59 protein-coding genes, 2 tRNA genes and 2 rRNA genes are annotated in these 55393 nt (G+C 42.8%); 1 reads left to right on the plus strand and 62 read right to left on the minus strand.

Annotated features, from left to right (window positions below):
• The 48 genes from CVV77_RS21250 to metG form a co-directional block, all read right to left on the minus strand.
• Positions 1 to 78, minus strand: a 16S ribosomal RNA gene (locus tag CVV77_RS21250); the annotation flags it as partial.
• Between the two features lie 310 nt (positions 79 to 388).
• On the minus strand, positions 389 to 1888 hold the full coding sequence (lysS, locus tag CVV77_RS21260) for a lysine--tRNA ligase (RefSeq protein WP_088111664.1): 1500 nt from the start codon (positions 1886 to 1888) through the stop codon (positions 389 to 391).
• A 90-nt stretch (positions 1889 to 1978) separates the two neighbouring features.
• On the minus strand, positions 1979 to 2980 hold the full coding sequence (gene dusB, locus CVV77_RS21265) for a tRNA dihydrouridine synthase DusB (RefSeq protein WP_003242073.1): 1002 nt from the start codon (positions 2978 to 2980) through the stop codon (positions 1979 to 1981).
• Positions 2981 to 2992: 12 nt separating this feature from the next.
• Positions 2993 to 3211 (minus strand): helix-turn-helix domain-containing protein, encoded by a 219-nt coding sequence (locus CVV77_RS21270; RefSeq protein WP_003242076.1) that lies wholly within the window; start codon positions 3209 to 3211, stop codon positions 2993 to 2995.
• Positions 3163 to 3666, minus strand: a complete 504-nt coding sequence (folK, locus tag CVV77_RS21275) for a 2-amino-4-hydroxy-6-hydroxymethyldihydropteridine diphosphokinase (protein ID WP_100276431.1) — start codon at positions 3664 to 3666, stop codon at positions 3163 to 3165. The genes CVV77_RS21270 and folK overlap by 49 nt, the downstream gene beginning before the upstream one ends.
• Positions 3663 to 4025, minus strand: a complete 363-nt coding sequence (gene folB, locus CVV77_RS21280) for a dihydroneopterin aldolase (protein ID WP_003242079.1) — start codon at positions 4023 to 4025, stop codon at positions 3663 to 3665. The genes folK and folB overlap by 4 nt, the downstream gene beginning before the upstream one ends.
• The gene (gene folP / locus CVV77_RS21285) at positions 4018 to 4875 is read right to left on the minus strand and encodes a dihydropteroate synthase (RefSeq protein ID WP_100276432.1); all 858 of its coding nucleotides are present in this window, start codon (positions 4873 to 4875) and stop codon (positions 4018 to 4020) included. The genes folB and folP overlap by 8 nt, the downstream gene beginning before the upstream one ends.
• Positions 4857 to 5738, minus strand: coding sequence for an aminodeoxychorismate lyase (pabC, locus tag CVV77_RS21290; protein WP_100276433.1), 882 nt, complete (start codon positions 5736 to 5738; stop codon positions 4857 to 4859). The genes folP and pabC overlap by 19 nt, the downstream gene beginning before the upstream one ends.
• The gene (pabA, locus tag CVV77_RS21295) at positions 5738 to 6322 is read right to left on the minus strand and encodes an aminodeoxychorismate/anthranilate synthase component II (protein ID WP_100276434.1); all 585 of its coding nucleotides are present in this window, start codon (positions 6320 to 6322) and stop codon (positions 5738 to 5740) included. Before pabA ends, pabC begins: the two co-directional genes overlap by 1 nt.
• A gap of 13 nt (positions 6323 to 6335) precedes the next feature.
• Entirely contained in the window at positions 6336 to 7748 is a 1413-nt protein-coding gene (locus CVV77_RS21300; protein WP_100276435.1) for an anthranilate synthase component I family protein, read from the minus strand.
• 162 nt (positions 7749 to 7910) lie between these two features.
• Positions 7911 to 8837 (minus strand): cysteine synthase A, encoded by a 927-nt coding sequence (cysK, locus tag CVV77_RS21305; protein ID WP_003242091.1) that lies wholly within the window; start codon positions 8835 to 8837, stop codon positions 7911 to 7913.
• A gap of 75 nt (positions 8838 to 8912) precedes the next feature.
• Positions 8913 to 9806, minus strand: a complete 894-nt coding sequence (locus CVV77_RS21310) for a peptidyl-prolyl cis-trans isomerase (protein WP_100276436.1) — start codon at positions 9804 to 9806, stop codon at positions 8913 to 8915.
• A gap of 48 nt (positions 9807 to 9854) precedes the next feature.
• A complete protein-coding gene (gene hslO, locus CVV77_RS21315; protein WP_100276437.1) occupies positions 9855 to 10730 on the minus strand; it encodes a redox-regulated molecular chaperone HslO in 876 nt (291 codons plus the stop codon).
• 11 nt (positions 10731 to 10741) lie between these two features.
• Positions 10742 to 11518: a type III pantothenate kinase gene (locus tag CVV77_RS21320; RefSeq protein WP_003242097.1), complete on the minus strand. Its 777-nt coding sequence runs from the start codon at positions 11516 to 11518 to the stop codon at positions 10742 to 10744.
• A gap of 191 nt (positions 11519 to 11709) precedes the next feature.
• Positions 11710 to 13623 carry an ATP-dependent zinc metalloprotease FtsH gene (ftsH, locus tag CVV77_RS21325; RefSeq protein ID WP_003242099.1) on the minus strand — a complete coding sequence of 638 codons (1914 nt, stop codon included), beginning with the start codon at positions 13621 to 13623 and terminating at the stop codon, positions 11710 to 11712.
• A 97-nt stretch (positions 13624 to 13720) separates the two neighbouring features.
• The gene (gene hpt, locus CVV77_RS21330) at positions 13721 to 14263 is read right to left on the minus strand and encodes a hypoxanthine phosphoribosyltransferase (RefSeq protein ID WP_003218388.1); all 543 of its coding nucleotides are present in this window, start codon (positions 14261 to 14263) and stop codon (positions 13721 to 13723) included.
• Positions 14260 to 15678, minus strand: a complete 1419-nt coding sequence (gene tilS / locus CVV77_RS21335) for a tRNA lysidine(34) synthetase TilS (RefSeq protein ID WP_003242103.1) — start codon at positions 15676 to 15678, stop codon at positions 14260 to 14262. The genes hpt and tilS overlap by 4 nt, the downstream gene beginning before the upstream one ends.
• 103 nt (positions 15679 to 15781) lie before the next feature.
• A complete protein-coding gene (gene prkT / locus CVV77_RS21340) occupies positions 15782 to 16798 on the minus strand; it encodes a serine/threonine protein kinase PrkT (RefSeq protein ID WP_088111673.1) in 1017 nt (338 codons plus the stop codon).
• Positions 16764 to 17501 carry a vWA domain-containing protein gene (locus tag CVV77_RS21345; RefSeq protein WP_003242107.1) on the minus strand — a complete coding sequence of 246 codons (738 nt, stop codon included), beginning with the start codon at positions 17499 to 17501 and terminating at the stop codon, positions 16764 to 16766. The genes prkT and CVV77_RS21345 overlap by 35 nt, the downstream gene beginning before the upstream one ends.
• A gap of 84 nt (positions 17502 to 17585) precedes the next feature.
• Positions 17586 to 20069: a stage II sporulation protein E gene (gene spoIIE, locus CVV77_RS21350; protein WP_100276438.1), complete on the minus strand. Its 2484-nt coding sequence runs from the start codon at positions 20067 to 20069 to the stop codon at positions 17586 to 17588.
• Positions 20070 to 20268: 199 nt separating this feature from the next.
• A tRNA-Glu gene (locus tag CVV77_RS21355) sits at positions 20269 to 20340 on the minus strand.
• 9 nt (positions 20341 to 20349) lie between these two features.
• Positions 20350 to 20426, minus strand: a tRNA-Met gene (locus CVV77_RS21360).
• 168 nt (positions 20427 to 20594) lie between these two features.
• Positions 20595 to 20981 carry a S1 domain-containing RNA-binding protein gene (locus CVV77_RS21365; RefSeq protein ID WP_003218379.1) on the minus strand — a complete coding sequence of 129 codons (387 nt, stop codon included), beginning with the start codon at positions 20979 to 20981 and terminating at the stop codon, positions 20595 to 20597.
• A gap of 80 nt (positions 20982 to 21061) precedes the next feature.
• Positions 21062 to 21439: a cell division protein DivIC gene (gene divIC, locus CVV77_RS21370; RefSeq protein ID WP_003243211.1), complete on the minus strand. Its 378-nt coding sequence runs from the start codon at positions 21437 to 21439 to the stop codon at positions 21062 to 21064.
• Between the two features lie 17 nt (positions 21440 to 21456).
• Positions 21457 to 22092 carry a spore cortex biosynthesis protein YabQ gene (yabQ, locus tag CVV77_RS21375; RefSeq protein WP_019257258.1) on the minus strand — a complete coding sequence of 212 codons (636 nt, stop codon included), beginning with the start codon at positions 22090 to 22092 and terminating at the stop codon, positions 21457 to 21459.
• Entirely contained in the window at positions 22089 to 22391 is a 303-nt protein-coding gene (gene yabP / locus CVV77_RS21380; RefSeq protein ID WP_003242114.1) for a sporulation protein YabP, read from the minus strand. Before yabP ends, yabQ begins: the two co-directional genes overlap by 4 nt.
• 78 nt (positions 22392 to 22469) lie before the next feature.
• Positions 22470 to 22730, minus strand: a complete 261-nt coding sequence (locus CVV77_RS21385) for an RNA-binding S4 domain-containing protein (RefSeq protein ID WP_003226716.1) — start codon at positions 22728 to 22730, stop codon at positions 22470 to 22472.
• Between the two features lie 2 nt (positions 22731 to 22732).
• On the minus strand, positions 22733 to 24202 hold the full coding sequence (gene yabN / locus CVV77_RS21390; protein WP_100276439.1) for a bifunctional methyltransferase/pyrophosphohydrolase YabN: 1470 nt from the start codon (positions 24200 to 24202) through the stop codon (positions 22733 to 22735).
• Complete coding sequence (locus CVV77_RS21395; protein ID WP_100276440.1) at positions 24192 to 25790, minus strand: putative polysaccharide biosynthesis protein; 1599 nt, start codon at positions 25788 to 25790, stop codon at positions 24192 to 24194. Before CVV77_RS21395 ends, yabN begins: the two co-directional genes overlap by 11 nt.
• A gap of 183 nt (positions 25791 to 25973) precedes the next feature.
• Positions 25974 to 26510 (minus strand): stage V sporulation protein T, encoded by a 537-nt coding sequence (gene spoVT, locus CVV77_RS21400; RefSeq protein ID WP_003218365.1) that lies wholly within the window; start codon positions 26508 to 26510, stop codon positions 25974 to 25976.
• Between the two features lie 136 nt (positions 26511 to 26646).
• The gene (gene mfd / locus CVV77_RS21405) at positions 26647 to 30180 is read right to left on the minus strand and encodes a transcription-repair coupling factor (RefSeq protein WP_100276441.1); all 3534 of its coding nucleotides are present in this window, start codon (positions 30178 to 30180) and stop codon (positions 26647 to 26649) included.
• A gap of 69 nt (positions 30181 to 30249) precedes the next feature.
• Positions 30250 to 30480, minus strand: coding sequence for an anti-sigma-F factor Fin (gene fin, locus CVV77_RS21410; RefSeq protein ID WP_019257254.1), 231 nt, complete (start codon positions 30478 to 30480; stop codon positions 30250 to 30252).
• Between the two features lie 59 nt (positions 30481 to 30539).
• On the minus strand, positions 30540 to 31106 hold the full coding sequence (gene pth / locus CVV77_RS21415; RefSeq protein ID WP_088111676.1) for an aminoacyl-tRNA hydrolase: 567 nt from the start codon (positions 31104 to 31106) through the stop codon (positions 30540 to 30542).
• Positions 31107 to 31212: 106 nt separating this feature from the next.
• Positions 31213 to 31830, minus strand: a complete 618-nt coding sequence (locus CVV77_RS21420; RefSeq protein WP_019257252.1) for a 50S ribosomal protein L25/general stress protein Ctc — start codon at positions 31828 to 31830, stop codon at positions 31213 to 31215.
• Positions 31831 to 31913: 83 nt separating this feature from the next.
• Complete coding sequence (locus CVV77_RS21425) at positions 31914 to 32867, minus strand: ribose-phosphate diphosphokinase (protein ID WP_003218353.1); 954 nt, start codon at positions 32865 to 32867, stop codon at positions 31914 to 31916.
• Positions 32868 to 32889: 22 nt separating this feature from the next.
• Positions 32890 to 34260, minus strand: a complete 1371-nt coding sequence (glmU, locus tag CVV77_RS21430; protein WP_003242130.1) for a bifunctional UDP-N-acetylglucosamine diphosphorylase/glucosamine-1-phosphate N-acetyltransferase GlmU — start codon at positions 34258 to 34260, stop codon at positions 32890 to 32892.
• 192 nt (positions 34261 to 34452) lie between these two features.
• The gene (gene spoVG / locus CVV77_RS21435) at positions 34453 to 34746 is read right to left on the minus strand and encodes a septation regulator SpoVG (RefSeq protein ID WP_003218346.1); all 294 of its coding nucleotides are present in this window, start codon (positions 34744 to 34746) and stop codon (positions 34453 to 34455) included.
• 194 nt (positions 34747 to 34940) lie between these two features.
• Positions 34941 to 35318: a 2-iminobutanoate/2-iminopropanoate deaminase gene (gene ridA / locus CVV77_RS21440; protein WP_003226738.1), complete on the minus strand. Its 378-nt coding sequence runs from the start codon at positions 35316 to 35318 to the stop codon at positions 34941 to 34943.
• Entirely contained in the window at positions 35315 to 36172 is an 858-nt protein-coding gene (gene purR / locus CVV77_RS21445; RefSeq protein ID WP_100276442.1) for a pur operon repressor, read from the minus strand. The genes ridA and purR overlap by 4 nt, the downstream gene beginning before the upstream one ends.
• Positions 36173 to 36227: 55 nt before the next feature.
• Positions 36228 to 37097, minus strand: a complete 870-nt coding sequence (gene ispE, locus CVV77_RS21450) for a 4-(cytidine 5'-diphospho)-2-C-methyl-D-erythritol kinase (RefSeq protein ID WP_100276443.1) — start codon at positions 37095 to 37097, stop codon at positions 36228 to 36230.
• 147 nt (positions 37098 to 37244) lie between these two features.
• Positions 37245 to 37430, minus strand: a complete 186-nt coding sequence (locus CVV77_RS21455) for a small, acid-soluble spore protein, alpha/beta type (protein ID WP_003218333.1) — start codon at positions 37428 to 37430, stop codon at positions 37245 to 37247.
• A gap of 158 nt (positions 37431 to 37588) precedes the next feature.
• The gene (veg, locus tag CVV77_RS21460) at positions 37589 to 37849 is read right to left on the minus strand and encodes a biofilm formation stimulator Veg (RefSeq protein ID WP_003218330.1); all 261 of its coding nucleotides are present in this window, start codon (positions 37847 to 37849) and stop codon (positions 37589 to 37591) included.
• Between the two features lie 210 nt (positions 37850 to 38059).
• Positions 38060 to 38932 carry a sporulation-specific protease PrtG gene (gene prtG / locus CVV77_RS21465; protein ID WP_019257249.1) on the minus strand — a complete coding sequence of 291 codons (873 nt, stop codon included), beginning with the start codon at positions 38930 to 38932 and terminating at the stop codon, positions 38060 to 38062.
• 160 nt (positions 38933 to 39092) lie between these two features.
• A complete protein-coding gene (gene rsmA, locus CVV77_RS21470; protein WP_088111679.1) occupies positions 39093 to 39971 on the minus strand; it encodes a 16S rRNA (adenine(1518)-N(6)/adenine(1519)-N(6))-dimethyltransferase RsmA in 879 nt (292 codons plus the stop codon).
• Positions 39964 to 40524, minus strand: a complete 561-nt coding sequence (rnmV, locus tag CVV77_RS21475; protein WP_084993273.1) for a ribonuclease M5 — start codon at positions 40522 to 40524, stop codon at positions 39964 to 39966. Before rnmV ends, rsmA begins: the two co-directional genes overlap by 8 nt.
• A gap of 144 nt (positions 40525 to 40668) precedes the next feature.
• A complete protein-coding gene (locus CVV77_RS21480) occupies positions 40669 to 41982 on the minus strand; it encodes a ubiquitin-like domain-containing protein (protein ID WP_088111680.1) in 1314 nt (437 codons plus the stop codon).
• A 155-nt stretch (positions 41983 to 42137) separates the two neighbouring features.
• Positions 42138 to 42905, minus strand: coding sequence for a TatD family hydrolase (locus CVV77_RS21485; RefSeq protein ID WP_084993276.1), 768 nt, complete (start codon positions 42903 to 42905; stop codon positions 42138 to 42140).
• A gap of 77 nt (positions 42906 to 42982) precedes the next feature.
• Complete coding sequence (gene metG, locus CVV77_RS21490) at positions 42983 to 44977, minus strand: methionine--tRNA ligase (protein ID WP_100276444.1); 1995 nt, start codon at positions 44975 to 44977, stop codon at positions 42983 to 42985.
• A gap of 494 nt (positions 44978 to 45471) precedes the next feature.
• On the opposite strand from metG, the gene abrB reads away from it, so the two are divergent.
• Entirely contained in the window at positions 45472 to 45762 is a 291-nt protein-coding gene (gene abrB, locus CVV77_RS21495; protein ID WP_003226760.1) for a transition state genes transcriptional regulator AbrB, read from the plus strand.
• 48 nt (positions 45763 to 45810) lie between these two features.
• Here abrB and rsmI read toward each other — a convergent pair whose 3' ends face one another.
• From rsmI to rrf, 14 genes are all read right to left on the minus strand, one after another.
• The gene (rsmI, locus tag CVV77_RS21500; protein WP_003242152.1) at positions 45811 to 46689 is read right to left on the minus strand and encodes a 16S rRNA (cytidine(1402)-2'-O)-methyltransferase; all 879 of its coding nucleotides are present in this window, start codon (positions 46687 to 46689) and stop codon (positions 45811 to 45813) included.
• On the minus strand, positions 46664 to 46963 hold the full coding sequence (locus tag CVV77_RS21505; protein WP_003242154.1) for a GIY-YIG nuclease family protein: 300 nt from the start codon (positions 46961 to 46963) through the stop codon (positions 46664 to 46666). The genes rsmI and CVV77_RS21505 overlap by 26 nt, the downstream gene beginning before the upstream one ends.
• Complete coding sequence (locus CVV77_RS21510; protein WP_060397761.1) at positions 46950 to 47693, minus strand: tRNA1(Val) (adenine(37)-N6)-methyltransferase; 744 nt, start codon at positions 47691 to 47693, stop codon at positions 46950 to 46952. Before CVV77_RS21510 ends, CVV77_RS21505 begins: the two co-directional genes overlap by 14 nt.
• Positions 47694 to 47751: 58 nt before the next feature.
• The gene (gene yabA, locus CVV77_RS21515; RefSeq protein ID WP_003218308.1) at positions 47752 to 48111 is read right to left on the minus strand and encodes a replication initiation-control protein YabA; all 360 of its coding nucleotides are present in this window, start codon (positions 48109 to 48111) and stop codon (positions 47752 to 47754) included.
• Between the two features lie 14 nt (positions 48112 to 48125).
• Complete coding sequence (ricT, locus tag CVV77_RS21520) at positions 48126 to 48953, minus strand: competence/sporulation regulator complex protein RicT (protein ID WP_003242158.1); 828 nt, start codon at positions 48951 to 48953, stop codon at positions 48126 to 48128.
• Between the two features lie 2 nt (positions 48954 to 48955).
• Entirely contained in the window at positions 48956 to 49945 is a 990-nt protein-coding gene (gene holB, locus CVV77_RS21525; RefSeq protein WP_019257242.1) for a DNA polymerase III subunit delta', read from the minus strand.
• Positions 49946 to 49956: 11 nt separating this feature from the next.
• Positions 49957 to 50397 (minus strand): YaaR family protein, encoded by a 441-nt coding sequence (locus tag CVV77_RS21530; RefSeq protein WP_003242162.1) that lies wholly within the window; start codon positions 50395 to 50397, stop codon positions 49957 to 49959.
• 12 nt (positions 50398 to 50409) lie between these two features.
• On the minus strand, positions 50410 to 50739 hold the full coding sequence (darA, locus tag CVV77_RS21535) for a cyclic di-AMP receptor DarA (protein WP_003218295.1): 330 nt from the start codon (positions 50737 to 50739) through the stop codon (positions 50410 to 50412).
• A 74-nt stretch (positions 50740 to 50813) separates the two neighbouring features.
• On the minus strand, positions 50814 to 51452 hold the full coding sequence (tmk, locus tag CVV77_RS21540; protein WP_100276445.1) for a dTMP kinase: 639 nt from the start codon (positions 51450 to 51452) through the stop codon (positions 50814 to 50816).
• Positions 51449 to 52891, minus strand: a complete 1443-nt coding sequence (locus tag CVV77_RS21545) for an aminotransferase class I/II-fold pyridoxal phosphate-dependent enzyme (RefSeq protein ID WP_100276446.1) — start codon at positions 52889 to 52891, stop codon at positions 51449 to 51451. The genes tmk and CVV77_RS21545 overlap by 4 nt, the downstream gene beginning before the upstream one ends.
• Before the next feature lie 81 nt (positions 52892 to 52972).
• A complete protein-coding gene (locus tag CVV77_RS21550) occupies positions 52973 to 54130 on the minus strand; it encodes a toxic anion resistance protein (RefSeq protein ID WP_100276447.1) in 1158 nt (385 codons plus the stop codon).
• Between the two features lie 18 nt (positions 54131 to 54148).
• Positions 54149 to 54763, minus strand: coding sequence for a 5-bromo-4-chloroindolyl phosphate hydrolysis family protein (locus CVV77_RS21555; protein WP_019257238.1), 615 nt, complete (start codon positions 54761 to 54763; stop codon positions 54149 to 54151).
• Between the two features lie 132 nt (positions 54764 to 54895).
• Positions 54896 to 55090, minus strand: a complete 195-nt coding sequence (gene csfB, locus CVV77_RS21560; RefSeq protein WP_032732378.1) for an anti-sigma-G factor — start codon at positions 55088 to 55090, stop codon at positions 54896 to 54898.
• 178 nt (positions 55091 to 55268) lie between these two features.
• A 5S ribosomal RNA gene (gene rrf, locus CVV77_RS21565) occupies positions 55269 to 55384 on the minus strand.
• Positions 55385 to 55393 lie beyond the last annotated feature (9 nt).

Raw genomic sequence — 55393 nt, forward strand, 5'->3', positions numbered from 1 at the left:
CCCATCTGTCCGCTCGACTTGCATGTATTAGGCACGCCGCCAGCGTTCGTCCTGAGCCAGGATCAAACTCTCCGATAAAGTAGTTTGACTGACTACGCACATTGCTGTGCGATTTATTAAAAATGAATTAACAGGTACGTTTTGTCTTGTTTAGTTTTCAAAGATCATTTTTGTTCACTTCGTTCAAGCGACTTTATTATTATAACTCGTTGACTCAGTGAAGTCAATAACTTTTTTGAAGTTCTTTTTTTCGTTATCGCCTTGTTTAGCGGCAACGAATAATAATATACCACCTTGTAAATAATAGTGCAATAGTTTTTTTGAAGAAATACTTAGGAATTTAAAAAGAGCGGCATCCCTCATAGTGAAAGGATGCCGCTCTTCTTTATTAACGTTGTCTCATTTGCGGGAATAATAGCACGTCGCGAATAGAAGGAGCATTCGTCAACAGCATAACCAGACGGTCAATACCGATGCCTAAGCCTCCTGTTGGCGGCATACCGTATTCCAGAGCTTCAACAAAATCTTCATCCATTAGATGAGCTTCATCGTTACCCGCTTCACGCTCTTTTAATTGATCTTCAAAGCGTTCTCTTTGATCAATAGGGTCATTCAGCTCTGTAAACGCGTTTGCATGTTCACGGCCAACGATAAATAGTTCAAAACGGTCTGTGAAGCGCGGATCCTCTGGGTTTTTCTTAGCTAGAGGAGAAATTTCTACAGGATGTCCGTAGATAAACGTTGGCTGAATAAGCGTTTCTTCAATTTTTTGTTCGAAGAACTCGTTGATGATATGGCCTACTGTCATTGAGTCTTTAATCTCTACACCATGTTCTTTTGCATATTCACGCGCCTGCTCAACAGTAACCTCTTCCCAGAAATCAACACCAGTCGCTTCCTTGACTGCGTCAACCATATGGATTCTTTTCCACTCAGGTTTAAGATCGATTTGTTCATCCCCGTATTGGATCGTAGTCGTTCCAAGCACTTCTTGGGCGATATGAGCGACAAGGTTTTCAGTTAAGCTCATGATATCTTTATAGTCTGCATACGCTTCATACAACTCAATCATCGTGAATTCAGGGTTATGGCGTGTAGAGACACCTTCATTACGGAAAACACGGCCGATTTCATATACTTTTTCTAAACCGCCGACGATTAGGCGCTTTAGGTGCAATTCGATTGCAATACGCATATAAAGTGGAATATCTAACGCATTATGGTGAGTGATAAACGGGCGCGCAGAAGCTCCCCCTGGAATGCTGTGCATTGTTGGTGTTTCCACCTCTAAGTATCCATGATCATCAAGGTATCTTCTCATAGCTTGAATGATCTTGCTTCGTGTGATGAACGTATGTTTGCTGTCTGGATTTACGATAAGATCCAGGTAGCGCTGACGGTAGCGCTGCTCAACGTCTTTTAAACCATGGTATTTGTCAGGAAGCGGACGTAGCGCTTTTGTCAGCAATTCAAAAGAAGTGGCTTTAACAGACAATTCGCCTACATTTGTTTTGAAGACTTTTCCGGTTACACCGATAAGATCACCGAGGTCAGAAGACTTGAAGATTTCGTATTGGTCGTCGCCGACACTGTCTTTTCTTACGTAGATTTGAATTTGGCCTTCTAAGTCCTGAAGATGCGCAAAGCCGGCTTTTCCTTTGCCGCGTTTTGTCATCATGCGGCCTGCGATTGTAACTTCGATCGCTTTTTCTTCTAATTCTTCTTTGGTTAGATCTTGATATGCCGAAATAACTTCCTGAGACTGATGAGTTCTTTCAAAACGTGCGCCGAACGGATCAATGCCGTTATCTCTCAGCTGATTCATTTTATCGCGTCTGACTTGCAGCTGGTCGTTCAATTCTTCATGGTTATGCTCTTCTTGACTCATTGTTATCACTCCATTACAGATATTATTTCATAAAAAAGCAGAAAAACTGCCAGCGCAAAACTGGCAGTGAGCAGCAAATAGAGGTTAGTATTATCCTACTTTTGCGTCTTGAAGCTCTTTTGCCTCAACTTCAACAGTAAATGCATCTAAAAGCTGTACAAGCTCTTCTCTTGTCTCGCAATGGTTGATTTCATTACGAACCTTTGCGTTGCCTTTTACGCCTTTCAAATACCACGCAGCGTGTTTCCTCATTTCTCTTACCGCTACGTTTTCACCTTTTAAGTTAATCAGGCGGTCAAGATGCAGTTTGCATACCGCCATTTTTTCGCGTACTTGCGGCTCTTCTTTTAATTCACCTGTTTCGAGGTATTGAACCGTACGGTAAATCATCCACGGGTTGCCCAGTGCAGCGCGGCCGATCATAACACCGTCTACTCCTGTTTCCTCAAGCATGCGCTTAGCATCCTGCGGCGTCTTGACATCGCCGTTTCCGATAACCGGAATCGATACTGATTGTTTTACTTCCTTGATGATGTCCCAGTTTGCCGTTCCTTCGTACATCTGCACTCTTGTGCGGCCGTGAAGTGCAACTGCTTTTCCGCCCGCACGTTCTACAGCTTGTGCGTTTTTCACTGCAAAAATGTGGTCTTCGTCCCAGCCCATTCTCATTTTCACTGTAACTGGTTTATCAACGGCATCCACTACTGCAGAAACCATTTCATAGATCTTATCTGGATCGAGAAGCCATTTCGCTCCCGCGTCACATTTTGTAATCTTTGGTACAGGACATCCCATGTTAATATCAATAATGTCAGCAGTTGTGTTTTGATCTACAAACTTCGCCGCTTCCACAAGGGTTTCCTTTTTTCCACCGAAAATTTGAAGGCTGAGCGGTTTTTCACGTTCATCAATGTAAAGCATACCCATGGTTTTTGCATTGTTGTAAAGGATCGCTTTATCACTGACCATTTCAGCACATACCAATCCAGCTCCGAATTCCTTGACAGTCAATCTGAATGCTGAGTTGCAGACACCAGCCATTGGGGCAAGCACAACCCGGTTTTTCAATTGAATATCACCGATTTTAAACATTTTTTCCTCCTTTCATTTGTTATATTTTTCTGGCGGCGCTAATTCGTCCGCGCTTATATTTAAAACATCTGCTACACCTTGAATAATGGCAGCTGACGGCAATCGGTTTCCGCGTTCGATTTCACCGAGAATAGAAACTGATATACCTAATGCTTTTGCAAATCCTTCTTGAGTATAACCTTTCAGCTTTCTGAATGCACGAATTCGTCTACCCCAGATTTCTGCTTCCATACTCTTACACCTTCTTGGTCTGTTTCCGCGCTTGTTCCCTCTTTTTCAACCTGCGGGCAAATCTCCGCAAGCGGTGCAAGGACAAACAAACGCTCATACATTCTCGGATGCGGAACAATTAGTTGCTCTGTTTCAATATTTTCACGATTAAACAGCAAAATGTCAAGGTCTGCCGTCCGCGGTCCCCATCTTACTTCCCTTGTTCTGCCTAAGTCATTTTCTATATACTGCGTCAGTTCAAGGAGTTCAAAAGGATTCAGCGATGTCTTGATTTCAACAGCCATATTTAAGAATTCATCTTGGTCTTCGTATCCGACCGGGTCAGTTTCGTAAATAGACGACACTTTAGTGACTGTCACAGCATCATGCTGGTGCAGCAAGGCCACCGCTTGTCTTAAATACGCTTCTTTATCTCCAATGTTAGATCCTAGTGCAATATAAGCTATATTGTTCATGATTTTTTTCTCGTAATTTCAATTGCTACTGATTTATAGTGTCCGGGAATTGGCGGATCAGGCTTAATCACTTTCACAGTACATTGCTGCACCGGCTGAAATTTCTTAAGCACAGTGTCAGCAATACGTTCCGCCAGCGTTTCCACCAATTTCACAGGCTCCCCTTCTACGATATCTTTACATACGTGATAGAGCTCAGCATAGTTAATCGTTTGCTCAAGGTCGTCTGTTTGTCCGGCTTTACTTAAATCCAACTCAGCGGTTAAATCAACTTTAAACCGCTGTCCAAGCTTATTTTCTTCTTTGAACACACCGTGGTATCCGTAAAACTCCATGCCTTCTACATAGACTTTATCCATGGTGCACCCCTCCCTTATTCAGCATCGCGTCCATCATTTTCGCCATTCTCGCAATTTGTTTTACGTCATGGACCCTGACAATGTCACAGCCTTTTTGAATGCCGAGACACACGGTCGCACCTGTGCCCTCAGCACGCTCTTCAGGCGGAAGATCCAGAACACGTCCGATGAATCTTTTTCGGGAGGTTGCCAGAAGAACCGGATATCCCAGTCCCCTGAAAATCTCAAGTTTGTTCATCACTGCCAAATTATCGTGATAGGTTTTCGCGAACCCGATACCGGGGTCAAGGATAATGTTCTTCTCCTCTACTCCGGCCTCAACAGCGATTTTTACACTCTCCATTAAGTCCGACAGCATATCCGGCAATAAGTCATTGTAATTTCTCTCTGGACGGTTATGCATGAGAACAATTGGAACATTGTGTTCTGCTGCAACGGAAGCCATCTTAGGATCATGTTTCGCTCCCCAAATATCATTGATAATGGATGCGCCGGCTTTCACAGCTTCATCTGCTACAGAAGCCTTGTACGTATCTACAGAAATCGGGACGCCTAATTCTTTTGTGATCCGCTCAATTACCGGAATCACTCTGGACATCTCCTCATCCTCTGACACATACTCAGCACCAGGCCTTGTCGATTCTCCTCCGATATCAATGATATGGGCGCCGTCATCGATCATCTCTTTCGCGTGCAGCAGCGCCTTGTCCAAGCTGTCATATTTTCCGCCGTCTGAGAAAGAGTCAGGCGTTACGTTTAAAATCCCCATCACCAATGTCTTCTCTTTATATGATAAAGCGCTGGGCTTGGTGTGGATTACTTGTGTTTGGTCTATCGTGTGCTGCGCCATTCTCTTCCTCCCTTTTCATGAATCATGTTCTTTATTTCTTTTTTGTATAGCGTTTGAAGAGCAGAGGCTGCTTCTCCGCTTTGGCCTGCATAGTTTACTGCTTCTATTTTAGTAAACGGGATGATCTCAAGAACCGAGTTCGTCATCCACGCTTCGTCAGCTGTCAAAAGAGCTTCGAGCTCGTATCGGCCCGTTTTGAGCTCCAGTCCTATTTTCTTTGCATTTTCCATGACAAAACGTCTCGTGACACCGTCCAGAATGCCGGTGTCGAGCGATGGAGTATAGATGCAGCTGCCTTTTCTCCAGAAAACATTTGATACGATGCCCTCCGCAACAGCTCCATCCTCAGTTAAAAAAATCCCTTCGACACCCGGATCATTTCCGATTTCCCGTTTCGCATACATATTATTTAAATAATGATGAGATTTTAATCGGAACGGCCCCTCTGGTGTGTTTCTCGATATCGATAATACCTTTCCTTCTTTTTGCAAAGGAAGACTTTCTGGTTTCAGCTGGTTCACAAAGCATAAAACAGTCGGCTTATCGTATGTCTGGGCGACAAAGCCTTTATCGCTGATTCCTGCTGATATGTCCAGCCTGACGCGGGCATTGCCATCCTTTATATCATTCAGCCAAAGCAGCTTGTCCAGCATCTCGAGGATCTCATCCTTTGAAACAGTATATTCGATTTGCAGATCCTTAAGCGCACGTTCAAGCCTTTCTATATGCCAATCAAGCAAAAATGGGGAGCCTTCGTAGAGCCTGAAGGTTTCAAAAACACCGATCCCATATAAAAATCCATGGTCAAAAGGAGAAAGAACTGCATCTTTCTCCTCTATATACCGGCCGTTAACATATATCATTACGCAATAGCTTCCTTGCGGTATGTCTCAATGAAATTTCTGAGCATTTCTTTCCCAAAGGAGGTCATAATAGACTCTGGGTGAAATTGCACGCCCTCTATCGGGAGGTCATTGTGGCGAATGGCCATGATTTCTCCTTCTTTCGTTTGTGCTGTTACTGTAAAACAGCTTGGCAGTGTCTCAGGTTTTACGATCAGCGAGTGGTAACGAGTCGCGACAAGGGGATTTTTAAGTCCTTCGAAGATCGTCTTGCCGTCATGCTCGATATCAGAGGTTTTCCCGTGCATAAGCCGCTCTGCCCTAACGACGTCACCGCCAAACACTTGTGCGATAGACTGATGTCCGAGGCATACACCAAAAATGGGAATTTTGCCTGCGAAATGTTTAATTGCTTCAAGGCTGATCCCTGCCTCATCAGGACTGCATGGTCCAGGTGATATCATCAGAAAATCCGGAGAAAGCTGTTCGATTTCTTCGATCGTGATGTCGTCATTGCGTTTCACAATCAGTTCTTCCCCAAGCTCGCCCAAATACTGTACCAAGTTGTACGTGAATGAATCGTAGTTATCAATCATTAAAATCATTTCTCCGCTCACCTCATCTAATTTTTGTCTCTTCTTTGCTCAGCTCTAACGCCTTTTGCATCGCAAAAGCTTTTTTGAATGATTCTTTGTATTCGTGCTTTGGAACAGAATCAATCACAACTCCTGCGCCGGACTGCATAAATGCCTGCCCCCCGGTTGCATAAATGGTTCGAATTACGATATTAAACTGCAGATCGTGATTATATCCAAACCATCCTATAGATCCAGTATAAAGCCCGCGGCGTGTCGGCTCAAGTTCTTCTATAATTTCCATCGTTCTTACTTTGGGAGCACCTGTAATGGTTCCTCCGGGAAATACAGCATGAATAATATCTACAGCATCATACCCATCCTGCAATTCACCTTGGACGTTAGACACAATGTGCATCACATGCGAGTATTTTTCAATTGCCATGAATTCGTTCACGCGTACAGACCCGTAACGTGATACTCTTCCCAGATCATTACGCTCAAGGTCAACCAGCATGACATGTTCAGCGCGTTCTTTTTCATTGTGGATCAATTCGTTTGCGAGCGCCTCGTCTTCTTCATCAGTTTTCCCTCTGGAACGGGTGCCTGCAATCGGTCTCGTCTCTAATCGTTTGCCTTTTTTGCTGACAAGAAGTTCAGGTGATCCGCAAATGATTTGGAAATCAGGTGTTTCTAAATAGGCCATATACGGAGAAGGATTTACTTCTCTCAGTGTTTTGTATATTTGATATGGATGGGCAGACAGTGACTGTGACTGTCTTAATGATAGATTGACTTGAAACACATCGCCGCTGGCAATGTATTGTTTGATTTTCTCTACAGCTTGTGAGAATCCGTCCTCGGTAAATGGTGCCGCGAAAGAACCGTCCGTTTCACGCTTCATCTCTCGCGAAGGGACAGCAGGAAGCTCAGTCAGCCACATCCGCTCCAGCTCAGATAGCTTCACCTCAGCAGATTCCTGATCAGAACCATTAACATGAGTAATCAGCCACAGAGTCTCTTCTTGATGGTCATAAACTGCTATATCATCAAAAACAAGAAAATAAATATCCGGTGTTTCCAGATCATCTAATGAGAGCATTTTAAAGTTTTCAATGTAACGTGCGTAATCATAGCTGAGAAAACCGATTGCCCCGCCTTGAAAATCCGGAAGCTCATGATCTGTTTCTGTTTCCAGCGTTTTAAACCAGCTGTGGAAGGCACGTAATGGATCACCTTCTTGAAACAGCATCTCATCACCATGCTTAATAGTGGTGATTCCGTCTTTTCCTTTTACAGTCGCAATTGGATCAAGACCGGCTATAGTGTATCTGCCGCCTCTTGCACTTTCAAGTAGTACATGCTGTTTTTTGGATTGCGCAAGTTTCTCAAATTGTTGTAAGAATGAATCTTTTTGAAAAGGTACTTTTTTGCCTGCCGGTCTGCGTTGTGCCATTTATATCATTCCTCTATTTTCTTTTTTGCTTGTTTTTTATTGTAAAGCAATCTTGTTAGTGAAAAAAGTGAATTTCTCTTCCAAGAATAACATTCGTCGCAGACACGGCATATTTGATGCACGAATATAAAAAAACTCCCGGCGGACCGGGAGTTTGGCTTTTTAATCGAATTGATACAGCGGCGTACTCAGATAACGTTCGCCGTTACTTGGAATGATGGCCAAAACTTTTTTGCCTTTTCCGAGTTTTTTCGCTACTTGAAGAGCAGCATAAATTGCCGCACCTGATGAGATGCCTCCGAGAATTCCTTCTTCACGTGCAGCTCTGCGCGCATATTCAAATGCTTCTTCATTCTTCACAGGGAAGATTTCATCGTATACTTCAGTGTTTAAGATGTCCGGCACAAATCCAGCTCCAATTCCCTGAATTTTGTGGGGGCCTGGTTTTCCTCCTGCAAGCACTGGAGAGTCTGACGGTTCAACAGCGTATATTTTGATAGAAGGGTATGCTTCCTTCAGAACTTCGCCCGCTCCTGTAATCGTTCCGCCTGTTCCGATCCCGGCTACAAATGCATCAACCTGGTCATCACCGAATTGCTCAACGATTTCTTTACCCGTTGTTTGGCGGTGAATTTCTGGGTTAGAAGGGTTGTTAAACTGCTGAGGCACAAAGTATCCGTGCTTTTCAGCAAGCTCTTCCGCTTTCTTAATGGCGCCTTTCATGCCTTCCGCACCAGGAGTCAGCACAAGCTCAGCACCGTATGCGCGAAGAAGGTTGCGGCGCTCCATGCTCATTGTATCAGGCATAACCAAAATGGCTTTTAATCCTTTAGCAGCAGCAACCATCGCAAGCCCGATTCCAGTATTTCCGCTTGTCGGTTCAATGATTGTATCACCGGCTTTTAATTTCCCTTCTTTTTCAGCGGCTTCAATCATGGCTAAACCGATACGGTCTTTTACACTGCTTCCAGGGTTCATGTATTCAAGCTTTAGATATACATCCGCACTGTTTTCATCTGCAAGGCGATTTAATTTAACGATTGGCGTATTCCCAATTAATTCAGTAATGGAGTTTGCTACACGTACCATTCTCGACACCTCAATTTCCGACTATTTGTATTGGTATTATGTATATAATCTATCAATTTCAAAATTTTTTGTCAATCACTTAGTACTTTTTTCCCCATAAAACCAAGATACATCAGCTTCTTTCCAAAGCGTTTTGACTGTAGCTTTATCGCCTAACTGATCCATTGCGATTTGCCGTCTGATCTGATCCTTTACTTCAGCATATGAGAATGTCCTTGCCTTTAGTTTTTCTTTCAGCTGAATCACGGCATATCCGTTACTGACCTTTATCGGTTCTTCAGACCATTCATCCTCATTGAGTGTTTTTGCTTCTTCAATGTATGCTGACGGAATGTTGTCTGATGCTTCTGTGACAAAACCTAAATCTCCGCCATATGGCGATGTATATCTGTCTGTAGACCTTTCCGCTGCGACAGCTTCAAAGCTTGAGCCGCCTTCAAGTTCTTTCAAGACTTCTCTCGCTTCTTCTTCATCTTTTACAACAATGTGCCGAATTCGATACGAATCATCAAACTGATACAGTTCTTTATTTTTATTATAGAATGATTTCGTTTCACTGTTTGAGATATCAATATCCCTTGTTAACAACTCTTCAAGGAGGATATTATAACGAATTTGGTCTTTCCACTCCTTCTCAGTTGTATGTTCGTCTTCGTAAAAAGAATTGTTGACCGCTTTAATCAGCAAAAACTCACGATCAATTTCGCTTTTAGACACTTTGAGATCGTTCTTTTTGGCGAGCTGCTCAACGACTCGGACATTGATCATATCTTCAAGTGTCGACTTTCCATATTGATCTTCCATTTCCTTCAGCCATTCTTCTCTTGTCACGCTTTTGCCTCCGATCGTCGCAATAGACTCACCGGACGGCGATGCGTCTGCCTGGGATTTCGTCAGCGTATATGCAACAGCAATACAGCAAACCAACAGCACCCCTAAAATAACGGTCCAGATTGTTCTTGATTTCAAACCTGCTTTCAGCCCCTTTTCTCAAATTAAAAAAACCCGCTAAAGAGCTTAGCGGGTAGTTTGGTCACGAAGCCCTTCCAGCTCTTCTTTTGTAAATAAGTACTTTTCATTACAAAAATGGCATACTGCTTCGGCTTGTCCATCTTCTTCTATCATATCTTGAATTTCTTTTTTGCCTAGTCCTAAAATGGCTGTTTCGAAACGTTCTTTTGAACAAGGACAATGGAACCTAACATGCATCGTTTCCAAAATCTCAGGCTTCTCGCCTAGAACTTCTTCTAGAATTTCTTCTGGTGTAAGCCCTTTTTGGATGAGCTTAGAAATCGGCTCTACTTGAGATAGACGCTGTTCAATTTTTGTAATCGTTTCATCATCTGTTCCCGGCATAAGCTGAATAATAAAGCCTCCTGCCGCAAGAATGGTATTGTCAGGATTCACGAGCACACCTACGCCCACCGATGAAGGAACCTGCTCAGAAGACACAAGATAGTAGGTGAAATCATCGCCCAATTCTCCTGAAACAATTTCTACTTGTCCTGTGAAGAACTCGCGCAACCCTAAATCTTTTACGACACTTAACGTTCCGCTTGTACCAACCGCACGTCTAACATCAAGCTTGCCTTGTTCATTTAAATCAAAATGAACTTGCGGGTTAGAGACGTATGCTCTGACTTCCCCTTTTGCATTGGCATCAGCCACAATTGCTCCGATCGGACCTCCGCCTTCGATTTTCACTGTCAGCTTATCATCGCCCTTCAGCATAGCGCCGAGCATAAGCGAAGCTGTCATTGTGCGGCCCAGTGCAGCGGATGCTGTCGGCCACGTACCATGGCGTCTTTGTCCCTCACTTACCATATCAGTTGTTCTCGCTGCATAAGCGCGAACTTTTCCGTCATACGCAAGTGCTTTTACTAAATAATCCATTACAAAACCTCCTATACACTTCCTACGCGGTTTCGTTCATAAATCAATTCCAGCCCTTTTAGGGTTAAGAATGGATCAACGATATCTATACAATCTGATTCGTTTGCAATGAGCGGCGCAAGGCCTCCTGTCGCAATGACCTTTGGTTCCTGTTTTGCCTGCCATTTCATTCGCTTGACGATTCCTTCCACTTGACCGACATAGCCAAATAAAATTCCAGATTGCATCGCGCTTACAGTGTTTTTTCCGATAATATTGTCAGGTCGGGTGATTTCAATACGCGGAAGCTTTGCCGCACGCGAGTAAAGCGCCTCTGTCGAAATCGTAATCCCAGGAGCAATCGCTCCGCCCATGTATTGTTTGTTTTCATCAATATAGCAGTATGTTGTGGCAGTTCCGAAATCGACAACAATTAACGGATTGCCGTATAAGTGTATCGCAGCGACAGCATTTACGATTCTGTCTGCTCCCACTTCTTTCGGATTGTCATATTTTATATTTAAACCGGTTTTCATACCCGGACCGACAATTTGCGGTTCGATATGAAAGTATTTTGTGCACATTCTTTCTAATGCAAACATAATTGGCGGCACTACTGATGAAATAATAATGCCATCTATCTGTTCAAACATGAGCCCGGAGTGCTCGAACAAAGAGCGCAAAATCATCCCAAACTCATCTTCTGTTTTATGCCTGCTTGTTTCTATACGCCAGTGATATTCTAATTTTCCCTCATGATATACACCAAGTACAGTATTGGTGTTCCCCACATCAATAACCAGTAACAACCTCTATCACCACTTTTGAATAGTTTCTCTATATTACTTTTACAAACATTCTACAATACCATACACGATCAGCGGCTCATTTGTAAACAAATCGATACCAGAATTGGACGATCGCAAAAGCGGCTGCCGAGGCATGATTTACACAAAAAAACTGCCAGCGTCAGCCGGCAGTTTTTTAGATAGAAAGCGAATTACTCTTTTGTATCGTCTTTCTTTTCTTCCGTTTTTGTCAGAATGTTTACTTTCACATCATCGTTCTTTTCATCATCAGAGAAATTGCGTTCAGGCAATGTTCCGTGATCAACAAGGTGTTTGATTTGTTCAGCGTCAAGTGTTTCAACTTTCAGAAGCGTTTGAGCAATCAATTCAAGCTTGTCACGATTTTCAGTCAGGATTTGTTTCGCACGCTCATAACATTCTTTGATGATGCGCTGAATTTCCTGATCAATTTCGTAAGCGATTTGATCACTGTAGTTTTGTTCGTTGTTGAAATCACGGCCTAAGAATACCTGACCGCCCTGAGACTGTCCAAATTGCAACGGTCCCAGTTTTTCTGACATACCGAATTCTGTAACCATTCGTCTTGCAATATTCGTCGCACGCTGGAAGTCATTGTGCGCTCCTGTGCTGACTTCACCGAAGATAATTTCTTCAGCGACACGTCCGCCCAAGAGGCCGACAATTTTATCAAGCAGCTCCGGCTTTGTTTGGAAGTAACGGTCTTCTCTTGGAAGCATAACTGCATAACCGCCAGCCTGGCCCCGAGGAACAATCGTTACTTTATGAACCATATCAGCCTCATCTAAAACGAGTCCGATAACGGTGTGTCCGCCTTCGTGATAAGCCACGATATTGCGTTCTTTCTTGGAGATGACGCGGCTCTTCTTAGCAGGTCCGGCAATGACACGGTCCGTCGCTTCGTCAATATCACGCGCATCGATTTTTTTCTTGTTTTGACGAGCCGCCACAAGAGCAGCTTCATTCAATAGATTTTCTAAGTCCGCGCCTGAGAAGCCTGGTGTTCTCATGGCAATTGATTTCAGGTTAACCGTTTCATCCAGCGGTTTGTTTCTCGCATGGACTTTCAATACAGCTTCACGGCCAATGACATCTGGGCGGTCCACTGTGATTTGACGGTCAAAACGTCCCGGACGAAGTAAGGCTGGGTCCAAGATGTCCGCACGGTTCGTCGCAGCAATGATGATGATTCCTTCATTTGCGCTGAATCCGTCCATTTCAACAAGCAATTGGTTAAGCGTCTGTTCACGTTCATCGTGTCCGCCGCCGAGACCCGCTCCACGCTGGCGTCCGACTGCGTCAATTTCGTCAATGAAGATCAAACAAGGCGCATTCTTTTTCGCATTTTCAAACAAGTCACGTACACGGGAAGCACCGACACCTACAAACATCTCAACGAAATCAGATCCGCTGATGCTGAAGAAAGGAACGCCAGCTTCACCTGCACAAGCTTTTGCCAGCAATGTTTTACCGGTACCTGGAGGTCCGACTAAAAGCACGCCTTTAGGTATTCTTGCGCCAAGCTCGGCAAACTTGCGGGGATCTTTAAGAAACTCAACAACTTCAACGAGTTCTTGTTTTTCTTCGTCAGCCCCTGCAACGTCTTTAAATTTGACACGTTTCTTTTCCTCTGTATACAGCTTCGCCTTGCTCTTACCAAAGTTCATGACACGGCTGCCGCCGCCTTGAGCCTGATTGAGCAGGAAGAAAAACAGAATAAAGATAATGACAAACGGAATGATGGTCGTCAGGAACGTCACCCATCCGCTTGTTTCTTGAGCGGGCTCAACCTTTACGTCTGTCTTTTTCAAAGCATTAAATATCTGGTCTGCTCCCTTTCCTTCAGGAACATGAGTCAAAAAGTATTGATCTTTGTCGTAATTTTTCAGCTGTCCTTTTACCTCATAAACACCTCTGACAGGCTGAACCGATACGCTATCAACTTTCCCGTCATCCAGGTTTTTGATAAACGTACTGTACGACATATTTTCTGTTTTCGGATTTGAGGTCTGGAAGTAGCTCACAACCCCGATTACTACTAATAAAATAAGTAAATAAAAAATGGTATTACGGAAGACCCGATTCATTCCTTACCTCCTCCCACAGTAAGCACAACTATGTTCAATAGTACCATAGAAAATCATTCCAATACAAACAATAACCATCTCGGAAGCAGGCTGCCGATCAGCTTTCATAAACTGCCGGTTTTAACACTCCGATATAAGGCAGATTGCGATAGCGCTCAGCATAATCAAGTCCGTAACCCACTACAAACGCGTCAGGAACTTCAAAGCCTACAAAGTCTGCTTTGATGTCTGCTTTTCTTCCGCTCGGTTTATCCAAAAGGGTAACAATCTTAATTGATTTTGCTTTACGGTATCGGAAGAGCTCTACTAGATAACTTAAGGTTAACCCACTGTCGATGATATCTTCAATAATTAAGATGTCCCGGCCCTCTACAGATGTATCCAAATCTTTAATGATTTTTACTTCTCCAGAAGAAACCGTAGAATTTCCGTAGCTTGATACATCCATGAAATCCATTTCCAAATATGTATCAATATGCTTGATAAGATCCGCCATAAAAGGAAGTGCTCCTTTTAACACACCGATTGCCAACGGAAATGTATCTTGATACTCGCTCGTTAATTCTGTGCCTAACTCTTTTACTTTCTCTTGTATCTCTTCCTCTGAGATCAGTACTTTCTCGATATCATGTTTCATCATGATTTTGCTTGCCCCCTACACTTTTCATGCTGTCTATATTGTAATACAATGCGGTCGCTGTTTGGAATCACAAGATCTTCAAAAATTGATTTTTTCAAGCCCGGTATCCAGATAATTTCACCGCTTGCGTCCGTTACAATCGGCCAGTTGTCTCTTTCTCGGAGAGGCAATTTCTTATCAATAAATATATCCTTTACCTTTTTTGAGCCATTCATCCCTTTTAGTTTGATCCGGTCTCCAGCTTTTCTTGTCCGGATCGTTAAGGGAAATCGCACCTTTTTTTCACTTGTAATAAAAACAGCATTCCCATGTTCTTCAGGCAAATCCGCATAATGCTTTGCCTCTATCAGAAATCCATTGGGGAGCACTGCCGTTTCATCAGCAGCTCCGCTTATTTGGTATTCAAAGGGAACATTTTTGCACTGCCATTGTTCAAATGTAAACAAACATGTCTGATATGATTTGACCACCTTCAGCCCTTTCGGAAAGTCCAATACTCCTGAAGGACTGCCCTTTTCCGCCCAATCAAGAAACTGCTGAATATGATGAGCTGAAAAGGATGATGGAACGTTTTCATAAAGATAGTTTAATATTAGTTGAACTCCTCTTCTTTGTAAAGGCATCGGGAGGGCAAGCAATTGAGAGGAATTGATTTCAACTGATGTATTAGACTGGCTTGTGATTACTTTATTCATTTCGTCTTTCGTTAATGACTGTAAGAATTGCTCATCTTCCGTCAGTGCCTCACTCACTTTCTGAAACCTTTTATGCACATCCGGTGATTCCTGTTTCAAAAATGGTAGCACTGTTTTTCTGAACCTGTTTCTTGTGTAATCATCTTTAGCGTTGCTTTCATCCGTCCGGTAGCTCAAGCCGTTTTCACGGCAATAGTGAAGGATCTCTTCCTTTGTAATGGTTAAGAACGGCCTGATGATCCGCCCTGTCCCAAAACGTCTGACCGGCTGCATTCCTGCAAGTCCTGCTCCAAGCGTGCCCTTAGCCAGTCTCATAAGCATCGTTTCAACTTGGTCATCACCATGATGCGCAAGCGCCAGATAGTCCGCTTGATGCTTCAACATGATTTCCTCAAAAAACTGATAGCGGCAATCACGTGCTGCAGCCTGCTTATTGAGACCTTTTTCCTCTGCATAAGCGGTTACATTGATTTGAGCCGTTTCGCATGCGAGCTGTTCAGCCTTACAATAAGCTTGGACAAAACGCATGTCCTCCTCGGATTCCGTGCCCCTGAACCGATGGTCAACGTGAGCCGCGATAATATTTGCTGAACGGCCACATAACGTATGCAGCGCGTGAAGAAGAGCCATTGAGTCCGGACCGCCGGAAACGCCTACAATGATTGTCGCCCCTTTTAATGCAAGATGATGTTTGCTAAAAAAATCTTTGACACTTTTCACAATGTCCTCCTCACAATGAGCAGGTATTTTAAAGATATTCATATCCTATCACTTTCAATCCTTCCAAGCAAAGAAGAAGCATAGGCTTTGCAGTTTGTGCCATTCAGATTAAGAAAAAGATAATGTAGGCGAAATAAAGCGCTAAAACGCTGATCACGATAAGCGTTGTTTCAAATAATCCGCCCGACTTAGCCGCCTTTTGTTTAGGGGTGTATCGCGTCTTCGTTACTTTTCCCTGACGCGGTTTCTGCTGTCTTTGTCTTGTAGCAGGCTGCGGTGGTGCTTTTGCAGCTTGTTTTCTTTGTACTGCCTTTTGCCCCGCGTCGAGCATATCCTTCTTCATTTCATCTGCAGATTGATAATCTCCGTTCAATGCTGACAAAAGCACTTTTTTATACTTTTGCAGCAGCGGGTTTCCTTCGATTAGAGACCTAAGCTGTTCCTTAGGCTGGTTTGTTTTCTTGAATTCTTTTTTATGCACACTGTTGATCATAATCATGGCAACTGCGAACAAATCATAGGATGGCTCTGCTTTTCTTGTTCCATACCCCCAATAGCCTCTGTCGTAAAACTCCGTATACTCTTTTATCGCCCGACCTTCCTTTGTCGTGCCGCCTACATCAATGCAGCGGATTCTTGCGGGCGGACCGGTTACAATCAGATTATCAGGTTTAAGATCGCCGAATATCCATCCTTGCTGGTGAAGTACCGATAAGCTGGATAACAGCTGAATCATCAATACCGGTATCCATTCTGCTCCTTTATCACTGACATACTTCAAAAGCAGCGGGCCTTTTATGTATTCCATTGCATAAAATGAAACTTTCGTATTGGCACTGGGAATATAGGCATCATCCGTATCAAAAAAAGAAGGCCCCATCGTAACGGACTGGGCCTTTGAGAAAGATTTCAAGACATTCACTTCAGAAGTAATAGACAGGCTGTCATCACTCACCTTTAAGGCAACATGTCCATCTGATGCTTCTGCCAAATACACAATTCCATTGGCCCCTTTTCCAAGCTGTTTACGCAATGTATAAGTGTTTCCATTCCACTTGCCTTTGATTGTCGTACCCGGCTTGAGGCTACATGCCAAACTCGTCAAAGCGTCGTTCATCATCTGCCAGCATGCTCCTTCTTGAGCGGATTTTTTCAAATTGCATTGTCGCTTCACGTATCGCCGGACCTGTTGGCGTGATGCCGCCTGTCGAAAGCTTTGCAAAGAGAGTGGAAAGAGATTGCAGCTTCGGTGTCCAGTTCAGCACAAGCTCGACCTCTTGTTTTTTCCCGGGAAATATACACATTGCAAATTCGTTATTCCCGATTCGGGAATTGAGGCTGACAGACAAATCAATCAGCGCCTCTTTTACTGTAGGGAGCTTAGGCGCCATACTTGCGCTTGTATCAACAAGAACCAAAACCTGAAGATGCACCGTTTCTCCAAGCTCGTCTACCACTTCCATGACTTCGCCGCGTTTTTCCGGAGAAAGCTCCTCCATTTCCACATTCTTTCCGAGAATTTGTTTCAGCTCTTGATTGACTACCCCTTGTAAGGTTTGCGTCATTGCTTTTTTTGTTACCATTTGAACGGTTTGCGAAAGCTGAGATGCATAGACGACCTGATGCACGCCGCCTCCGGCAAGCGCAATTCCTTCGACTTCCTTCATTGCCTCAGGGTCAATTTGGTTTTCTTCCATTATACCTATGACATTTACCGTAATCCCCTGCTCTTTTGCAAAAGCAGCCATTGCAAGCGGGTCTTCCCCATGGTTCGAGCAGCCATCTGTTATCAGCAAAATTTGATTTAAATGTCCGTTATTCACATTCATTCCTCCTGGAGAATACGAGGATTCTCAGATTCCTATATTCCCATCTTCGCCAGAAGAAATTTGATTTATACGGAAGCGTTATGAAATTTCTTGTTTAGTTTGAAAGATTGCCGGAACAGGAATGGATGCCCACTTCGGTGTGTTATGATCAAGCCGGACGACAACGACTGTCATGTCATCTTCAATTTGGCCGGATCTCGTGCGGATGACTTCCTCCATGAGCAAATCAGCAATTTCCTGCGGGTCATTTGTTTTTAACCCTTTCATTTTGCGTTTCATCCATAAGTCATGATTTTCTACATGCTTAGGCCCCTCAAAAATGCCGTCACTCATCATAATCAAGAGGTCACCCGCTTTCAGCTGCTCACTCACAACCTCCACATCAAACTCATTAATAATACCGATTGGCAGATTGCTCGCTTGAACTTTCATTACCTGGTCTCCCCGTTTGATAAAGCTAGGCGTCGATCCGACCTTCAAAAATTTACAGTTGGCATCTTGAAGATCGATAATAGATAGGTCAAGCGTGGAATATATCTCATCAGTTGTCCTAAGGGACAGTATACTGTTGATCGTTTTAATTGCTATTTTTTCATCAATGCCCGATTCAAGGATTTTCTCAAGAAGCTTGATCGTTTCATTGCTTTCGAAGTGCGCCCTTGCGCCATTGCCCATTCCGTCACTGATTGCCGCAGCATATTTTCTTGCTCCTAGCTCCATCATGCTGTAGCTGTCGCCCGAGACAAGGCCGCCGCCCTTCGCAGCGTGAGCCGCACCTGTAGACACCCTGTATGATTTGGTTGATCCAAAGGCAACATGACTGTATCCATTCGGATGCGGAGAGTGCTGTTCAGCTTTCACAAGAATTTGTTCCTCCAGAATATCAGAAAGCATAGGGGCAATGATTTTTTCACTTTCTCCATGTCCGCTGAACGGAATGGTCATTTCGATATCGATATTTCCTTGTTCAAGACTATATATCTCCACATGCTGAATCTCGATTCCGAAATGCTGAAGGGCCTCTATGATTTGCTCTTCCTGCAGAAAGTGCTGTTCTCGCTCTCTTTTTATTTCCCGAGAAAAGTCTGCCATGACTTCAGAAACACCTAAAAGCTGTTCAGCAACAAGACGTCTGCTGTCTTGGACTTTTTTCTTAAGGGTCAAATGGGCATGATGATGTGCGAGTTCATCCTCAATCAGCTCTTCAACCTGCTTTGATTTAGAGCAATGCTGATGAAACTCTTTTTTCAGCCTTCGGTTTGATGCATATTCTTTTTCTTCTGTTTCAAGCATAACTTGTTTCATTAAGTCATATGTTTTATCAAAGTTCTGTACCCAGCACCTGTTTTTCTTGTAGCACGTCTGACAGGAATGCTCCGTGATCTTGCTTAAAAACAGATCAACTTCGCTGTCATCTGTCTGTTCGTCTGATGCTTGATAAAAGGTTGCAAAGCTTTCAGACAGCGCGTGAAATACATTGGAAAACTGGTCTACCTTCTGAGCAGTGACATCTCTGATTTTCCTTGCATATTGCTGCTGCTCTTGAAGATGCTCCACAGTTCCCGGAATATATCTCGCCACTTTTTTAGTAATTGATTGAGGTGTAAGCAAAAACAGACCGACTGCGATTAATGACTCATAGAGCGTTGTCATTAGACCGGCAGAGCCTTCACCGTACAAAGAAATAAGAAGTGATCCAACGATCAGTCCGATTGCTGCGCCCGCTTTTTTCCCTTCCTTCAGTAAACCGCCTAATAAACCGGAAAAAGCAAGCAAACTCATTTGATAAAGATTTCCGATATTCGCCAAACCAAGAATCAGACCGGTCACGACACCAACTGTACAGCCAATGCTTGCTCCGCCAATAAAGGAAAAACTCAATACAACATAACGAGCCAGTATATGTTCTGCCTGCATCCCTTGGTAGGACAAGCCCGCAAGCCCCGTCAAAACGGAAGCAATAAGTATCATAAAGCAAATGATTTCTTCTATTTTTAAAGATTGTTTTACTTTTTTCACAGTGAAAATCGGAAGGCTCTGAAGGAAAATCAGCGTCAAAATAAAGGATAGTCCGGCTTCTACAACAGCCATCACATAATCATAGGTTGTAAACGTGCCATTTTGAGCGTAAACAAACCCAGCTCTTGCAGCAGCCATGGAGAAAAACACGACAATCGGGAGTGCTTTCACACGATCGTCGGTGATGAAGGCGGCCACTTTAGAAATTACGAAGAATGCCAGCAATGCCGCTAGTATGAGCAATGAGTGCTTCGGAGAAAAGGTCAGCGCACCTGCAAGCACAGCCAAAACCGCATAAAGCGCCTTGTCTCTTCTGATGAGGAGCATCGCCCCAAAGAAAGGAAGTGCGAAAGGAAGCACCTCGGATAATATGAAAGCCCGTCCAAGCAAAAATCCGATCACGACATAAATGAATCCTTTATAGAAAAACAGTGAATGCAAATGATGAGTCACCAGCTTCGTGCCCCTGTTAAAAAACGATTGGAGTTTTTCCAAAGCTTGTCCCGCCATTGGCCCGTTCACTCTTCTTTCTGCTTTTTCCATTCCTCTCATCTCCCACCTGTTATATTCGTTGCCTGTCATTATAGCGAAAGCACAGATAGGATTTTGTCAAAAGAAGGTAACAATACCAAAGAAGTCTTCGACGGTTTCTGCCTTGATATTCGATTATCAAAAGAATTTCTGGAATGTTGTCTAAAAATGAAAAAAATCGGCTTCTGCAAGAGAAACCGATTTTTTAGGATGACCCGTACGGGATTCGAACCCGTGTTACCGCCGTGAAAGGGCGGTGTCTTAACCGCTTGACCAACGGGCCAAACAAATATGGTAGCGGCGGAGGGGATCGAACCCCCGACCTCACGGGTATGAACCGTACGCTCTAGCCAGCTGAGCTACACCGCCATATTTTCTGGTGCTTCTAAGCACAAGTTATATAATACAAAGGTTTGTCCTTTTCGTCAACAGAAACTTTAATGTTATAATTTTCTGACTTTTAAAGCGGAAGAGGATAACAAAAAAAGCATCCGTCGGGATGAACGGATGCTTCATTTATTTATAGAAAGCAGCAAGTTATCCTCTTCTTGCTCCGCGCCCTCCACGTTTTGATTCCGTATTGCGTTTTAAAGATGACAAGCGATCTTCGCTGTCTTTTAAAAACTTATTCATTTTCTGTTCAAAAGATTCTTTCGGACGGAAATCATTTCTAGGTCTGGCTTGCGGACGGTCTTTAGCTTTTTTAATAGATAAACCAATTTTCCCGTCTTTTTCAACGTTGATGACTTTCACTTCAACTTGGTCGCCGACTTTTAAGTGATCGTTAATGTCTTTGACATAGTTATCAGCTACCTCACTGATGTGAACGAGACCGGTTGAGCCTCCAGGCAATTCAACAAATGCTCCAAAATTTGTAATACCTGTTATTTTCCCTTGCAACTTGCTGCCAACTTCAATCGACATAAAAAAAGTGCTCCTCCTTAGGCTTATAAAAAGATCGTTTGCTTAATTATACCTAAATAAAAATTTAAGTGTCAACAAGGCTACTTGCTCTTCTTCTCCACATTGAAGATAATTTCTCCGTCTCCAGACATGAATAAGTCCCTTCTGGCAAGCTCTGTGACGTAATCCTCATCCTTCAATTTGGATATTTCTTCTTTTAAATCCGTTTGTTTTGTCTTTAAACTTTTCAGTTCTTTTTCAAGCTGTTCCTTCTTTTCTTCTTTTGCGCTAAGGGAAGATGTTTGGGACCATACAGAGCTTGCCAGCACAATTGCCGTCAGGAATACTAGGGCGCCGAATACAGTCAACCGTCTGTACAGCCCTTTGCGTCTTCTTTTCTTCAGCTGATTCTGCCGCTCTACTTGTTCTTTATAGTCGTTTTGTATTTCAGTTATCGTTCGTTCTCTGGAAAAATTCAAACCAGACGGTCCTCCTTTCATCTCTTCAAAAAACGTGTAATGGTCGTTCTTATGGTTACCAATAGTTTCTTCTTCTTTTTGAGAAATCCTGCACCTTTTTCAAAATAACGTCTAATCGTTAGACGTATTTTTTCAGGAAGAAGTTTCAAACATTGTTTTGCGATAAAACGGATCGGAAAACACAGAACCATGGCTATTTTATATAGACACAACAAGAGAAAAACGATCAAGCGGTATATTTTCTTTACTAAAAACGCCGCCAGCCAGATGATCGCTCCGCATGTCCACACAATAGGACGAAATAACACGTGCTGAACGAGTTTTTTGAAGAATTGATAAACAGAAACAACAAGGTAAATGCCGAATTTCAGTATTTTTATATAGATTCGTTTGCAAAGGCTCTGATACGTCGCAACGCCCAGCAGAACCGCTAAAAAGATGTACAGCCTGAATTCTCCCTCATTTACATGAAGCAAGACATAAAAGAAAAGCAGCCCTTGCACAATCCAGAAAAGAATATCATGAATAAATAATAGCCATCTGGCTGTTTTGGCACGAATGACAAAGAGCCGGTATGTATCAAGCGACGCCCCAAGCCAGAGGCCCATACCGGACATCGCCAGCATTGTATAGAATTGTGTCGTCAGCGTCATTTAAACAACTTGCTAAAAAACCCTTTAGCTTTATCCCCTTGTTGTTCATCTAAGTACACTAAATCAAATACCCTGCCTTTAATGGAAACAATCCCTTTTTCCACATCTAAATTTTTCATCTGCAGGTTTTGGCCTCTGACTGAGAGCATTCCCATCACAGTTTCCAGCAGGAATTCTTCATTATCAAAGCTCTCCACTTGCTTAACCCCAGAAATATCTAAATGCTTCCGGCCTTTCATTGTCACATCATGCTGTTCCGGAACAGACGAAGAACCTTTTTGCTCATAATATGAATTCATCTATTCAGCCCCCATATCCTCGATACTTTTAGCATTATTACTGCATTGTATGAGGCGGGGGATTTTTTTAGAACAAGCCTATTCGCCGAGTTTTTCTTCCTTTAGGATTGTATACATGTTTGCAGCTTCTTCTTTTTTCGTCGTGTCTTTCAACTCATTGACTTGAACCGTTACAAGCTTTTGGCCGAAGCGGACCGTTAGTTCATCTCCCGGTTTTACGTCAGAGCTTGCTTTAGCCTGGTTTCCGTTAATAGAGATGCGTCCCTGGTCAGCTACTTCCTTTGCTAGTGTACGTCGTTTAATCAGCCGTGATACTTTCAAAAATTTATCTAATCTCATATTTATGATCTCCTCTCAGTTTCTTTTGCTTCATTCCACAGTTTGTCCATGTCCTCAAGAGACATATCAGCCAGCTCGATTCCCTTTTCCTTTGCTGTTTTCTCAATATGCGAGAACCGTCTCCGGAATTTGTCATTGGTCATGGCCAGCGCTTCCTCCGGTTCTATTTTGTAGAAGCGGGCTACATTCACAAGTGCGAACAAAATGTCGCCAAACTCAGCCTTGAGATTGTGTTCATGAGGATCTTCAGAAACCTCAGAAGAAAATTCCTTCATTTCCTCGCTTACTTTTTCCCAAATATCGCTGACGTCTTCCCAGTCAAATCTGACCTTCGCTGCTTTTTTCTGCAGTTTAGCAGCTTTCGAAAGAGCTGGAAGGGTTTTCGGCACGCTGTCTAATAAGGATGCTTCGGATGTGTTTTTTTCGGCTTTTTTTATGTCTTCCCAATTTGCCAAAACATCTTTTTCATCCTGAACCTTAACATCTTTAAACACATGGGGATGTCTTCGGACCATTTTTTCACTGATACCTTTTATGACATCATCAATTGTGAAATAACCTTCATCTTCGCCAATTTGCGCGTGGAGTAAGACCTGAAGCAAAACGTCGCCAAGCTCTTCGATCATATGGTCTGTGTCTTCTTCGTCAATTGCTTCAAGAAGTTCATAACATTCTTCAATCATGTACTGTTTTAATGACTGATGCGTCTGCTTTTTATCCCACGGACATCCATTAGGCCCGCGAAGCTCTCTGATGATGCTTCGGAACGCGGAGAATTCGTGATAAAGCAGCTTCTCTTCTTTAATCGGCGGAATATACACACTTGTTAAGTTATTCAAGGCGACATTGCGGTCCAGCTCAAATAAAGGCACTGTCTGGATCTCCTCGTCACGGCTTCCAGCCGCTGTCACGATCACAACCTCATAATCATCAGGCAGCTTCTCCATCAATGTCAGCTTGACTTCAGAAGCCGTCATTTGGTCGTAAACCTGACATATGATCAGGTGGTGTCTGAGCTCAAGCTCATCCGCGGACAATGTGCCGGCATCCACAAATTGAAAGCCTTCAATCGGGTCGATTTGCAAGGCATTGAATGTGGCATCAAGAAAACTTTGTCCTCCCGCGACTTTTACTTGGACGTTTTTCTCTTTCTGCCGCTCCGTCAGCAGCTGTACTGTTTTTTCCGCGACAAAAGGATGTCCCGGTACAGCATAAACCACGTCCTCGCGCTGTGCCTCTTCAAAGAGGATATTTGCAATTTCTTCATATACCTCATCGAACTGGTCATGTTTCTCATATATATCATCAAAAAAACGGATGTTCTTCGTTTCTTTTTCAAGCTCCTGAATTAAGGGATGATCCTTGGTTCTGACATACAGCGTATCAGCTTTTGTCAGCAGCTTATGTATACCAATTGTCAATTGGTCCATGTCTCCGGCACCAAGTCCGACGACTGTAATATTACCCGCCATTTTGTTCTCTCCTTCTCATGATTTTGCTTAACTTGCTGCCAAAAGGCACACTGTTCAGCTCTTCATCTGTAAAGATTCCCAATTTCATCATACAATAAATAAACACCGCGCCACCAATGGCGACAGCAGAAAGACTTTCAATCGCAGCCACTCCTCTTCCTGCTGCAGGACACAAGAAAGTCCAGAGACGCATATACGCAAGCAAGACAGCCGACATCAAAAGGGCACATCCAATAATCGGAATCATAACGGCTCTTAGCTTGTCGAGCCATTTCTTTTGCCGAAGCTGATACAAGTTAAGCCCGGCGACAGCAGCAAAGGAAGCCGCTGTTGCAAGTGATGCACCTTCAATCCCATAGCGCGGAACCAAAAGGGTGTTTAACACCCATTTTACTGCAACGCCTGCGCCCACCGCTATCGCAGGAAAAACTGTGTATCCCGCCCCCTGCAAAACTGCGGCTGCCGTGACTGCCAGAGACGCAAACAAAATGGAGCAGCTAAATACCTGTAACGCAGTTGTCCCTTCACCATTTTGAAACAGCATGATATTGACCGGCTCAAGAATGCAAATTAATCCAGCCGACGCGCCTGTACCCAATACAAGACATAGTTTTAAAGAAGACGTGACTTTTTCTTTCATGATCTTCAGCTCTTTGTTCTTTACGGCCTTAGAAATATACGGAACGAGTGACGTCGCAATGCTCACTGCGAAAACTGAACCAAGCTGCAGCAAAGGCTGCCCCCGATCATAAATCCCCTTTAGGCGTTTCGCTTCTTCGCTTGCCTCACCGTCTGAAAGCAAAGAATATAAATTCAAAGCATCAACAAGCTGGATAAACAAAAGCAGCAAACTGCTTACACAAATTGTAACCGAATATAAAAGCAGTTTTTTCATTAGTTCTTTTGTTGTTATGACATTTTCATTTTGCGTTTCCGTTTGTTTGTCTCTTTTCACTTTAAACCAAAAAAATCCAAGTATCATCAACGCAATGAAACTCCCGGCAAGAGACCCGGAAGCAGCTGCCGCTCCCGCAGTATAAAGCGAGGCTCCCTTTTTGACGAGCCAAAATGATAATCCCAAGAGCACCGCAACCCGCAGAAACTGCTCTGTCATCTGCGATAAAGCTGACGGGAGCATATCGTACCGCCCTTGAAACCCGCCTCTAAGCAACGCGACAAACGGGAACAGCAGAAATGCAAACGCAGTAACTTGAATTAACACGGCGAGATGTGAGTCTCCCATAAAAAGTGCGATTGGAACAGCACCCATATATAAGCACAGAAATAATAAAACACCAATGAAAGACAAAAACAACGCTGACATTTTTAATATGGTGTGATGGCTTTTTTCACTGTAATCATTCATCAGTTTCGAAATAATAACCGGAAATCCTGATGTTGACAGCATGACCGCAATACCAAGAAAGGGATAAACCTGCTGATATATATAAAATCCAACATCGCCGACAATGTTTTGAAACGGGACTCTGTACACGGCGCTTAATATTTTTGAGATAACGCCTGCCAGAATTAAAACAAATGCCCCCTGCCAAATCCAATGCCGTTTGACGCCTATTGAATCGTCCATCCAAAAGCTCCTTCCCAACGTCAGGGGCAATACGGTTCACGTATTACCGCGGCACAAATAAAAACGAGGTTATTATACCACATCCCAACCCTTGGAATCCTTTTTGGGCATGCATGAAAAAAAGAACAGCATCCCATGGAGAGCTGTTCTTTTCATACCTATTTTCGATAAAAGGAATAAGACCTACTGTTCCATTTGACGCGCCAAAAATCCAGCTGCTGTCTCAACGGCTTTATGCTCTACTTCGCCCATTGTCTGATCCTTTGAAAAAATAACCACGGCGCCTATCGGATCTCCATTCGCCACAATCGGGCCGACAGTATAAGAATTCATGTCCTCATCTATGCCATTCACAAGCTGTACTGATTTCGCATCACTCTCAAGCACGGAACTGCGCTGATCCATTGTTCTTTCCAGCATTTCGCTGATCGACTTGTTTAAGTAGTCTTTTTTTGAGCTGCCAGACACGGCAATATATACGTCACGGTCACAAATAAGCACTGAATGCCCGAGACTGTCATAAAGCGCGTCTGCATACTCCTTTGCAAAGTCTCCAAGCTCACTGATCGGAGAGTACTTTTTCAAAATCACTTCTCCGTCACGGTCTACAAAAATCTCAAGCGGATCGCCTTCCCTTATTCTTAGAGTTCTGCGAATTTCTTTAGGAATCACGACCCGTCCTAAGTCATCAATACGACGTACGATACCGGTTGCTTTCATCTCTGGTGCCTCTCTTTCATTTGATGGTATATACATGTGGGAAAGACCTAAAGCAAGTCACTTTATGTACCTTCCGCCTCGCTTGAAATTAGTATCCGTAACATCAAATGTAATATACACCAGAGAGTAACAAAATTTACGTTGATGAAATGGTTTGTTTTTTCACATCTTTTAAGCCCTTCAGCATGCCCAGCACGGTTTCGAGCCATTCATCGGCACTTCGGCCTTTCGTCTGTATGGAGATTTTGAGTTTTTTGCCTTCCATTCCCAGTCCGATTTGCCTGCCATATTTATTGCCGAGCTCAAACAGCTTCTGGCCGTCAATTTCAGCACTTGCTTCTTCAGAAATTGTCAATCTGACAGCATCTTTATCCTGCTTAATCAGCTCAACACGTTCATACTTCGCATAAACCTTCATTTCTGCAACAGTAAACAAGTATTCGACTTCTTTTGGATAGTTTCCAAACCGGTCGATCATTTCGTCTTGAAGTTCATTCTTCTCTTCGATTGTAGCCACAGACCTGAAGCGTTTATACATATCAATTTTCTGTTTGCCGTCTTGAATATATGTTTCCGGAATATATGCATCAAGCTCAACATCAATTTCTGTTTCAAACTGCTCCGTCTTCGCTGTGTCTCCTTTACGCTCTTCAATGGCCTCCTTCAGCATTTGTGAATAGAGGTCAAATCCGACCGAATCGATGAAGCCATGCTGCTGGGCGCCAAGAAGATTCCCGGCTCCGCGAATCGTTAAGTCACGCATTGCGATTTTAAAACCAGAACCAAGCTCTGTGAATTCTTTAATGGCCTGCAGCCTTTTTTCAGCCACTTCTGTCAGCACTTTATCCCTGCGGTACGTGAAGTACGCATACGCCACACGATTAGACCGGCCGACGCGTCCCCGCAGCTGATAAAGCTGGGAAAGACCCATCTTGTCGGCATCAAATACGATCAGCGTATTGACGTTCGGAATGTCAACGCCTGTTTCAATAATGGTTGTGCTGACGAGAACGTCTGATTCTCCTTCAAGGAAACTTAGCATAACGGTTTCTAATTCGTTTTCTGTCATTTTCCCGTGCGCATACGCTACCTTTGCGTCAGGGACAAGCATTGAGATTTCATCCGCCTTCCGCTCGATATCCTCTACCCGGTTGTACAAGAAATAGACCTGGCCTCCGCGTGCAAGCTCACGCTCAATCGCCTCTCTGACAAGGGCGCCGTTGTATTCCACAACATACGTCTGTACGGGGAATCGGTTTTCCGGCGGAGTCTCGATGACTGAAAGGTCCCTTACGCCAAGCATAGACATATGCAGCGTACGCGGAATCGGCGTCGCTGTTAAAGTTAATACATCAACATTGGCTTTGATCTGTTTGATCTTTTCTTTATGGGTTACACCAAAACGCTGCTCTTCATCAATGATGAGGAGTCCTAAGTCTTTATACACGACATCTTTTGACAGCAGCCGGTGCGTCCCGATGACGATATCAACAGTCCCGTTTTTCAATCCTTTGATTGTTTCGTTCGCTTCTTTTCTCGTTCTGAATCTGCTGAGCAGGCCGATATTAATCGGATAGTCCTGGAAGCGCTCTTTAATGGTTTCATAGTGCTGCTGTGCCAAAATTGTTGTCGGAACGAGCAGAGCTACCTGCTTTCCGTCACCGATCGCCTTAAACGCGGCACGTATGGCAACCTCTGTTTTACCGTAGCCTACATCTCCGCATAGCAAGCGGTCCATCGGACGTTCTCTTTCCATGTCCTTTTTGATTTCGTGAATGGAACGGAGCTGATCCTCGGTTTCTTGATAAGGGAACGCCGATTCAAATTCACGCTGCATTTCATGGTCAGGAGAAAACGCATAGCCCTTGCTCGCTTCCCTTTCGGCATACAGCTTAATTAAATCATCAGCAATATCCTGAACCGATGTCTCTACTTTTTTCTTGACCCGTTTCCATTCGCTTCCGCCTAATTTATACAGCTTCGGCTCTTTTCCTTCGGAGCCGACATATTTTTGCACCTGGTCAATTTGTTCCACAGGGACGTAAAGCTTGTCGCTTCCCTGATAATGAATGTTTAAATAGTCTTTGTGGATCCCATTGATTTCAAGGGTTTCAATCCCTAAATACTTTCCGATCCCGTGATTAATATGAACGACATAATCACCGATTTGAAGCTCGGAATAGCTTTTAATACGCTCAGCATTTGTAAGCTTCTGTTTTCGAGGCTTCTTTTTCACACGGTTTTTGAACAGTTCTTCTTCCGTAATAACGGCAAGCTTCATTAACGGCAGCTCAAATCCCGATTGGAGCTCGCCTTCCATGATATAGACCTGTCCCTGAACAAGCGCTTTTTTGCTGTCTGTCATGGCGGCTTCGATTTCATAATCAGCGAGAACAGAAGATAATCTCTGTGTACGTTCCTTGTTGGCTCCTAAGAATACAACGGTGAAATTGGATTTTTTAAAGCGTTCCATTTCACCCGCCAGCACATTCATTTGGCCATGGAAACTCTGCATTTGTCTGCTTGACACATTGACGATATTTTGCGGACTCGTGTGGTGTACATGCCGCAAAAATAAAGAATAGTACAGCAGAGGGCGTTTTTGCTCAGCCACTATTTTTTGGAAGCTGAATGACAAACTGATGTCATGCAAAATCTTCCCTTCCTCAAGAAGGTTTGTTATGAACTCCGCTTCTTCTTTTTGAAGCTGTTCTTCCATCTCATGAATCCGGCTGACTTCATCCAAAATCAGAAGTGTATTATCAGGTGTATAATCTAGTAAACTAGCAGGCTTTTCATAGAAATATGAGAGATACTTCACCAGCTCCTGATCTGTCTGGCCTTCAGACAAGCGTTCTTTGTCGTGAGAAATATTCGTGTGAAGGATTTCTTTTTGCTTGTCGAGCTTTAATTTTTTCAGGCTAGCGGCAAGACCTTCATCCATTTTTTCCATCGCCCGCGCTTTTTCTTCAGGTCTGATAATCAATTCCTTCGCAGGACCGATATTGATCGAGGTAAGCGTCTCAATTGACCGCTGATCATCTGAGTTAAAGCTGCGGATTGAATCAACTTCGGTGTCAAAAAGTTCAATTCTCACCGGATGCTCTGAAGTCAGCGGGTAAATGTCAATGATTCCTCCGCGAATACTGAATTCCCCGGGTGCAGAAACCATATCAGACCGCTCATATCCTACCTCTACCAGCCGTGATGCAAGCTGATCAGGTTCGATATCATGGCCCACTTGAATGAGCATTTGGCTGTTTTTCCACACCTCTACAGGCGGCAGCATTCTTCTGATTGCAGCTACAGGAGCAACGACAATTGGCGCTTCTCCATTCGTTAATCTATTAATGACATCTAATCGCTGCGCCCGCAATTCAGGGCTTGCGACTGCGATTTCTGATGAAATAAGTTCATTGACGGGGTACAAAAGGACAGACCGATCCTCTAGAAGTGCAGTCAGATCATCCGTTACTTTCTGGGCTTGATATAAGTTATGGGTGATTAGAAAGATAGGCTTATTCGTTTCATTAGCCAGGGCAGAAGTAAAAACAGAACGCGCGGAACCCGACAGACCCGCGAGCAGCTGTTCCTTCAGCCCCTCGTGTAAACCGTTGATGATGGATTTAAAGTCATCGCTTTCTTTTATAAAGGTTTGAATGTTGTCCATATGGCCCCTCCTCTCTGTTTCCTGTGAGAACAGAAAAACGCTTTGGTCTAGTCTCTACACCAAAGCTTTTTATTGAATAAATGTGTGATGTTCGTGGTAATGCGGATTTCGGTCAAGCGCCTCTTGGCAATCTTCACATATTGTCAAAACATGGACATCTCCATTATCTTTATAAGAAATCATATCGTTTCTTTCCTCGTTTGTTAAGTGCTGAAATCCAAGTGAGTCAGTCGATACCATGGAAGATTCAAGACTGCCTACTTTCACTCCGCAGTGACGACAATAATAATGCAAAGCCATACAAGGGACCTCCTGATGAAAAAGTCATTTTGGTGTAGTATGGACTTTGTTGATTCATTTTATACCTTCGCGTTAAATTCGTTCATGACTTCTAAAAACGGTTTGCTCAGAGAAGCTTCACAAGCCTTCACAGATTTATCGACCGCTCCGTCAATCTCAGGTGCCTCCTCCTTGGTGAAGGAGCCCAACACATAATCAACGACCTTCATGCCGTTTACAGGCCGGCCGATTCCGATGCGTATGCGGTCAAACTCGGATGTTCCAAGATGCTGAATCAGTGATTTGATGCCATTGTGCCCTCCAGCGCTTCCTTTCGTTCTTAAACGGATCTTGCCAGTCGGAAGATCAAGATCGTCGTAAATGACTGTCAAATCTTCATTATCGACATCATAATAGTCCATTAAAGGCCGCAAACATTCTCCTGATAAATTCATATATGTAAGCGGTTTAACAAGTAGAACCTTTTTGCCGGAAACAAATCCGGTTCCGTATAATCCGTTAAATTTATTTTGATTCAGCTCAATATTCCATTCCTTCGCAAGCTGATCTATCACCATAAATCCGACATTATGCCGTGTATTTTCATAGTTCTTCCCGGGGTTTCCGAGACCGGCAATTACAAACATGGCGAATCCTCCCTTAGTTACATAAACTCCCGCCTGCATAGCGGGCTATAATTCTTCTCATTCTAGCACAAAAGACGTAACCTCGGGAGGGTTACGCCTTAAGCTATTATTGTTCTTTGTTTTCACCTTCAGGCTGAGCATCGGCAGATTCCTCTTCATCTATCTCAGCTGCTTCCTGCTGCTGCGGAGGAAGGATAGAAGCTACGACCTCATCTGATTCATGATGAAAGGAGTAGTCACCGCCAGCAGGCAAATCCGCAATAGTCAGTACTTCATTTACATCGAGGTTTGAAATGTCAGCCTCAATCGTTTGCGGAATGGCTTTTGGCTTAGCCTTTACAGTAAGTGCATACAGCGGTTGCTGCAATACGCCTCCGTTTTTCACTCCAATGGCTTCTCCGGTCAGATGAATCGGAACTTCCACCTCAATGTCTTCACTCATATTGACAACTTGAAAGTCAGCATGAGTGATTTCATTTTTCAGCGGGTCCGTTTGCAGGTCTGTTACCATGACAGAATGTTTTTCTCCGCTGACGTCAAGCGTGATGACTGTATTTTTACCTTCGTCCCTCAGCGTTTTGATCAGCTCCACACTGTCTAATGATACAGGTTTGTTTCCCGTGTCTTTCCCGTATATGATACCTGGAACATGTCCTGAAGTACGGATATTCCGAAGAGACGAACGAGTAAAGTCCGTTCTTTCTTTTGCCGTTAAAGTTGCCATATTCAGCACCATCCTATTATCGTTTTATTGTCCTATTACAAACAATACCCATAACGATAAGGATTTAAACCTCAAATATCGGTTTAGCTGAACAGATAGCTGACTGATTGCTGCTCATGAACGCGAATAATCGCTTCAGCCAGAAGCGGTCCGACTGAAAGCTGCTTGAACCGTTCAATTTTCTTTTCTTCAGGAAGCTTGATGCTGTTTGTCACAACAAGCTCTTTAATTGTTGAATTATTAATCCGTTCAACAGCAGGGCCTGATAGCACAGGGTGTGTACAGCATGCATATACTTCTTTCGCCCCGTTTTCAACGAGCGCATTAGCAGCAAGTGTAATGGTACCTGCAGTATCAATAATGTCATCGATCAGGATAGCGGTCTTCCCTTCGATATTACCAACAATATTCATGACTTCCGCCACGTTTGGACGCGGACGGCGTTTATCGATAATCGCAATCGGCGCTTTTAGTCGGTCAGCCAGTTTGCGGGCGCGTGTCACACCGCCGTGGTCTGGTGAAACAATGACGATATCTTCAAGGTTTTTGCCTTCAAAATATTCTCCTAAAATCGGAACACCCATTAAGTGGTCAATCGGTATATCAAAGAATCCTTGAATTTGCGGCGCATGCAGGTCAAGTGCAATCACACGAGTCGCACCGGCTGTTTCAAGCAGGTTAGCGAAAAGTTTTGCTGTGATTGGCTCACGGGATCTTGCTTTTCTGTCTTGACGCGCATAACCGTAATAAGGAATAACAATGTTAATCGTTTTTGCAGAAGCGCGTTTTAACGCATCTACCATAATCAGCAGTTCCATAATATGCTCGTTAACGGGGTCACTTGTAGACTGGATGATATAACAGTCACATCCGCGAATACTTTCTTCGATATTAATTTGGACTTCCCCGTCACTAAATCTTGTGACAGAACATTTCCCTAATTGAACTCCAACTATATCTGCGATTTCTTTTGCAAGCTCTGGATTCGAATTCAAAGAAAAAATCTTTAAATTCTTATCTCCGTATTGATTAGACATGGATAAACCTCCGAATTTAGGATTATTTTTTATGAATATTTTTCACATAATCGTCTTTATTTACTTGTCTCGCTCTGGCAATAGCAAGCGCTTTTCCAGGTACATCTTCCGTAACAGTTGAACCTGCCGCTACATAAGCGCCTTCTCCGACTGTGACAGGGGCAACCAAGTTGGAGTTGCAGCCGATAAACGCGCCGTCTTCAATTTTCGTCAAATATTTATTCTTTCCATCATAATTGACAGTTATTGAACCGCAGCCCAAGTTTACATCTGTGCCTACCTCAGCATCACCGACATAGCTTAAATGAGAAGCCTTGCTTCGGTCTCCGAATTGAGTCTTTTTGATTTCAACAAAATTCCCGATCTTCACTTCATTCCCGATGACAGAATCAGGTCTGATGTGAGCAAAAGGTCCTATGTTTACATCATTCCCCACTTTACTGTGATTGACTACCGATTGTTTAATGACCGTACGGCTGCCAATTGAACTATTCATAATCTCCGTATGAGGGCCGATAATCGTATCTTCTCCGATTTGCACCTCACCTTTAATCACAGTTCCAGGATAAATCACAGTATCGCTTCCGATGACAGCGTCAGGAGAAATATACGTATTCATCGGGTCAATCAGCGTTACGCCATTTTGCATATGCCTTTTATTAATACGCTCTTTCATAAATTGTTCTGCCTGAGAAAGAGCAACTCTATCATTAACTCCGAGCGTTTCTTGGAAATTACCAGTCTGGTAAGCGGCAACAGTTTCGCCTTCGTTTTTAAGAATCTCTATGACATCCGGCAAATAATACTCACCTTGAGCATTATCATTAGACACCTGATCAATGGCCCGGAATAGTGCTTCATTATCAAAACAATACGTACCGGTATTGATCTCAGTCACAAGACGTTCCTCTTCAGAGGCGTCCTTATGCTCAACGATTTTTTGAACCGCTCCGTTTGCGCCGCGAATAATACGGCCGTATCCGGTTGGATCTTCTGCAACCGCAGTTAAAATCGTAGCTTTCGCTTCTCTCTGTGTATGTTCTTTCAGCATCTGTTCCATTGTCTCTGCTGTTAAAAGCGGCGTATCTCCGCAAATGACAATCGTGACGCCTTTTTCGTCAGCAAGAAATGGCTGTGCCTGTTTTACCGCATGAGCAGTGCCAAGCTGTTCTGCTTGAAGCGCGTACTCGCTTTTATCACTAAGCTGCTTTTTCACTTCTTCCGCACCATGTCCGACAATCGTGACGAGCTTTGATAAAGATAACTTTAAGGCTTCGTCCACGACGTGTTCTACCATAGGCTTACCGCAAACTGGATGAAGGACTTTATAAAGCTTCGATTTCATTCTCGTTCCTTGTCCAGCCGCTAAAACAACTGCAAACCGCTTATCCATTTATTGGCCTCCAATATCCCTTTTATCCATAGAAAAATATATCCTAAATATCTTCTGATTTCAAGGAGACTTCATGAAGTGCAAGAATTTTCTATTGAGTGCAATTAAGTTTGAAAAATCAGAATTAAAAAAGGACTGCCGTTAAAAGGCTTTTGTCAGCCCTTTCAGCAGTCCTTGCTTTTTGGTTATTTTTTAAGAAGCTCCAGCTTCTTCGAATTCTAATGCTTCAGTGTCACCCAGACGATGATACTCATTTAACACGGCATCTTGAATCTTTCCTCGCGTGCTTGAATTAATTGGATGAGCAATATCGCGGAACTCTCCATCAGGGGTGCGTTTACTCGGCATCGCAACGAAAAGACCATTGTTTCCATCAATCACACGAATATCATGTACAACAAATTCGTGATCCAGCGTGATGGATGCAATCGCTCTCATGCGACCATCGGTATTCACGCGGCGTAATCTTACGTCAGTAACTTCCACAGTAGTTCACCACCTTTTCCCTATATAAAAGCATTAGTGTATCAATTCCACGATTTTTCCTGAAATCCTGCTCGTTTTTAAAATATTTTTTGAAAAAATAGGATATAGTTACACAATTAGGTCATAACGCTTTTATTTCGGGCATAAGGTAAATAAAAAAGTGATTCCGAGCTCACCCAGAATCACTTTTCTTATTATTTTACCAATGCAATAACTTCGATCTCGACCAGCGCGTCCTTCGGGAGTCTCGCGACTTCAACACAGGATCTCGCCGGTTTGTGTGTGTCAAAATATTGTCCGTACACTTCGTTTACTTCCGCAAACTGTTCCATGTCCGCGATAAATACAGTTGCTTTTACAACCGTTTCAAAAGAAGCGCCTGCTTCTTCCAGCACCGCTTTTAAGTTGCTGAATACTTGATGAGTCTGCTCCTTAATATCACCGTTCACCATTTCGCCTGAAGGAGTTAAAGGAATTTGGCCTGAGCTGTAAAACATATTATTTACGATTATCCCTTGTGAATAAGGCCCGATTGCCGCTGGGGCATGTTTTGTATGGACTGCTTTTGTCATGATTCTATCTCTCCATTCTTTAAAAGATTGTCTTTAAAAAAACGCAGAAAATTGCCATTCTGAATTTCAATGGACTTCTCTTTCATGTTGATGGTTGAAAGAGTAAGAAGTGACATATATTCATCAACAAGACGCTCATCTACTCCTTCGGCTTCAACCAAGACGCCGATCCCCGCCACATTTGCGTTAAACTCATCCAACAGGTTAATCATACCATTAATTGTGCCGCCTGCTTTCATAAAGTCATCAATAATGAGTACGTTTGAACCCGTTTTCATGCTTCTTTTCGCTAGTGACATCGTTTGAATGCGGTTTGAGGAACCTGAGACGTAATTAATGCTGACTGTGGAGCCTTCTGTTACCTTGTTGTCTTTGCGAACGATGACGACAGGGACATTCAGATAGCTCGCAGCTGCGTACGCCAAAGGGATGCCTTTCGTGGCAACGGTCATGACTACATCAATTTCGCGGTCTGCAAACACAGAAGCAAACAGCTTCCCCACCTTGGAGAGTACAGATGGCTTTCCTAAGATATCCGTTAAATATACATAACCGCCCGGAAGGATACGCTCAGGATTTGCCAGCGACTTTCCAAGTGTCTGCACAAACTCTTCAGCTTCAGCCTGCTTCATTTTCGGAATATATTTGACGCCTCCGGCAGCTCCGGGAACAGTAAGCAAAGTACCGATCCCCTGCTGCTCAAAGGTTTGCTTAATAATCGTTAAATCTTCACTGATCGATGATTTTGCAGATTCATACCGCTCAGAAAAAAAGGTTAGCGGTATTAACTCGTGCGGATGGGTTAACAAGTAATTTGTTAAGTCCACCAATCTGCCGCTGCGACGAAACTTCATGAACTTACCCCCAAAATCCGAATATTTTAAGATCAATATAACTTAACATACGGATTTAATCAAGAGCGTTCTGTTCGCCGATCATTCTTACCGCATAAACTTGATCGCAGAAGCCTCTTAACCCGTTATAAATTCTTTGCACCTTCGACTCATACTGAACCAGCCCAAACACCGTCGGGCCGCTCCCGCTCATTAACACGGCATCTGCGCCAAAGCGTTTCATCTGGTTTTTGATCATCGCGACTTCAGGATGCATATCAAGCGTAACAGATTCAAGCACATTGCCTAAACGGCTGCACATCTTTTGAAAACTCTTTTCCTCTATAGCCTCAATCATGCCTTGTACATCCGGATGCTCTACATCATTCAGCTTCAGCTGTCGGTACACCTCAGCAGTTGAAACACCGATTGTCGGCTTTGCTAAAATGACCCAGCAGTGCGGAGGCGTGCTGATGTGTTTAATTTTCTCCCCGCGTCCTGTTGCTAGTGCAGTCCCGCCATAGACACAAAATGAAACGTCGGAGCCAATTTCCGCTCCAAGCTCAGCAAGCGTTTCTGCAGAAAGATTTAAATTCCACAGTCTGTTCAGCCCTCTGAACGTCGCAGCCGCATCACTGCTTCCGCCGGCAAGACCGGCAGCCACCGGAATCACCTTCGTAATCATGATGGAAACTCCCTTTTTCACGTTGTATCTGTCCTTGATCAGCTTGGCAGCCTGATAAGCTAAGTTTCTTTGGTCATCAGGCACAAAACGGTTGTGGGAGGAAACCCTCACTTCATCCTCTGCCAGCTCCGTCAATTCAATCCGATCCGCTAAATCAATCGTCGTCATGATCATTTCGACTTCATGATAGCCATCCGGGCGTTTTCGGGTGACGTCAAGTGACAGATTGATCTTTGCTGGCGCTTTTTCTAAAATACGCATAGCTTTCACCTACTTCTCCATCTAAACATAAGTATGAACATTGTATCACATTTGAAGTACAGGATGAACATATCCATATTGCGGCCCATTATGTATTTATATCCAACACAAAAAACCGGGGAACGGCACGTCCCCCGGGTCACATCCTTATCGGTTATTCTGATTCTGAGCCATTTGCTGTTCGGCGATTTCAATGGCGCGCTTTACCATGTTACCGGCATCGCGAGCCCGAATTTCGCCCCAGCCGCCATTTTTGACTGTATCATAAAAACCAAGGTCTTTAGCCAGCTCATATTTAAACTCATCTGACATAACTCCACGACGTCTGCCCAAACGAAACAACCCCTTTTTTAGAAGTGATAGCCATTCGTGCACGTCACGATAATATGTGACTGTTTTATCTTTTGTTAAATCAGATGGAACTTTCGTTAAAATTACTGGAAACCAAAAAAGGCAAAACAAAAAGCAGTAAACAAAAGGTTCACTGCCCGTTAAAATGCTACTGAGCTTGCGGCGTCATCATTAAATGTCAGCTCAACAGTCTCAGTCAAAATATCAGCATAACTGTATGAAACTCTTTCAAACGAGTTCTCGTCTTGATCTAGTTGTATCACAAAAACAGAAGGGTACGTCTCAGCTAAAATGCCCGAACGCTCAATCGTTTTTCGGCGGCCACCGTTTGCTTTTAACGTCAGCCTTTTACCTAAATTCCCATCAAGCGATCTTTTAATATCGGACAACGTCTTCGCCATTGCATCCACCTCACTACATTTATTGTACAACACGAGCCCATTTTTGTCAAATAAAATTTAAATTATATCAACGTTAATAAGACGTTGTCAATAAAATTATTTTGACAAAATTCTATGATTCCTCAATTATTTTCCGCAAGTTTCGGTAAATTATGTATCATTATGTAAAATAAAAAACCCGCATAGATCTTCGATGCGGGTTTTCATCTGTTAATTGGACTTATAAGGCATTCCAATTCTCAGCACTCCTCTTGTTTCAATACCTCCAAGCCCTTTCTCTCTTGTCAGCGTATTACGGAGCACTTCCCATACATTGATTCGTTCCATAAACGGCGTAAAGCTGATTTTCGCGACGATATACACCGGATCAAGCGCATGGATGTTTACTCTTGATGGAGAACTCGCGAAATTTGCCCCCGCTCTTATGAGTGATTCAAAATGGGATTGGCAGGCCCCTGCAAAAATAACAAGCTGATCTAAGTGAGGGATCTTTTTTCGGGCGTTATGAACCGTTTCAACAAAGTGCTTTGAATGTCTGTACGCGTTCAAATCATCAATGCCGCCCTTTTGCTTCGAGTACGCATCATGCCCTGTTACCACCAGGATATCAGGTCGATATTTGTCGAGTAATTCTTCAATAGAAGCAGACATTTTCTTTTCATGGCAATGGATTCCGTAAACCGGCACTCCAATTTTTTTATAGACATTCAGGCATTTTTTCAGATACGCTTCATCACCGTCCAGATGAAGCACCTTGCCCGGCATATGAAAATAATGCTCCTGATGCTGATATTGGCTTGTCGCATAGTACTCCTGCTTTTCTCTGAGCAGCTTATAATCCTGGCGGAGCAATTCGAGCGATTCATTCATTCTGCTCTCATCTTTCTTTTTCCGCATCATCTGCTCATCTTTTTTCACTGCTACCAGATCAGAAAAATCCGCATCAGCAATCAGCCTGACTGCATCGCCATGCAAAATGGCGATTGAATTTCCTTTGCTTGTTTGCTCTATTCCAATAATGCGAAACAAAACATCCATTTGATAAGATTTTCTGGCTACCATATCCCCTATTTGAAATTGCACGTTCCTCACTCCACACATAGACTAAGCCTCATCATGAAAGAAAGAGCCTTGAGAAAGCGCCTTTTTTCGCTGAGTCCAAGTTTTTCTTATCATTGAATTAAAGGTCCTTCTCTAGCCTATGTAGCGGCAGTCCATGTGGTGCGCAAAACAAAAAGCCCTTTTAGAAAAGGGCTTTATACAATCCGTTAGACAGCACTGCGAACTCCTCAATAGACAGGGATTCCCCTCGGCGCTTGCCGTCAATATTTGTTTCTTCCAGCACTTGCTCAATCGTTGATTTTTGTGCTTTTCCTTCAGGCAGGTTGTTGACTAAGTTATTGAGCAGCGTTTTACGGCGCTGAGCAAAGCTTGCCTTGATTAACTGAAAGAAAAAGGCTTCGTTTTCCACGTCCACTGCCGGTCCCTCGCGGAGAATCAGCCGAATGACTGCGGAATCTACGTTAGGCTGAGGAACAAACACGGTTTTCGGAACGATCATCACCGTTTTGGCTTCTGTATAAAATTGCACCGCGATTGAAAGTGAACCGTATTCCTTAGATGAAGGGTCTGCCGCCATGCGCTCAGCCACTTCTTTTTGCAGCATGACCACAATCCCTTTCAGCGGAAGATGTTCTTCAAGCAGTTTCATGATAATCGGCGTTGTCACATAATAAGGAAGGTTGGCTACTACCATGATCTCATCACAGTCTTGAAATTGTTCTTCAATGACCGACTTGACATCAGCCTTTAATACATCCTGATGAATGACAGTGACATTGTCATAAGGGGATAGTGTATCTTTCAGGATCGGTAATAATCGCTGGTCAATTTCAAATGCCACGACCTTTTTCGCCCGCTTGGCGAGTTGTTCGGTCAAAGCCCCGATTCCCGGGCCGATTTCAATGACACCTGTTTTCTCCGTCACTTCCGCGTGATCGACAATTCTGTCTAAAATGTTCGTATCAATTAAGAAATTCTGTCCTAAGCTCTTTTTAAAAGAAAAACCGTATTTTTTCAGTATCTCTTTCGTTCTAATCGGTGTCGCAATATCTTTATTCATTCTGTTCCTCCCGCATAACGGTATCGAGCGCACTCATAAAATCACTTTTTTTAATTTGAAACATTTGCAGCCGTTTTTGAAGCTGTTTGCCATTTGTATAGCCGATTTTCAACAAATCACCCAATCGCTCACGGCGGCGTTTGGCGGCAGATCCGCCAATCAGTCCGGCATGAATCAGATCCTCAGCTGAAATCTCACTCGGCTGCGCTTCCATCTCTTCGTGCACGTTTTCTAAACATGCCCTAATGCTTTCAATCGATGCGTGCTCCACACCAATTCCCCGCTTGTTTTTAGGTTTTGCAAGATGCTTTGGCAAAAAAGCATGCTTACAGCCGGGTACAGCCTCAGAAATGGTTTTGCGGATCTTCTCTCCTGGGAAGTCCGGATCCGTCAAAATGATAACGCCTCTGGTCTTCTGAGCCAAACGGATTTGGTCAATCACATGATCATCGATGGCTGAACCATTTGTTTCAATTGTGTCTGCATCAACAGCCAATTTGATGCGGGCCGTATCGTCACGCCCCTCGACCACAATGATCTCTTTAATTTTCATTATTTCCTCCAAGGTAAAATAAAAACTTTTGTATATTCATGAAACTTTTTCTTATGTCGAGCGTCTAATAAGCAGAAAATACACTTTGTCTATTATAACGAAAAAAACAGAGGGCGCAAAACCCTCTGAATACATAAGTATATATTAATTTAAGATTTTAATTTTGACTGTTTTATTTCCCCATCGGTACGCCGATGATTTTTCCGGGAAAAAGACGTCTATTTTGTTCCCTTTAATCGCTGAACCAGTATCTGCAGCAATGGCATATCCATAGCCTTCAACGTGAACTTTGGAGCCTAGCGGAATAACATTTGGATCTACAGCGATAACTTTCGCATTCGGATTATTTTTCAAATTGACGCCTGTAGCTGTATGTCCTGAACAACCGCTGCAGCTAGCTGTATAAGCCGTAGATGATACAGTCATGACTTTGCCTGTTGATTCATTGCTGCGGGACACGACTGTTTTTGAATCCCCGGAAGCACTGACCTTTTCAATCTTTGGACTGCTTTGCTTTGTGCCGACAGCAACCACCTTATCTTTGCTTTGTTCAGCTGTTTCTTCTTTTACAAGCTCTCTGGACACTTCTTTGCCGTTTTCTTTAACGACTTCGAAATGTTTTTTAAGCTTGCCTTCTTTTCCTTTTTGGACGACCTTTTCTATCCCTTTTTCAAGAGAAGCGTCTTCTTGCTTTTTCACATCGAACGCGATTTTCTCTTCAACTACATCGGTGACCTTTTCGATACGAGTAATTGTAATATCAGCCTTTCCTTTCGTCAGCTTTGCATCTAACGCAGGCTTGATTTTATCTTCGTCTTTTATGTTCATCTTTTGCTGTTTTAAAAAGTCAGCGACCGTAGTCGAAGTCGTCCAGATCTTCTTTTGTTTTCCTGCATCATTCACAGTAACCTGAAATGCGGGTTCTATGTTAATCTTCATGTCTTTCGAAATATCTGTATCTATTGCGGGATCAATTTGATCGTGTTCTTTTACATCAACATCTTTTTCGTCCAGTAATGCACCGACCGTTTTTGCTGTTGACCATAATGTCTTTTCTTCCCCGTTTATTGTAAGCTTCACAGGTTTTGCAGCCTCGTACACAACGTCCATATCTGCTGTTATCTTTGTCTGTTTAGCAGGTGTGATCTTGTCTTCGTCTCTTGTCTTTATATCAAGCGTCTCTAAAAGATCACCGACCGTTTTTGCATGTGTGCGTATATGTTTCTTTTTGCCATTGATAGAAACTGAGACTGATTGTTTTGTCAGCTCATGAGCCGCATACGCAGTCCCGCTTCCTGCCAATAGCAAACAAGCAGCAACCAGAATGACTTTGCTTTTGCTAAGCTTTACGGAAAACAGCTTTTTCATTTTTTGTATGATGAAAAACGCCTCCTTCTCCTCGGAGAGATTATATAGAGTATCTAAAAGGCTGTCAACCCTCCCTTCTCTTTCTCCCAAAAGCTCAGTGTCTTCTTCATTATCCTGAAATACAATGAGAAACGGAAGAAAGACTTGTCGACAAACCTATCCTATGAGGAGAAGAAAGCATGTAGAACTTTTATAGAAAAACGCTGTAAGGGACAAGCTATTACAAAAACCGCTAGCGTTTTTTGTCAGTTTATACGGAAAAGTCTTTTTGCATTTTCAGTCGTGATTGATGCAATCTCTTCGAAGGTCATTCCTTTTAATTCAGCGATTTGCTCTGCCACATATTTCACATAGCTTGGCTCATTTCTTTTCCCGCGAAAAGGATGAGGTGTGAGAAATGGGCAGTCAGTTTCAATCAGCAAACGGTCATTTGGTATTTCCTTCACAACTTCCTTCGGCTTCTTCGCATTTTTAAATGTCACCGGTCCCCCAAATGATAAATAAAAATTCATTTTCATGCATTCTCTTGCCACTTCCGCACTTCCTGTAAAGCAGTGCATGATTCCGCCCACGGCTTCTGCGCCTTCCTCTTTTAAAATCGTCACGACATCCTCCGTTGCATCACGGTTATGAATGATAATAGGCAGATTGACCTCTTTTGCTAAGGCGATTTGTTTTCTAAACACCTCTTTTTGAACATCTTTAGGAGATTTATCCCAATGATAATCCAGTCCCATTTCACCTATCGCTACCACTTTTTCATGAGCAGAGAGTTCTTTAATCCATGCTAAATCTTCTTCTGTCATGTCAATCGCGTCAACAGGGTGCCAGCCGATGGCTGCATAAATAAAATCATACTCCTCAATCATTTCCATCGCACGGGTAATGGTCGGTCGGTCAAAACCAACTACGACTATTCGTTCTACTTTTTCAGATTTTGCCCGCTCAATAACCTCTTCCAGATCCGTATCATATTGTTCTGCATTTAAATGTGCATGTGTGTCAAACAACATAAGTGAAAACTCCTTTCTTGTCGAAACACAAAAGGTGTTCGACGAATTGTTACACGTGAAACACCTTTTGTTTGTCATTATTTAATTCTTGTGCCTTTCGGTAACGACTGATCGATAGATACGACTTTTAATACGCCGTCTGCCTCTCCAGCAAGGATCATACCTTGAGAAAGTTCTCCTCTCAGCTTAACCGGTTTTAAATTTGTTACACATACGAGTTTTTTCCCAACAAGCTCTTCAGGCGTATAATGCTTCGCAATACCAGATACGACTTGGCGTTTTTCAAAACCAAGATCCAGCTGCAGCTTCAATAGTCGGTCTGCTTTTTTCACCGGCTCTGCCTCGATGACCTCTGCCACGCGAAGTTCTACATCCATGAATTGATCGATCGTGATTTCAGGTAAGCGATCAACCTCTTGCGGCTTTTCTTCTTTTGTTTCTTCTTTAGCTGGCGCCGATCCCTGCATTTTCCCTTTGATGTAAGCAATTTCTTCTTCTGCCTCTAAACGAGGGAACAAAGGCTCGCCTTTTTGTACTTTTGTATCTTTCAGCTGGCCGAAAGCTGTAATGCTGTCCCAAGCTTTTAAAGCTTCATCAGTAATGCCCAGCTGCTCGAACATTTTTTCCGGTGTCTTTGTTAGGAATGGCTGAAGCAACACAGCTGAAATACGCAATGATTCAGCCAGATGATACATAACTGATTGCAGTTCTTCTTCTTTTGCCGGATCCTTCGCAAGCACCCATGGAGCTGTCTCATCAATGTATTTATTTGTGCGGCTGATGAGCTGCCATAATGTTGAAAGAGCTACCGAGAATTCCATGTTTTCCATTGCTTTCTCGTAAGCCTTCACTGTTTCTTCAGCAACTGAAGTGAGCGTTTGATCAAATTCCGTTACAGCACCTTTGTAAGAACCGATTTGTCCGTCAAAATACTTATTGATCATTGCAACCGTACGATTCAATAGGTTTCCTAAATCATTCGCTAAATCATAGTTAATCCGCTCAACAAAACCTTCCGGCGTGAAGACACCGTCAGATCCAAACGGCACTTCGCGAAGCAGGTAATAACGAAGTTCGTCTAAACCGTAGCGTTCAATTAATGTAACGGGATCTACAACGTTCCCTTTTGATTTCGACATTTTTCCGTCTTTCATTAAAAGCCAGCCATGCGCGAATACTTGCTTCGGAAGCGGCAGATCAAGAGCCATCAGCATAATTGGCCAGTAAATGGTATGGAATCGCACAATCTCCTTACCGACTAAATGTACATCGGCAGGCCAATATTTTTGATAAAGCTCATCATTTTCTGTATCATAGCCGAGTGCTGTTAAATAGTTAAATAGTGCGTCGATCCAAACATATACAACGTGCTTTGGATTTTCCGGCACCTTCACGCCCCAGTCAAAAGTGGTACGCGATACAGCCAAATCCTCAAGTCCAGGCTTGATAAAGTTGTTAATCATTTCGTTTTTGCGTGATTCCGGCTGGATGAATGTTGGGTTTTCTTCATAATATTTCAGAAGACGATCCGCGTATTTCCCCATACGGAAGAAATATGATTCCTCTTTGATCAATTCAACTGGGTGTCCGCTGTCAGGGCTTTTTCCGCCGATGACCTCTCCCTTTTCATTCCGCTCGATATCAACCAGCTGAGTTTCCGTGTAGAACGTTTCATCTGGGATACTATACCAGCCTTCATATTCATCAAGATAGATGTCCCCGTTATCAAGAAGCTTTTGAAACACCTTTTCAATCACAACTTTATGCCGTTTTTCAGTTGTACGGATAAAGTCGTCGTTTGAGATTTCAAGCTGTTTCCACAGTTTCTGAATATCTGCCGCTGCGCGATCCACATACTCCTGAGGTGTAATGTTTTCCTGCTCAGCTTTTTGCTGAATCTTTTGTCCATGCTCGTCCGTTCCCGTTAAATAGCGAACATCGAACCCTTTTAATCTTTTGTAGCGTGCCATTGCATCTCCCGCGACTGTCGTATATGCATGGCCGATATGTAATTTTCCGCTCGGATAATAAATCGGTGTTGTAATATAAAATGTATTGTTTTCTTGCGGCATCTTGAAACCTCCCAATCAGAATGTCAAAAAGCTCCCGCCCAAAGGACGAGAGCGGCGATAAGTGCAAATCATATATGATTATTATTTATATTTATCCTTTATCTATGATACCATCTTAGCCTTTAAGATCAAGAATATATACGTATGCCCTGAAAAAGAATAATTAAAATTAAAAATCTTTAATGAAAATAAAAAAAGTCTGTTTATGTCGAATTTTGTCGTATATAATCAAATGAAATAAAAAACCTTGGTTCGAAAGTCTTGATTTAAAAGGAGTTTTAGTAGGATAATAGCTTTATTAAAAATTTATAAAATGCTGTTATTCCGGTAGTTTTCGAGACATTACTGACTATAAGAACTAATTCTTACAATCAATAGTAAACAAAATGATTGACGATTATTGGAAACCTTGTTATGCTATGAAGGTAAGGATTTTGTCGAATAATGACGAAGAAAAATATAATTTAAACAAATAATTATCTCTTGGGAGGAGAATGTTTATGAAATCTACTGGTATTGTACGTAAAGTTGATGAATTAGGACGTGTAGTTATTCCTATCGAATTGCGTCGTACTCTTGGAATCGCAGAAAAAGATGCTCTTGAAATTTATGTTGATGATGAAAAAATCATCCTTAAAAAATATAAACCAAACATGACTTGCCAAGTAACTGGTGAAGTTTCTGATGATAACCTTAAACTTGCAGGCGGTAAATTGGTTCTTAGTAAAGAAGGCGCTGAGCAAATCATCAGCGAAATCCAAAACCAACTTCAAAACCTTAAATAATCATTTCTTTTACAAAAAACGTTCTTGTTATGACACAAGAACGTTTTTTTATTGCTGAATATGGTAAGCATCGTACACTTCACGCTTAGGAACATTGCGATCGACTGCTGCTTTTTTAATAGCTTCTTTAGAAGTAGCGCCTTTCGAGATGTAATGCTCGACATGTTCTTTCGCGGTGAGGGTTTCCCACCATTGTGCTTCCTCATCTGATTCCTCTGCTTTACTTCCTTCTACGACAAGACAAAACTCACCGCGTATCTGGTCTTCGTTTGCCCATTCGATGACTTCGGATATCGAGCCTCTGATAAATTCTTCATATTTCTTAGTGAGTTCGCGCGTTACAGCAATTTCCCGATCTCCTAATATCTCTGCCATCGCTGACAAGGTTTCCTTCAATCGGTGAGGCGCTTCATAAAAGATAATTGTTTCTCTCCGTTTTTTAAGAGCTTCAAGTTCCTTCTTCTTTTCTTTTTTCTGCCTGTTAAGAAAACCGTAAAAGAAGAAAGGCTGCGGTACAATTCCTGAAGCGATTAGGGCTGTTAATGCAGCATTTGCTCCCGGCAGCGGAACGACATAACCGCCTAACTCCGTGAAATCCTTCACGATTTCCGCTCCAGGATCAGAAATCGTCGGCAGCCCGGCGTCACTGACAAGGGCAATGTTTTTTCCCGATTTCAGCCATTCAATGATTTTGTGGCCGCTGCTTTCCTTATTATGTTCGTGATAACTAACAAGTGGTGTTTCAATTTCGTATACATGACAAAGCTTTTTCGTTTGTCTCGTATCTTCCGCAGCAATCGCATCCACTGATTTCAGCGTGTCGATCGCCCGGAATGTCATATCCTCTAAATTTCCGATTGGGGTTGGGACCAAATATAGAATCCCCATGTCCGACTTTCCATTAAAGCTCATTTGGCGCCTTAACATATACAGCCTCCTTGCTGTTCCGCTTTTCTTCTATATAAAGCTCTTTTTTCTTTCGAGTCAGTTTTTTGAAATAATATTCCGCCTGCATGGCTTCCCGTTTCGTTGTGAAAGCTTCAGCAAATATCAATTCAACCGGACGTCTTACTTTTGTATACTTTGCGCCCTTTCCATCATTATGTGTTTTTACTCGTTTCTGCAGATCGTTGGTATACCCGGCATACCAGCTATTGTCCTTACATTTCACGACGTAGAAGAAATGGTTATTTGTCTCCATATAAAATGGTCCTGATTTCTTTTGTATATTCATTTTGTTCGTCATAAACGAACAAAGGGGGGAGAATTTTTAAATCAGGACGTCCGCCTTTGATGCCTTCAACCAAGATGGTATTGGCTTCTTTCCCTTGTTTCGGGTAGACAAATTGCACACGCTTCGGTTCGATTTGATAAGCCTTCATCAGTTCAAAAATCTCCAAAAGCCGTCCCGGCCGGTGAACAAGGGCTGCCTTGCCTCCTTGCTTGAGCAGCTTGCTGCTGACTGAAATGACATCCTCCAGTGTACAGTGAATTTCATGTCTGGCGATTCTGAGATGCTCATTCATATTTTGCTCAGTTTGCTTCGGCGTTTTAAAATACGGCGGATTGCAGGTGACAACATCATATCGATTATGTCCCAGCTTTTCCGGCATGTTTTTCAGATCATCATGTATGATCTGAATCTGATCCCGCAGCTTATTATACTCCACACTGCGAACAGCCATATCATGAAGTCTTTCTTGAATTTCAACTCCAAGAATGTCTGCTTTTGATCTTGTGCTGAGCAGCAGCGGCACAATGCCATTGCCGGTGCACAAATCAACGATTTTTCCTTTTTGAATCGGAACGTACGCAAATTTGGACAGAAGCACAGCGTCCAATGAAAAAGCAAACACTGTTGGACTTTGTATGATTTTCATGTCCTCTGCGAGCAAATAATCTAATCTTTCATCATCACGTAATGAAACCATCTTCTTATCCTTTCAGTACCTTTGAAAAAGGCTCCCGTCTTATGCGGAAGCCTTTTCCTTATTTTTTATTTAAGAATGACAGACAGAAAAGACAATCTTCTTTACGAACGCTTCCATAGTGGACATTGCAGATATGAAATCCTTCTTGATACAGACGTGCCAGATTATCATACCCTTCCCCTATATCAGTTTGCTCTGTCTTCTGTGTTTTTGATTCTTTTTTATCAGCTTTGAACTTTTCAATCTGCTGCGTCGTATCGTCCAGCCGTTTGCGCAAATGCTTGTTTTCAAGCTGTAAATGATGATTTTCTTCAATCATCTCACCGATATGCTGCTTCAAATCCCCCAGCTGCCGGTACAGTGAGCCAATTTGTTCTTCTAAGTTAATGACTGTATCAAATAACTCTTTTTTATCCAAGGTTCCACACCTCGTTAATCTGTGGTTTGTGCGGATACGACGCCCTCTTCCAAGAGCTCTTCCCAAGTATATTCTATCACTTTTTCACGGTTTATCAGTTCCACCTGAAGCACCCGTTCCAGAATATTTAGTCCAACGACCTTCGCGGGGCCGTTTGCTGTTGTAATCATTTCTCCAATATCCGGAAGCTGCTCTTTTGCCGTCTCATACTCATCGTTCTCATATTTTAGACAGCACATCAAACGTCCGCAAAGACCTGAAATCTTCGTAGGATTTAAAGACAAGTTCTGATCCTTGGCCATTTTAATGGAAACGGGTTCAAAATCTCCAAGAAACGTTGAACAGCAAAGCATTCTTCCGCAAGGACCGATTCCTCCGAGCATTTTCGCCTCATCCCTTACTCCAATTTGGCGCAGCTCAATTCTTGTTTTAAAGATAGAAGCCAAATCCTTTACAAGCTCTCTAAAGTCTACTCGGCCGTCAGCAGTGAAGTAAAAAATAACTTTATTGCGGTCAAACGTAAATTCGACATCGACCAGCTTCATATCCAAGCCATGTTCAGCCACTTTCTTTTGGCAGATGTCAAATGCTGATAAAGCTTCCTGTTTATTTTCTTCTACGATGAGAAGATCGCGTTCGTCAGCCACACGTATCACTTTTCGAAGGGGCAGCACGACATCATGCTCATCCACCTGTTTATTCGCAATCACGACCTGGCCGTACTCAACGCCTCTGACAGTTTCTACAATTACGCAGCTGTCATGTTCTATATGAAATCCATTTGGATCAAAATAATATATTTTACCCGCTTTCTTAAAGCGGACTCCAATTACATTGTACAAGCTTATCCCTCCTGCAACATTAACACCAAGTGCTCCATTAATCCTTGTACATTCACATTGGAATGAAGCCGTTTCTTTGCTTCTAAAACAGCAAGAATTTGATTCGTAACGCTTTGTTGTGTTGATTGTAGCGCATGCTGTTTTATTGATTGGAATAAGTCTTGATAAATCAATTTATCTTCATTTCCTATTTGGATGGACAACACATCACGATATATCAATAAGAGCATATCAAGACCCATTTCTTGATGGGTTTTTTCTTTGAAAAAGGGCATCCATTGATCTTGAATAAAGAAAAAAGCATGTCCTTTCCGCTGGTGTAGGACTTCATACAATTTTATCACTTTCGCTCTAGACTCTGCAAACTCATCATTTCGACTTAATTCGACTGCTTCCGCTACATTGTTGGTCATGTTGCCCAGAAGCCTTGCCATATGAGGCGAAACGTCCTGTTCGATTAATCTGTCTTCAATTGCTTTAGGCTGCAAAGGCTGAAAAGGAAGGGTTTGGCATCTTGAAATGATGGTATCCAATAACCTTTGGGGCTGCTCAGTGATGAGGATGGCCATTGTGTCTTTATTCGGTTCTTCTAAAAATTTCAGCAGGCTGTTCGCTGCATTTGCTGTCATTTGATCTGCGTGCGAAATAATATACAGCTTTTTATGCGATTCAAGCCCCGTCTTAGAAAACTCTTCTTGCAGCGCTTGAATTTGCGCCTTTTTGATCGACAAACCATCAGGCTGAACAAGATGGAGATCAGGGTGGTTCCCTGACTCTATCCGTTTACAGTTTCGGCAGCTCTCACAAGGCTCCGCGCCGTCCTCCAGGCAAAAAAAGCTTTTCGCAAGAAGCATCGCAGCATCAAGCTTTCCTGTTCCTTTTTTTCCCTCAAACAAATAAGCGTGTGATAATCTGTCCTTCTCAATACTATTATATAAAAGCTTCATCACTCTGGGCTGAAGCTCGGTCATTTCCTTCCAGGATATTGCCATTGTATCACTCTCTATGTGTAAAGGTTAATCAATAAACCTTTTATTTCGCCAATACGCTCCAGCAAATCAATTGCCGGTTTTTCCTGATCCATCATTTCTTCCGTAAGCTGTATCAATTTGTCATCTATTTCTTTCACAAGTCCCAGCGTTCTGCTGTTTCCGTACAGATCAAAGCTTTTCGACGTTTCATGTGAAAGACCGCTGTCTACAGCTTCTTTGACAAAACGTTTCACAAGTCCTTTAAATCTCGCTAAGTCTTTAAAATTCCGGGATTTCGTCAGTCTTTTTCCAAACGCTTCTATATCCGATAACAGCCTGGTGAGCTGATCAAATTTCAATTTGCTGCTTTGGTTTTCCATTGATGTTTTAAACGACGCTGTGATCTCAGATGTTTTCACAGAAGGAAGCTGCTTATTATCTATAAATGTACGTATATCTTTATTAATTTTCACAGTTTCAAATCCTTAAAATTGATGAAATTCATCGACTGGAAGGACAAATACTGTCGCTCCGCCAACTTCAACTTCGACTGGATAAGGGACATATGAATCAGCATTTCCGCCCATTGGAGATACAGGGGCAATCATCTGATCACGTTTCTGTCCGTTTTCTTTAATGAGACTCAATGCTTTATCGACGCGTATATCCTCAACACCAATCATAAACGTTGTATTGCCTGATTTAAGAAATCCTCCCGTCGTCGCAAGCTTTGTGACTCTAAAGTTGTGATCCGTTAAGGTTTTCAAAAGTCTGTTGCTGTCCTGATCCTGTACAACTGCCACTATCAATTTCATCTGTGAAGGCCTCCTTTAGATTGGAAACAACAATGATCTCGTTTACATTATTATATCAACTATTGGGAAACAGGTCACAATTGAATTTTTTTCAACGCTTCATTGATAACCTTTAGAACGTCCTGAACGACGAGATCTTTGGATTGGCCGGCATCAATTGAGTGAAATCTTTTCGGGAATCGCTTCATCAGCTCTTGATAACCTTCCTGTACCTTTGTATGGAAGCTTAATTTTTCTAAATCGAGCCTGTTTTTCTCCCGCAAGCCGTTTGCGTGAATACGTTTCAGGCCTACTTCCGGATCAATTGAAAAATAAACCGTTACATGGGGCATCATATCTCCGATGGCAAACTCATTAATTGACAGAACCTCATCAATTCCAAGGCCTCTTGCGTATCCTTGGTATGCGAGTGAACTGTCTATGAATCTGTCACAAAGAACCACATGCCCCTGTTCCAATGCTGGTTTTACTTTTTCAACTAAATGCTGGCGTCTTGCAGCTGCATATAAGAGAGCTTCTGTTTTCGGGTCCATTAATGTGTTGTTCTCATTCAGAATAACCTCTCGAATTTGTTCTGCTATGTCTATGCCGCCCGGCTCTCGAGTTGCTGTAACCTGAAGGCCTTCTGCTGTCAGTATGTTTTTGACTTCCTGCAGAACAGTCGTTTTTCCCGCACCTTCAGGACCTTCAAATGTAATAAATAAACCGCTCATGATTTCTCCTCTTCTATATAAACAAGTAGTTGTTTCTCTTTGATTTTCATATTCCCTTGAACATGCGTTTTCATGCTGATCAAGCGGCTGAGCTTTTGCACACTTTCTTTCGTTATTCTTTCTCCCGCCATGATCATCGGGATCCCCGGAGGATAAGGGATGATATCCTCTGCATTCAGCCGGCCTGCTGCTTCATCAAAGTCCACATATTCTTTCTTGAATGTTTGTAAGACCTTTTTTTGATATGGCAAGACAGTAACAGGCTGCGCTCCCCATTCTGCAGAAACAAACATCTGATCCGGAGGCATTTTTTCAATCTCTTCATCAATGCTTTTAATCGTTTCAGCGTTTATTCTGCGCTTTCCTCCCAATGGAAGAACGAGCAGTACTTGATTTTCATCAGCAAGCTCAGTGAATATGTTGACACGCTCTAATATGTTTTGCAGCGAATATCCAGAATGGCCCCGTTTTGAACGAATCGTGAGCTTCAACGGATCCGTTATTATCCGTGGGTCAGCCGGTTTGACAGCTTCTGCATTTGTAAGTGAATCAAACGTTTGTTTAAGTGATTGTATTCGCTGCAGAATGTCAGCAAGTTTTTGTTCTTCTATAATATGCTCCACATAAGCACGGGCAATGTCTAATGAAGCCATGATCGGATAAGACGGGCTGCTGCTTTGTAATCGGGTTAAATACTCTGCCACCCGATCCCGATCAATTCTGCAGCTGCTGTTGAGGTGCAAATAAGAACCCATCGTCATGGCAGGCAGCGTTTTATGAGCCGACTGAACAACAATATCTGCCCCCATTTTTAAAGCTGAGACCGGAAAAGGCTCCCCTAAAACAAAATGTGCGCCATGCGCTTCATCCACCAAAACAGGAATCCCGTAACGATGGGCCTCTGAAATAATTTCGGTTAAATCAGCACTATGCCCGTAATATGTCGGATTGGTCAGCACCAAGCCTTTCGCATCTGGATATACTGCCAAGGCTTCTTTTATTGTATCAAGCGGAACATGCGTAGGCACATGCAACGCTGCATCAATGTCAGGTGCAAGATAAACCGGCTCAGCACCAGCCAAATCAACAGCATGAAATACAGATTTATGACAGTTTCTTTGAACCAAAATTGTATCGCCCGGTTCACAAACAGATAAAATCATTGCTAAGTTCCCGACAGTCGTACCATTCACCAGAAAAAAACTTTCCGACGATCCATATAATTGACTGACAAGCTCTTGAGCTTCCTTAATCACCCCAGTAGGATGATGGAGATCGTCCAATCCTGCCAGTTCAGTTACATCAATGGTGAGAAGCGGATTGAATATCGACTTTGCGTCATCAAAAAAGACATCTCCATTGTGATGTCCCGGAACATGAAATGAATGAGAATTTCTTCTCGCATGCTGAATCAATGCTTTATATAAAGGTGTGTTCATTAAAACAATCCTTTGAATGTGTCTTCTTATACTTTATTATATCGTGCCTCTCACAGAACTTAAAGCTAGACTTACTGGTAACTATCTTTCCTTTATTGTAAGCAGCTTTTGCTTCAGATCGCCTTCCATCATCATGAGCTCTTCTTCTGCCTGACGGCGTTTGATTCGTCCTTCTTCTTGTATGGTCAGCGTTTCTTCAAGCGTGCTGATTAAGCTTTCCTGCACCTTCTTTAAAGTATCGATATCAACAAGGCCTCGTTCATTCGCCCGCACAGTTTCAATTGTATTGGTTTTCAACAGCTCAGCGTTTTTCAGTAAAAGCTCGTTGGTTGTATCAGCTACTTTTTGTTGTGCATCTACTGCATTGCGCTGCCTTAAAAGTGTCAGCGCAATCGCTACTTGGTTTTTCCAAAGCGGAATCGCAGTCACAATGGATGACTGGATTTTTTCAGCTAACGCTTGGTTTGTATTCTGAATCAGCCTGATTTGCGGAGCGCTTTGGATTGTAATTTGCCTGCTCAGAAGCAAATCGTGCATCCTTTTATCTAACCGGTCAGCAAATTGAATCAAATCGTTTACTTCTTGAACGGCCATTTGGTTGTGCTCACTTGATTCGGCCTGTTGCTTCAGTTCAGGAATCGTTTTTGTTCTTAATTCCTCCAGCTTCAGTTCCCCTGCAGCAATATAAACATTCAGCGCGGTGAAATACTCTTTGTTTTTTTCATATAACTGCTCTAACAGCTTATTGTCACTGATTAAAGCATTTTTAGAATGCTCCAGCTTCAAGCTGATTCTGTCTATCTGTACACTTGTCTTTTGATATTTAGACAGCACCTCCTGAAGAGAATTCGATACTCTTCCGAACACGCGCGCCAAAAAACCCTTTTTCTTAGACTGAAGATCATCAGGATTTACCTGCTCCAGCTTTTTCATCAGCTCTCCAAGAATTTCGCCAATCTCTCCGACATCCTTCTTTTGAACATGATCAATCATGGTATGAGAAAAATTCAGCAGCTTAGACTGAGCTTGAGAGCCGTATAAAACAATGCTCTGCATGTTTTTATGATCGATCTGTTCAGCGAGCTGAATTGCCTTTTCCTTGTTTTCCTCAGGAAGAACATCAACAAGACGTACTTGCTGTTTCTCTGCTTTTACAGCCTCTGCCTTGGGTATCTCTATATCGCCAAAAGGGTCTGCCAATAATTCATCTATATGAAGGTCGCTTTGATCTCGGTTCATCGCTCTTACCCTCTTCCATTATTTCTTTAATGAATGCTTTGCTGCATCTAATTCAAATTGCAGGTCATCAATTTCATCACCCATTACTTGAGTTAAATCCTCCTCTAAACGCTTTGTCAACTCAGCAAGTGTGATACGCGCCTCACTCAACGACATCGACAGTTCTTTGCTTTTTTTTGGATGAGATGATAGAAAGGCATACTTCTCTGTCAATTCAACAACCGAATCGAGAGTTTGATAAAAAAAGCGCTCGGCCTGATAAAACCGTTTTGGCTCTTTTTTAGTGAGAATATAAATCCTTCTGACAAGTCTCAGCATTTCTGCATTTTGTTTAAACATTTGTATGCTCTTTGCCTGAAACAAAGCTTTCCGGAGGCGTATGATTTTCAGCCTTGCTTCCTCGAGATTTTTCTTAATGTAAGCATATTCTCTTCCTGTCAGCGCATGCTTTTTAAGAAACAACCGTCTGGTGTTCCAAATGCCAGCTGTATATACGACCACTCCTGAAGCGAGCCCATAAATAAAAGATAAAAAAAGCGACTGATTTAAACCGAAAAAGCTCAATATCCCTATGAAAACAAAAGTCGCACTGCTTGTTAAACTCCATATCAAAAAGTGAAGAAATCTCTGCATGAGATAATCGACTCCTGTGTATATACTCAGTTTTAATATTATTATCTACTACGTTCAATCCCTAAACAAGTTTCATCTTCTTTTTATTAACTCATTCCTTATGAAAGAATACAAAAAAAGACCTTTTCAGGTCTAAGAATATAATGGCGGTGTATGAATGCTCTTTAGTTTTTTTACGTAAAAGGCATAGTCAGGATCGGAAGTTGATGTAGAAATTACTTTTCTCTCACAATCTAAGCATATAAATTTCGTATAAAGATGAATGCCTCTACTCTTCTCTTGATCACAAATCACACATGTATGATTAGGTTTAACTGTTTCGTCCATCGTCCCCACCTCCGTACAATTAGCCTTCCCTTAAACCGGATATTGTATACACTATTTAGATCTTTTCGAAACTTGGAATCAGTATATGGACTATATAAGCTGTCGGTGTTTGTATTTGTTTGATTTTATCGATCTTGAATACACAAAAAACCCAGCTCAATGAGCTGGGTTTTACCTTGCTTGGCGGCGTCCTACTCTCACAGGGGGAAACCCCCGACTACCATCGGCGCTGAAGAGCTTAACTTCCGTGTTCGGTATGGGAACGGGTGTGACCTCTTCGCTATCGCCACCAAACAAATTGAG

The sequence above is a fragment of the Bacillus sp. SN1 genome, assembly GCF_002796895.1.
GTDB lineage: Bacteria > Bacillota > Bacilli > Bacillales > Bacillaceae > Bacillus > Bacillus inaquosorum.

Excerpts from the sequence above, each read along its gene's own strand:
- lysS (WP_088111664.1), bottom strand. The coding sequence starts at position 1,888 with ATGAGTCAAGAAGAGCATAACCATGAAGAATTGAACGACCAGCTGCAA.
- dusB (WP_003242073.1), bottom strand. The coding sequence starts at position 2,980 with ATGTTTAAAATCGGTGATATTCAATTGAAAAACCGGGTTGTGCTTGCC.
- CVV77_RS21270 (WP_003242076.1), bottom strand. The coding sequence starts at position 3,211 with ATGGAAGCAGAAATCTGGGGTAGACGAATTCGTGCATTCAGAAAGCTG.
- folK (WP_100276431.1), bottom strand. The coding sequence starts at position 3,666 with ATGAACAATATAGCTTATATTGCACTAGGATCTAACATTGGAGATAAA.
- folB (WP_003242079.1), bottom strand. The coding sequence starts at position 4,025 with ATGGATAAAGTCTATGTAGAAGGCATGGAGTTTTACGGATACCACGGT.
- folP (WP_100276432.1), bottom strand. The coding sequence starts at position 4,875 with ATGGCGCAGCACACGATAGACCAAACACAAGTAATCCACACCAAGCCC.
- pabC (WP_100276433.1), bottom strand. The coding sequence starts at position 5,738 with ATGATATATGTTAACGGCCGGTATATAGAGGAGAAAGATGCAGTTCTT.
- pabA (WP_100276434.1), bottom strand. The coding sequence starts at position 6,322 with ATGATTTTAATGATTGATAACTACGATTCATTCACGTACAACTTGGTA.
- CVV77_RS21300 (WP_100276435.1), bottom strand. The coding sequence starts at position 7,748 with ATGGCACAACGCAGACCGGCAGGCAAAAAAGTACCTTTTCAAAAAGAT.
- cysK (WP_003242091.1), bottom strand. The coding sequence starts at position 8,837 with ATGGTACGTGTAGCAAACTCCATTACTGAATTAATTGGGAATACGCCA.
- hslO (WP_100276437.1), bottom strand. The coding sequence starts at position 10,730 with ATGGATTATTTAGTAAAAGCACTTGCGTATGACGGAAAAGTTCGCGCT.
- ftsH (WP_003242099.1), bottom strand. The coding sequence starts at position 13,623 with ATGAATCGGGTCTTCCGTAATACCATTTTTTATTTACTTATTTTATTA.
- hpt (WP_003218388.1), bottom strand. The coding sequence starts at position 14,263 with ATGATGAAACATGATATCGAGAAAGTACTGATCTCAGAGGAAGAGATA.
- prkT (WP_088111673.1), bottom strand. The coding sequence starts at position 16,798 with ATGATGAACGACGCTTTGACGAGTTTGGCATGTAGCCTCAAGCCGGGT.
- spoIIE (WP_100276438.1), bottom strand. The coding sequence starts at position 20,069 with ATGGAAAAAGCAGAAAGAAGAGTGAACGGGCCAATGGCGGGACAAGCT.
- CVV77_RS21365 (WP_003218379.1), bottom strand. The coding sequence starts at position 20,981 with ATGTCGATTGAAGTTGGCAGCAAGTTGCAAGGGAAAATAACAGGTATT.
- yabQ (WP_019257258.1), bottom strand. The coding sequence starts at position 22,092 with ATGACGCTGACGACACAATTCTATACAATGCTGGCGATGTCCGGTATG.
- yabP (WP_003242114.1), bottom strand. The coding sequence starts at position 22,391 with ATGAATTCATATTATGAGCAAAAAGGTTCTTCGTCTGTTCCGGAACAG.
- CVV77_RS21385 (WP_003226716.1), bottom strand. The coding sequence starts at position 22,730 with ATGAGATTAGATAAATTTTTGAAAGTATCACGGCTGATTAAACGACGT.
- yabN (WP_100276439.1), bottom strand. The coding sequence starts at position 24,202 with ATGGCGGGTAATATTACAGTCGTCGGACTTGGTGCCGGAGACATGGAC.
- CVV77_RS21395 (WP_100276440.1), bottom strand. The coding sequence starts at position 25,790 with ATGGACGATTCAATAGGCGTCAAACGGCATTGGATTTGGCAGGGGGCA.
- spoVT (WP_003218365.1), bottom strand. The coding sequence starts at position 26,510 with ATGAAAGCAACCGGTATCGTACGTCGTATTGATGACTTAGGACGGGTC.
- mfd (WP_100276441.1), bottom strand. The coding sequence starts at position 30,180 with ATGGACAACATTCAAACCTTTATAAAAGAAAGCGATGACTTTAAATCC.
- fin (WP_019257254.1), bottom strand. The coding sequence starts at position 30,480 with ATGGCTTTGCATTATTATTGTCGTCACTGCGGAGTGAAAGTAGGCAGT.
- pth (WP_088111676.1), bottom strand. The coding sequence starts at position 31,106 with ATGTTTGTAATTGCCGGTCTCGGAAACCCCGGGAAGAACTATGAAAAT.
- CVV77_RS21420 (WP_019257252.1), bottom strand. The coding sequence starts at position 31,830 with ATGGCAACTTTAACGGCAAAAGAAAGAACGGACTTTACTCGTTCGTCT.
- CVV77_RS21425 (WP_003218353.1), bottom strand. The coding sequence starts at position 32,867 with ATGTCTAATCAATACGGAGATAAGAATTTAAAGATTTTTTCTTTGAAT.
- glmU (WP_003242130.1), bottom strand. The coding sequence starts at position 34,260 with ATGGATAAGCGGTTTGCAGTTGTTTTAGCGGCTGGACAAGGAACGAGA.
- ridA (WP_003226738.1), bottom strand. The coding sequence starts at position 35,318 with ATGACAAAAGCAGTCCATACAAAACATGCCCCAGCGGCAATCGGGCCT.
- purR (WP_100276442.1), bottom strand. The coding sequence starts at position 36,172 with ATGAAGTTTCGTCGCAGCGGCAGATTGGTGGACTTAACAAATTACTTG.
- ispE (WP_100276443.1), bottom strand. The coding sequence starts at position 37,097 with ATGCGTATTTTAGAAAAAGCGCCAGCAAAGATCAATCTGTCACTTGAC.
- veg (WP_003218330.1), bottom strand. The coding sequence starts at position 37,849 with ATGGCGAAGACGTTGTCCGATATTAAAAGATCGCTTGATGGGAATTTA.
- rsmA (WP_088111679.1), bottom strand. The coding sequence starts at position 39,971 with ATGAATAAAGATATTGCGACACCGATTAGAACGAAAGAGATACTGAAA.
- rnmV (WP_084993273.1), bottom strand. The coding sequence starts at position 40,524 with ATGAAAATTAAAGAGATCATTGTGGTCGAGGGGCGTGACGATACGGCC.
- CVV77_RS21485 (WP_084993276.1), bottom strand. The coding sequence starts at position 42,905 with ATGTTGTTTGACACACATGCACATTTAAATGCAGAACAATATGATACG.
- metG (WP_100276444.1), bottom strand. The coding sequence starts at position 44,977 with ATGCCGCAAGAAAACAATACATTTTATATTACAACACCGATTTATTAT.
- abrB (WP_003226760.1), top strand. The coding sequence starts at position 45,472 with ATGTTTATGAAATCTACTGGTATTGTACGTAAAGTTGATGAATTAGGA.
- rsmI (WP_003242152.1), bottom strand. The coding sequence starts at position 46,689 with ATGTTAAGGCGCCAAATGAGCTTTAATGGAAAGTCGGACATGGGGATT.
- CVV77_RS21505 (WP_003242154.1), bottom strand. The coding sequence starts at position 46,963 with ATGGAGACAAATAACCATTTCTTCTACGTCGTGAAATGTAAGGACAAT.
- CVV77_RS21510 (WP_060397761.1), bottom strand. The coding sequence starts at position 47,693 with ATGGTTTCATTACGTGATGATGAAAGATTAGATTATTTGCTCGCAGAG.
- holB (WP_019257242.1), bottom strand. The coding sequence starts at position 49,945 with ATGGCAATATCCTGGAAGGAAATGACCGAGCTTCAGCCCAGAGTGATG.
- darA (WP_003218295.1), bottom strand. The coding sequence starts at position 50,739 with ATGAAATTGATAGTGGCAGTTGTACAGGATCAGGACAGCAACAGACTT.
- tmk (WP_100276445.1), bottom strand. The coding sequence starts at position 51,452 with ATGAGCGGTTTATTTATTACATTTGAAGGTCCTGAAGGTGCGGGAAAA.
- CVV77_RS21545 (WP_100276446.1), bottom strand. The coding sequence starts at position 52,891 with ATGAACACACCTTTATATAAAGCATTGATTCAGCATGCGAGAAGAAAT.
- CVV77_RS21550 (WP_100276447.1), bottom strand. The coding sequence starts at position 54,130 with ATGAACCGAGATCAAAGCGACCTTCATATAGATGAATTATTGGCAGAC.
- CVV77_RS21555 (WP_019257238.1), bottom strand. The coding sequence starts at position 54,763 with ATGCAGAGATTTCTTCACTTTTTGATATGGAGTTTAACAAGCAGTGCG.
- csfB (WP_032732378.1), bottom strand. The coding sequence starts at position 55,090 with ATGGACGAAACAGTTAAACCTAATCATACATGTGTGATTTGTGATCAA.